Source organism: Flavobacterium frigidum, assembly GCF_048286735.1.
Taxonomy (GTDB): Bacteria; Bacteroidota; Bacteroidia; order Flavobacteriales; family Flavobacteriaceae; genus Flavobacterium.
This window is the reverse complement of the sequence record NZ_JBLVPU010000011.1, coordinates 57,672-113,329: the sequence shown is the minus strand read 5'-3', so window position 1 is coordinate 113,329 and position 55,658 is coordinate 57,672. Positions and strand designations below refer to the sequence as shown.

49 protein-coding genes (1 of these 49 only partly in view) are annotated in these 55,658 nt (G+C 32.9%); 21 read left to right on the top strand and 28 right to left on the bottom strand.

Going from position 1 to position 55,658, the window contains the following annotated elements; translation table 11 throughout:
• Window positions 1–80 precede the first annotated feature (80 nt).
• A complete protein-coding gene (locus tag ACNQGO_RS08575) occupies window positions 81–506 on the bottom strand; it encodes a response regulator (protein WP_417985004.1) in 426 nt (141 codons plus the stop codon).
• Window positions 506–2,221, bottom strand: coding sequence for a PAS domain-containing sensor histidine kinase (locus tag ACNQGO_RS08570; protein ID WP_417985003.1), 1,716 nt, complete (start codon window positions 2,219–2,221; stop codon window positions 506–508). The genes ACNQGO_RS08575 and ACNQGO_RS08570 overlap by 1 nt, the downstream gene beginning before the upstream one ends.
• A 172-nt stretch (window positions 2,222–2,393) precedes the next feature.
• On the opposite strand from ACNQGO_RS08570, the gene typA reads away from it, so the two are divergent.
• Window positions 2,394–4,190: a translational GTPase TypA gene (gene typA, locus ACNQGO_RS08565; protein ID WP_417943742.1), complete on the top strand. Its 1,797-nt coding sequence runs from the start codon at window positions 2,394–2,396 to the stop codon at window positions 4,188–4,190.
• A 241-nt stretch (window positions 4,191–4,431) separates the two neighbouring features.
• Here the strand turns inward: typA and ACNQGO_RS08560 are convergent, their stop codons facing one another.
• The 6 genes from ACNQGO_RS08560 to ACNQGO_RS08535 all read right to left on the bottom strand — a co-directional run bounded on the left by ACNQGO_RS08560 (window position 4,432) and on the right by ACNQGO_RS08535 (window position 15,786).
• Window positions 4,432–9,381, bottom strand: coding sequence for a T9SS type B sorting domain-containing protein (locus ACNQGO_RS08560; RefSeq protein WP_417985002.1), 4,950 nt, complete (start codon window positions 9,379–9,381; stop codon window positions 4,432–4,434).
• A 24-nt stretch (window positions 9,382–9,405) separates the two neighbouring features.
• The gene (locus tag ACNQGO_RS08555) at window positions 9,406–11,736 is read right to left on the bottom strand and encodes a choice-of-anchor L domain-containing protein (protein ID WP_417985001.1); all 2,331 of its coding nucleotides are present in this window, start codon (window positions 11,734–11,736) and stop codon (window positions 9,406–9,408) included.
• An 11-nt stretch (window positions 11,737–11,747) separates the two neighbouring features.
• Window positions 11,748–12,584, bottom strand: a complete 837-nt coding sequence (locus tag ACNQGO_RS08550; RefSeq protein WP_417943748.1) for an ABC transporter permease — start codon at window positions 12,582–12,584, stop codon at window positions 11,748–11,750.
• A gap of 3 nt (window positions 12,585–12,587) precedes the next feature.
• Window positions 12,588–13,499 (bottom strand): ABC transporter ATP-binding protein, encoded by a 912-nt coding sequence (locus tag ACNQGO_RS08545; protein ID WP_417943830.1) that lies wholly within the window; start codon window positions 13,497–13,499, stop codon window positions 12,588–12,590.
• A gap of 66 nt (window positions 13,500–13,565) precedes the next feature.
• On the bottom strand, window positions 13,566–13,967 hold the full coding sequence (locus tag ACNQGO_RS08540) for a response regulator (protein ID WP_417943749.1): 402 nt from the start codon (window positions 13,965–13,967) through the stop codon (window positions 13,566–13,568).
• The gene (locus ACNQGO_RS08535) at window positions 13,957–15,786 is read right to left on the bottom strand and encodes a PAS domain-containing sensor histidine kinase (RefSeq protein ID WP_417985000.1); all 1,830 of its coding nucleotides are present in this window, start codon (window positions 15,784–15,786) and stop codon (window positions 13,957–13,959) included. The genes ACNQGO_RS08540 and ACNQGO_RS08535 overlap by 11 nt, the downstream gene beginning before the upstream one ends.
• A gap of 361 nt (window positions 15,787–16,147) precedes the next feature.
• On the opposite strand from ACNQGO_RS08535, the gene ACNQGO_RS08530 reads away from it, so the two are divergent.
• Both ACNQGO_RS08530 and ACNQGO_RS08525 read left to right on the top strand, forming a co-directional pair.
• Entirely contained in the window at window positions 16,148–17,209 is a 1,062-nt protein-coding gene (locus ACNQGO_RS08530; protein ID WP_417984999.1) for a hypothetical protein, read from the top strand.
• Between the two features lie 41 nt (window positions 17,210–17,250).
• A complete protein-coding gene (locus ACNQGO_RS08525) occupies window positions 17,251–18,129 on the top strand; it encodes a hypothetical protein (protein WP_417984998.1) in 879 nt (292 codons plus the stop codon).
• On the opposite strand, the gene ACNQGO_RS08520 is transcribed toward ACNQGO_RS08525, so the two are convergent.
• The 6 genes from ACNQGO_RS08520 to ACNQGO_RS08495 form a co-directional block, all read right to left on the bottom strand.
• Window positions 18,112–21,846 carry a metallophosphoesterase gene (locus ACNQGO_RS08520; RefSeq protein ID WP_417984997.1) on the bottom strand — a complete coding sequence of 1,245 codons (3,735 nt, stop codon included), beginning with the start codon at window positions 21,844–21,846 and terminating at the stop codon, window positions 18,112–18,114. The genes ACNQGO_RS08525 and ACNQGO_RS08520 overlap by 18 nt on opposite strands.
• A gap of 501 nt (window positions 21,847–22,347) precedes the next feature.
• On the bottom strand, window positions 22,348–22,587 hold the full coding sequence (locus tag ACNQGO_RS08515) for a DUF1660 family phage protein (RefSeq protein ID WP_417943755.1): 240 nt from the start codon (window positions 22,585–22,587) through the stop codon (window positions 22,348–22,350).
• Between the two features lie 231 nt (window positions 22,588–22,818).
• Complete coding sequence (locus ACNQGO_RS08510) at window positions 22,819–23,877, bottom strand: nucleoid-associated protein (protein ID WP_309756110.1); 1,059 nt, start codon at window positions 23,875–23,877, stop codon at window positions 22,819–22,821.
• 208 nt (window positions 23,878–24,085) lie between these two features.
• Window positions 24,086–24,625, bottom strand: a complete 540-nt coding sequence (locus ACNQGO_RS08505; protein ID WP_113634318.1) for an IS1096 element passenger TnpR family protein — start codon at window positions 24,623–24,625, stop codon at window positions 24,086–24,088.
• A gap of 398 nt (window positions 24,626–25,023) precedes the next feature.
• Complete coding sequence (locus ACNQGO_RS08500; RefSeq protein WP_309756114.1) at window positions 25,024–25,416, bottom strand: hypothetical protein; 393 nt, start codon at window positions 25,414–25,416, stop codon at window positions 25,024–25,026.
• An 83-nt stretch (window positions 25,417–25,499) separates the two neighbouring features.
• Complete coding sequence (locus ACNQGO_RS08495; protein WP_417984996.1) at window positions 25,500–26,063, bottom strand: sugar O-acetyltransferase; 564 nt, start codon at window positions 26,061–26,063, stop codon at window positions 25,500–25,502.
• Window positions 26,064–26,337: 274 nt separating this feature from the next.
• Here ACNQGO_RS08495 and ACNQGO_RS08490 point away from each other — a divergent pair, with 274 nt between their 5' ends.
• The 7 genes from ACNQGO_RS08490 to ACNQGO_RS08460 all read left to right on the top strand — a co-directional run bounded on the left by ACNQGO_RS08490 (window position 26,338) and on the right by ACNQGO_RS08460 (window position 32,791).
• Complete coding sequence (locus ACNQGO_RS08490) at window positions 26,338–28,497, top strand: TonB-dependent receptor (protein WP_417984995.1); 2,160 nt, start codon at window positions 26,338–26,340, stop codon at window positions 28,495–28,497.
• A gap of 193 nt (window positions 28,498–28,690) precedes the next feature.
• Complete coding sequence (locus ACNQGO_RS08485) at window positions 28,691–29,098, top strand: DUF2141 domain-containing protein (RefSeq protein WP_417948198.1); 408 nt, start codon at window positions 28,691–28,693, stop codon at window positions 29,096–29,098.
• Between the two features lie 137 nt (window positions 29,099–29,235).
• Window positions 29,236–29,856 carry a hypothetical protein gene (locus ACNQGO_RS08480; RefSeq protein ID WP_417984994.1) on the top strand — a complete coding sequence of 207 codons (621 nt, stop codon included), beginning with the start codon at window positions 29,236–29,238 and terminating at the stop codon, window positions 29,854–29,856.
• A 55-nt stretch (window positions 29,857–29,911) separates the two neighbouring features.
• Window positions 29,912–31,246: a histidine kinase gene (locus ACNQGO_RS08475; RefSeq protein ID WP_417984993.1), complete on the top strand. Its 1,335-nt coding sequence runs from the start codon at window positions 29,912–29,914 to the stop codon at window positions 31,244–31,246.
• Between the two features lie 19 nt (window positions 31,247–31,265).
• Complete coding sequence (locus ACNQGO_RS08470) at window positions 31,266–31,565, top strand: 2TM domain-containing protein (RefSeq protein WP_417984992.1); 300 nt, start codon at window positions 31,266–31,268, stop codon at window positions 31,563–31,565.
• 74 nt (window positions 31,566–31,639) lie between these two features.
• Entirely contained in the window at window positions 31,640–31,975 is a 336-nt protein-coding gene (locus ACNQGO_RS08465; protein WP_417943762.1) for a 2TM domain-containing protein, read from the top strand.
• Window positions 31,976–32,023: 48 nt separating this feature from the next.
• Window positions 32,024–32,791 (top strand): LytR/AlgR family response regulator transcription factor, encoded by a 768-nt coding sequence (locus ACNQGO_RS08460; RefSeq protein WP_417984991.1) that lies wholly within the window; start codon window positions 32,024–32,026, stop codon window positions 32,789–32,791.
• 105 nt (window positions 32,792–32,896) lie between these two features.
• On the opposite strand, the gene ACNQGO_RS08455 is transcribed toward ACNQGO_RS08460, so the two are convergent.
• From ACNQGO_RS08455 to ACNQGO_RS08415, 9 genes are all read right to left on the bottom strand, one after another.
• Complete coding sequence (locus ACNQGO_RS08455) at window positions 32,897–33,079, bottom strand: CsbD family protein (RefSeq protein WP_417984990.1); 183 nt, start codon at window positions 33,077–33,079, stop codon at window positions 32,897–32,899.
• Between the two features lie 238 nt (window positions 33,080–33,317).
• Window positions 33,318–34,091, bottom strand: a complete 774-nt coding sequence (locus ACNQGO_RS08450; protein WP_417984989.1) for a CDP-alcohol phosphatidyltransferase family protein — start codon at window positions 34,089–34,091, stop codon at window positions 33,318–33,320.
• A gap of 55 nt (window positions 34,092–34,146) precedes the next feature.
• Window positions 34,147–35,166, bottom strand: a complete 1,020-nt coding sequence (locus tag ACNQGO_RS08445; RefSeq protein WP_417970767.1) for a COX15/CtaA family protein — start codon at window positions 35,164–35,166, stop codon at window positions 34,147–34,149.
• 58 nt (window positions 35,167–35,224) lie between these two features.
• Window positions 35,225–36,664: a CCA tRNA nucleotidyltransferase gene (locus ACNQGO_RS08440; protein WP_417985006.1), complete on the bottom strand. Its 1,440-nt coding sequence runs from the start codon at window positions 36,662–36,664 to the stop codon at window positions 35,225–35,227.
• Window positions 36,665–36,676: 12 nt separating this feature from the next.
• Window positions 36,677–37,051: a GxxExxY protein gene (locus ACNQGO_RS08435; RefSeq protein WP_417984988.1), complete on the bottom strand. Its 375-nt coding sequence runs from the start codon at window positions 37,049–37,051 to the stop codon at window positions 36,677–36,679.
• A gap of 43 nt (window positions 37,052–37,094) precedes the next feature.
• Window positions 37,095–37,658 (bottom strand): L-threonylcarbamoyladenylate synthase, encoded by a 564-nt coding sequence (locus ACNQGO_RS08430; RefSeq protein ID WP_417943768.1) that lies wholly within the window; start codon window positions 37,656–37,658, stop codon window positions 37,095–37,097.
• On the bottom strand, window positions 37,655–38,479 hold the full coding sequence (locus ACNQGO_RS08425) for a glycosyltransferase family A protein (protein WP_417984987.1): 825 nt from the start codon (window positions 38,477–38,479) through the stop codon (window positions 37,655–37,657). The genes ACNQGO_RS08430 and ACNQGO_RS08425 overlap by 4 nt, the downstream gene beginning before the upstream one ends.
• Window positions 38,480–38,579: 100 nt before the next feature.
• Window positions 38,580–39,512, bottom strand: coding sequence for a glycosyltransferase family 2 protein (locus tag ACNQGO_RS08420; RefSeq protein WP_417984986.1), 933 nt, complete (start codon window positions 39,510–39,512; stop codon window positions 38,580–38,582).
• Window positions 39,513–39,536: 24 nt separating this feature from the next.
• Window positions 39,537–40,316, bottom strand: a complete 780-nt coding sequence (locus ACNQGO_RS08415; RefSeq protein WP_417984985.1) for a glycosyltransferase family 2 protein — start codon at window positions 40,314–40,316, stop codon at window positions 39,537–39,539.
• A 51-nt stretch (window positions 40,317–40,367) separates the two neighbouring features.
• On the opposite strand from ACNQGO_RS08415, the gene ACNQGO_RS08410 reads away from it, so the two are divergent.
• Window positions 40,368–41,078: a polysaccharide deacetylase family protein gene (locus tag ACNQGO_RS08410; protein WP_417984984.1), complete on the top strand. Its 711-nt coding sequence runs from the start codon at window positions 40,368–40,370 to the stop codon at window positions 41,076–41,078.
• Here the strand turns inward: ACNQGO_RS08410 and ACNQGO_RS08405 are convergent.
• Complete coding sequence (locus tag ACNQGO_RS08405; protein ID WP_417948137.1) at window positions 41,070–41,807, bottom strand: glycosyltransferase family 2 protein; 738 nt, start codon at window positions 41,805–41,807, stop codon at window positions 41,070–41,072. The genes ACNQGO_RS08410 and ACNQGO_RS08405 overlap by 9 nt on opposite strands.
• Before the next feature lie 54 nt (window positions 41,808–41,861).
• On the opposite strand from ACNQGO_RS08405, the gene ACNQGO_RS08400 reads away from it, so the two are divergent.
• Window positions 41,862–42,680, top strand: a complete 819-nt coding sequence (locus ACNQGO_RS08400) for a glycosyltransferase family 2 protein (RefSeq protein WP_417984983.1) — start codon at window positions 41,862–41,864, stop codon at window positions 42,678–42,680.
• Between the two features lie 29 nt (window positions 42,681–42,709).
• Here the strand turns inward: ACNQGO_RS08400 and ACNQGO_RS08395 are convergent, their stop codons facing one another.
• Entirely contained in the window at window positions 42,710–43,771 is a 1,062-nt protein-coding gene (locus tag ACNQGO_RS08395) for a glycosyltransferase family 9 protein (protein ID WP_417984982.1), read from the bottom strand.
• Window positions 43,772–43,835: 64 nt separating this feature from the next.
• Between ACNQGO_RS08395 and ACNQGO_RS08390 the strand changes: the two genes are divergently transcribed.
• Complete coding sequence (locus ACNQGO_RS08390; RefSeq protein WP_417984981.1) at window positions 43,836–44,591, top strand: lipopolysaccharide kinase InaA family protein; 756 nt, start codon at window positions 43,836–43,838, stop codon at window positions 44,589–44,591.
• A 46-nt stretch (window positions 44,592–44,637) separates the two neighbouring features.
• Here ACNQGO_RS08390 and ACNQGO_RS08385 read toward each other — a convergent pair whose 3' ends face one another.
• On the bottom strand, window positions 44,638–45,453 hold the full coding sequence (locus ACNQGO_RS08385) for a 2,3,4,5-tetrahydropyridine-2,6-dicarboxylate N-succinyltransferase (RefSeq protein WP_417979067.1): 816 nt from the start codon (window positions 45,451–45,453) through the stop codon (window positions 44,638–44,640).
• A 296-nt stretch (window positions 45,454–45,749) separates the two neighbouring features.
• On the opposite strand from ACNQGO_RS08385, the gene ACNQGO_RS08380 reads away from it, so the two are divergent.
• From ACNQGO_RS08380 to ACNQGO_RS08370, 3 genes are all read left to right on the top strand, one after another.
• Window positions 45,750–46,337, top strand: coding sequence for a hypothetical protein (locus ACNQGO_RS08380; protein WP_417943778.1), 588 nt, complete (start codon window positions 45,750–45,752; stop codon window positions 46,335–46,337).
• Window positions 46,338–46,405: 68 nt separating this feature from the next.
• On the top strand, window positions 46,406–46,822 hold the full coding sequence (ruvX, locus tag ACNQGO_RS08375) for a Holliday junction resolvase RuvX (RefSeq protein ID WP_309759683.1): 417 nt from the start codon (window positions 46,406–46,408) through the stop codon (window positions 46,820–46,822).
• 119 nt (window positions 46,823–46,941) lie between these two features.
• Window positions 46,942–48,438 carry a malate:quinone oxidoreductase gene (locus tag ACNQGO_RS08370; protein WP_417984980.1) on the top strand — a complete coding sequence of 499 codons (1,497 nt, stop codon included), beginning with the start codon at window positions 46,942–46,944 and terminating at the stop codon, window positions 48,436–48,438.
• A gap of 59 nt (window positions 48,439–48,497) precedes the next feature.
• On the opposite strand, the gene ACNQGO_RS08365 is transcribed toward ACNQGO_RS08370, so the two are convergent.
• Window positions 48,498–50,714, bottom strand: a complete 2,217-nt coding sequence (locus tag ACNQGO_RS08365) for an FUSC family protein (RefSeq protein WP_417984979.1) — start codon at window positions 50,712–50,714, stop codon at window positions 48,498–48,500.
• 194 nt (window positions 50,715–50,908) lie between these two features.
• On the opposite strand from ACNQGO_RS08365, the gene def reads away from it, so the two are divergent.
• From def to ACNQGO_RS08345, 4 genes are all read left to right on the top strand, one after another.
• The gene (gene def / locus ACNQGO_RS08360) at window positions 50,909–51,496 is read left to right on the top strand and encodes a peptide deformylase (RefSeq protein WP_417943781.1); all 588 of its coding nucleotides are present in this window, start codon (window positions 50,909–50,911) and stop codon (window positions 51,494–51,496) included.
• An 88-nt stretch (window positions 51,497–51,584) separates the two neighbouring features.
• Window positions 51,585–52,067 (top strand): DUF5606 family protein, encoded by a 483-nt coding sequence (locus tag ACNQGO_RS08355; RefSeq protein ID WP_417979063.1) that lies wholly within the window; start codon window positions 51,585–51,587, stop codon window positions 52,065–52,067.
• Between the two features lie 80 nt (window positions 52,068–52,147).
• Entirely contained in the window at window positions 52,148–52,921 is a 774-nt protein-coding gene (gene mazG, locus ACNQGO_RS08350; RefSeq protein WP_417984978.1) for a nucleoside triphosphate pyrophosphohydrolase, read from the top strand.
• 85 nt (window positions 52,922–53,006) lie between these two features.
• Window positions 53,007–54,461, top strand: coding sequence for an APC family permease (locus ACNQGO_RS08345; protein WP_417984977.1), 1,455 nt, complete (start codon window positions 53,007–53,009; stop codon window positions 54,459–54,461).
• A gap of 5 nt (window positions 54,462–54,466) precedes the next feature.
• Here ACNQGO_RS08345 and ACNQGO_RS08340 read toward each other — a convergent pair whose 3' ends face one another.
• On the bottom strand, window positions 54,467–55,147 hold the full coding sequence (locus ACNQGO_RS08340) for a Crp/Fnr family transcriptional regulator (protein WP_417984976.1): 681 nt from the start codon (window positions 55,145–55,147) through the stop codon (window positions 54,467–54,469).
• 109 nt (window positions 55,148–55,256) lie between these two features.
• Here ACNQGO_RS08340 and ACNQGO_RS08335 point away from each other — a divergent pair, with 109 nt between their 5' ends.
• A protein-coding gene (locus tag ACNQGO_RS08335; protein WP_417984975.1) for a heavy metal translocating P-type ATPase crosses the window boundary here: on the top strand, window positions 55,257–55,658 show its beginning. It continues 2,046 nt past the right edge of the window; only the first 402 of its 2,448 coding nucleotides appear in the window; it begins with the start codon at window positions 55,257–55,259; its stop codon lies off the right edge, out of view.

The window sequence follows — 55,658 nt, the reverse complement described above, 5'->3', positions numbered from 1 at the left end:
AAAATAAAAGCATTTAGATCTCAATTCAGAGGAGTTAGAAATATAGAATTCTTCCTTTTTAGACTAACTAATATTTATGCTTAATTTTTGCTTCCCCACAGGTTTTGGGATTGATCCTTTAAATATTCAAGCATAGCTTGGGTTATCGGTTTGGATAAAAAATCAATCACCATTGGGTATTGTTTTGATTTTTTTAAATCTTCAGGGTCTATTGTAGACGATAGTACTACGACTTTTATATTTTTGAATTCTGCAAATTCTGGAGTGCTGAAATAATCTAAAAATTCCCATCCACCCATAACAGGCATGTTTAAATCTAAAAAAATTAATTGAGGTAGTGCTTTCGATTGGTTTTCTACTTCTTTTAAAGTCTTGAAGTATTGTAATGCTTCTTCGCCATTTTGCACTGTTATTATTTCATGAGAAAATGATGATTTGATTATTACTTTTTTACATAACATTAGTGTTATCGCGTCGTCATCTATGCATAAAATTATATCTAACATTAGTGTTTGTTTTTAAATGTTAATGTAAAGGTAGTTCCTATATTCACTTCACTATCGATTTCTATTGTACCTCCCATAGTTTCAACTTGCGATTTTACTAAATAAAGACCAAGTCCTTTGCTGTCTGGATAATTATGGAAACGCTGATAAAGTCCAAAAATTTTAGTCCTGTTTCTTTTTAAGTCTATACCGATTCCGTTGTCTTTAAAAATCATCACAACACCATTTTCTGTTTTTTCAGTAGTTATTGTTATTTTAAGCTTTCTGTTTTCGGATTTGTATTTTATTGAATTGGACAAAAGATTGAGTAGAATGCTTTCTAGATAAGCTTTGTTAGTATCTAGAACTAAAACCTTTTCGAAATTGAGTTTAATTATTGGTTTGTGTAATTCGATTTGAGAAGTAAGTTGGCTGAAAACATTTTCAAAAATTTCTTTTATCAAAACCGTTTCTCTCTTAATTGAGGGATTATCCTTTATAATAATGACTTTTACCAAGTCATTGATAGTGTCATTTAATAAATGAGTAGACTTAGTAAAACCATTTAATATTTCTTTTAATTCTGGATTCTCAATTGTGATATCTTCTAATAAGTTTAAAAGTCCAATAAGATTTGATAATGGTGCTCTGAGGTTATGGGATGTTATATAAGAAAATTGTTTTAAGTCTTTGTTGTTTTGAGTCAATTCTCTAATGAGTTGCTCTTTTTCTTTTTCTTGCCTTTTTTCTTCGGTAATATCTCTTTGAATTGAAATCCAATGCGAAAGTTCAGTATCAGAATTGTAAATGGGTATCATAGAAAAGCGTACCCAATACTCTTCTTTATTTTTTGTGAAGCTCGCTGTTTCTATAAAACATTCTTTTTTATTGTGTATAAAAGTTAGAAGCTTGTCAAGTTCGGTCTTATCCGAATTAGGACTGTTAAATGGATTTGCTGGTTTTCCTTTAATTTCATCAAAACTGAATCCGGACATTATTGAAAAAGCAGGATTTACATATAAAATGTTTGGGAATGTCCCGTCTAATGCATTGGCTTCAGTAATGATTATAGAGTCTTTGGATTGCGTAAAAACCGTTTCTAGTAATTTAAGTCTTTGTTCTTCTTCTTTTTGTTTGGTAATGTCTTGTATTGCTCCAATCATCCTGATGGCTTTACCATTTTCATCTTTTAATAAAAAACCACGATCTAAAACGTATTTATAAGAATCATTAGCACATTTGAAACGGTATTGATCTTGCCAATTTTCTGTTTTTTGTTCTATAAATGAGTAGAGTCTTATAGACATTTTAATACTGTCCTCGGGATGAATTTTATCAAACCACCATTTTGAACTTTTTCCAACTTCTTCGTCAGAGTACCCAAAAACATTTTCTATTCCTCTGTTCCAAGAAAAGCTGTCTTCTTGCATTTTCCAATCCCAAATGGTATCGCTAGTGGCTTTTGCAACAATGTCGTATTTTTCATTTGACTCTTTGATTTCATCGTTCGTTTTTTTTAGCTTTTTTACGATAGAGATGTTTCGAGAATCGTTTTTGGATAAAATAGTTTTGAACATTATTCCAGTCAATATAATGAACAAAATATCTTTAATAAAAGTATAGAATTGATAATTAGGATCGGTGTTGTAATGGTATAAAAATTTATAACTAACAATGACTAAAAACACTGCAATTAGTATGTAGATGCTGATTACTTGATTGGTTTTGCTTTTCATTACTCAAATATAATTAATAATTACTTAGTTTGTAAGGAACAGGTATAACTTATTTTTTAGTTTTTCCTAAAGGTCTATTGTTGTGGTTAATGGGTTAAGAATATGTAAACAATTGTTTAAATATTTTTTATATCAAAATAAAGTGTACCTTTGCACCCATTAAAAATCACAGATGGAATCTATTAGAAACATTGCAATTATTGCCCACGTCGATCACGGTAAAACAACTTTGGTTGATAAAATTATGTATCACTGTCAGTTATTTCGTGATAACGAAAATACAGGTGACTTAATCCTTGATAACAACGACTTAGAGCGTGAAAGAGGTATTACCATTACTTCAAAGAATGTTTCTGTAGTTTACAAAGGAACAAAAATCAACATTATCGATACTCCTGGTCACGCTGATTTTGGTGGAGAGGTAGAGCGTGTGTTAAACATGGCCGATGGGGTTTGTCTACTTGTAGATGCCTTTGAAGGACCAATGCCACAAACCCGTTTTGTATTACAAAAAGCGATTGACTTAGGATTAAAGCCTTGTGTTGTAATTAACAAAGTTGATAAAGAAAACTGTACTCCAGAAGAAGTTCATGAGAAAGTTTTTGACTTAATGTTTGAATTAGGCGCCGAAGAATGGCAATTGGATTTCCCAACTGTTTATGGTTCTGCTAAAAATAACTGGATGTCGGATCATTGGGAGAACGTAACTGATAATGTAGAAGCATTGTTGGATATGGTTATCGAGAATGTACCAGCTCCTAAAGTTTCTGAAGGAACTCCACAAATGTTGATTACTTCATTAGACTTTTCAGCATTTACGGGTCGTATAGCTATTGGTCGTCTAGAACGAGGAGTGCTTAATGAAGGTATGCCAATCTCATTAGTAAAAAGAGACGGTACTATCACAAAATCACGTATTAAAGAATTACATACTTTTGAAGGACTTGGTCGTAAAAAAGTACAAGAAGTTATCGCAGGAGATATTTGCGCGATTATTGGAGTTGAAGGATTTGAAATTGGAGATACTATCGCTGATTTTGAAAACCCAGAAGCTTTAAAAACAATTGATATCGACGAGCCAACCATGAGCATGTTGTTTACAATAAATGATTCTCCTTTCTTTGGGAAAGAGGGTAAATTTGTAACCTCTCGTCATATTAGAGACCGTTTGACAAAAGAATTAGAGAAAAACCTAGCAATGAAATTGGGTGAAACTGATTCAGCTGATAAGTTTATGGTTTTTGGTCGAGGAGTACTTCACTTGTCAGTTCTTATTGAAACAATGAGAAGAGAAGGGTATGAATTACAAATTGGTCAACCACAAGTTATTATCAAAGAAATTGATGGTAAAAAATGTGAGCCAATTGAAGAATTGACAATCGATTTACCAGAAACACTTTCTGGAAGAGCGGTAGAGTTTGTTACTATGCGTAAAGGTGAAATGTTGAGCATGGAAACTAAAGGAGAACGTATGATTGTAAAATTCAACATTCCATCTCGTGGAATTATTGGATTGCGTAACCAATTGTTGACTGCAACTGCTGGTGAGGCTATCATGGCGCACCGTTTTATAGGATATGAGCCTTTCAAAGGAGAAATTTCTGGACGTAATAAAGGTTCGTTGATTTCTATGGAAAAAGGAAAAGCTATTCCTTATTCTATTGATAAATTACAAGATCGTGGAAAGTTCTTTGTTGAACCAAATGCCGAAATTTACGAAGGTCAGGTAATTGGAGAAAACTCTCGTGGTGATGATATGTGTGTAAACGTAACGAAAGAGAAAAAACAATCTAACGTTCGTTCATCAGGAAATGATGAGAAAGCAAGAATCATTCCTCCAATTATTTTCTCGCTAGAAGAAGCTTTAGAATACATTCAGAAAGATGAATATGTTGAGGTTACACCGAAATCAATTCGTTTAAGAAAAATATATTTGACAGAAACAGATAGAAAAAGATTTAAATTCTAATTCACCGTAATTACATACTTAATAAGCCATTCTTTCGAATGGCTTTTTTTATGCTTATTTTTCAGTAAAGAAATTTGATCAAATAAAGTTGTTCGAATATTCAGTGTCAACTTTTGTATCTAACACATTCAGCTTTAAATTTTTTTAAATCTTTAGGTTTAAAACTGACTTGTTTATTCTTGTGCACACTTTACATTTGTGTACAAGAATAAACAAGTCTACATTAGTTTTAAAATATATATTATCGTTTTAAACTAAAATGACCTTTTACCTCTCGGCCATTCTCTAATTTTACGGTGTACCAATAATCGTCTGAAGGAAGTGGTTGCCCTGTAAAAGTACCATCCCATCCTTGATCTGTTGGAATGATTTGTTTTAAAAGTTTTCCAAATCTATTGAAAATATAAATGATGGAGTTGCCATTAAAATTAGCACTTAATCCTTTTACGTTCCAGTAATCATTATAACCGTCACCATTTGGAGTAAAAAACTTGGGAACGCCCACAACAGCAATTGTTTTACTAACCGTTCCGCAACCATTTTTATCATTAACGTAAACTATATGAATATCAGCTGTAACATTGTCAAAGAAATTGGAGTCTTGAAAAGGTCCAAAAGGCGAGTCAAGACTATATTCATAAATTCCTTTTCCTGATACATTAACGGTTACTGTGTTTGTATCTGCTAAATCAACTACATCAATGCTGGTAATACTGGCAATATCAGAAGCTGTAACTTTTATAGTTCGAATTCTAGAACATCCTAAAACCGTCGTTACTTCCACAGTATAGGTTCCTTCTTGATTTACATCTAAGGTGTAGTTGTTCTCATTTGGAAGAAGAACATTGTCTTTAAACCACTCATAGGTATAGTCAGTACTTGGGGATCCGTCTTGAATTCCAGCATTTAGTGTTACAAAAAAAGTAGGAAGATTAGAACATACCAATTCGTTTTCGGATCCATCAGCATTTAAGTTTATTGGGGGTAAACTATTTACTATGAAAGGTAAAGTAATTGAAGCTTTACAAGCTGGGTTAGCAGGATTCTCTACAACAGCTCTAATGTTTTGGGTGTTGCTAATGTAGGGATTTGGTAACGGACTAGATAGTGAAGCTCCATTTGCATCAAAATATTTTACAATCATCCCTGTTTGATTTCCTAAAATCGTATTCTGAAAAGTACTAGTATCAAACGCAAACTTGCCATCTTGTAAGAAAGGATCTAATTCATCATCACATACGGTTGTTAAATTTACAGGTACTTGGAAAGCTTCCGGAAGATCGTCAACTGTGAATGTTATCAAAGTCTCGTCAAAACATTTTAATGTTGAATTATTAGTCACAACTGCTTTTATCGTTTGTGTGCCTGTAGTGTAGGTTGACGGAAATGGACTTGATAACGAATTGTTATTTTGATCAAAATAAGTAACAGTAATACTAGTTTGTCCTTGAACTAAATCAGATTCTAAAGTAGCTGTATTAAAAGTATATTTTCCATCTTGGTCATCATCACATTGTCTAGGAATAGTCACAGCGTTTGCAAACGGAAGTTTTTCAACAGTGAGCGATACGTACGGCCCCAAGCCATAACAAGCATTATCTGTATCACTATCTACTCGGCCCCAAATTTCTTGGGTGTTTGTATAACCAATATTTCTGTAATTAGATATATTGTTGATTGCATTTGTTTCTGCTAGTGCATCGGCTTGGTTGCGATAAAATGTTATTGTATAATTTCCCGCTGGTAATAAATTCTTTATATCCTTTTCTGCACTGCTAAAGTCAAAAGTACTTACGCCATCTCTTTTATCATTGCTTGCATTATTATTGCCGTTGATGTCTAAAAAATCGTCACATTGCGTGAACTTTCTATTGAATGTACTAGGAACTTGTGTTGCTAAAACTTTTAGAGTCAATTCAGCTACACTAAAACAACCATTAGAATTAAGTACTCGGGCATATACTTTCATCATACCGGGTGTTGTATTCGTAAAAGCTTTGGGCGTACTAATTAACTCTGAAGCGTTTGCCATTGTAGCGCCGGAAAATGAGGTGTAGTAAGAAAAGGTTTCATTTGCAAAATTGCTTGAAATCTCATCGTTTTTTACCGTTAGATTAAATGTGGTTACCGCATCTAAATCATCGTCACATTGAATGATGGTTATATTATTTACAGTTGGTAACGTATAAACGATTAAAGTAGTATCATTTGAAAGTAAACCACAACTGTTTCCTATTTTGTCTAATTTTACGCGGTACTTATATCCATTCATTGTGTTTGTTACGCTGTTAATAGTCAACTTATTTGTGGTTGATCCTGCATACATTGTATTGTTTGTAATGTCAGTCCATGTTGTTCCATTGATCGAAACTTGCCACTGATAGGTGTTTCCGCCATTATCAGCTAGAGTAATTACCGCATTTTGTTGTTTACAAGTTGGCGATACTGTTGGTTGTGTAGTTATAGCTATAGGCGCAGCGGTATTATAATTGCTATTTGGTGTTGTATATCCCGTACCGCTAGTTACTTGACCATTAGTATTTACTGTAACTGGGCTATTGCCCAATATTCCGTCATTGTTTGGGTCTAAGAATCCGGCTTCGATAACATCGCTGCATAAATCACCATCAATATCTAAATCACGATAATTTTTTATTCCATCAGAATCAAGGTCATTTCCCGTTTCTATTGCATCAAAAATTCCATCGTTATCACTATCTAAATCTAAATAATCACTAACACCATCACTATCAGTATCCACTGGTGTTAGCCCTGGATCGTACGCGTTGTCGATACCGTTTTTATTTGTGTCGCTATTTGTTGCAGCTACGGCAGTGTTTGATTGTGTTTCAATATTGTCAGTAATTCCGTCATTATCGCTGTCGCTGTCTAATTGATCTGCAATCCCATCATTGTCGCTGTCTTTAGGAACGCACACTGCATTGATAGCTAATGTTGATTTATTAGCGTTAGCATCTGATAAGTTTTTGTGTGTAAAAGTTATAGAGTTCGATAAATTGGTTAGAAACTGAAATGTTGCTGTTCCTGCAGCCAATGGAGTTATACTATTTAATCTAAATCTGATTTCAAATGACGAAAATTGCTTTACTCCACTTTCATAAATGCCGTCATAATTAGTGTCAATCAATAGTTGGTCACTTGGATTTAATAACGTGATGGTTTTATTAATATCTGAATTTACTATGTACTCAGCATCTGCATTCAATAAATCAGTTGAATTAGCAATATTTACATATTTCATTTCCAAACTGATTGGATTGGAGAAAGTCATTTTATAACTCACAAAGTTTCCTTTTCCTGCGGGTACATTAGAAATAAAACTTCCGTCACTGTTTCCAATAAATGGCGTTGTACTTGCACTTGTTGACGTCGTAATTGTTCCAGCAAATGAATTGGAATAAAGACCAACTGCGACTGATCCACTAGATGAATTAGAGATATCAATGACTTGATTTCCATAAGATTCAGAACAATTAGTAATACCGTCTTTGTCATTATCAAGATCAATATTGTCGTTTACTGTATCAAGATCTGTATCCGTTTCACAGGTGCTAACAGGTATTAAATCAGACAATACAGGTGGAGAATTACATCCTGAAATACTGCCTCGCACTTGATAGTAACCTGGTTGCGTTGGGGTATATGAATTGCTGTTTGTATTAGGTATTGCGACGTTATTGAAATACCATTCAAAACTATCATAAGATGAAAGTGAACTTACTTTTAGAATAACATTTGGGATGCAATTTGAATTGGAAACTGCAATATTATTACTTACAATTTCTGGTTTTGTATCAAATCCTGAGTAGTAGCCTCCATAAGTAGCTGCTCCATTTGTTCCAAAGTACGAAACATATACCTGTCTAGTAGATTTTATGCTAACATTTCCAGACAAACCATTTACTGTGTAGCGCACAAAATTAGGATTTCCAACTATGGCTACAGCGGGGCCAGCAATAGGATTATTGTTAAGAGTTACAGTTGCGCCAGTCTCCGTTACTATATTTAATCCACCATCATAAAATGTATTCCCAATTTTTTCAATAGATGGAATATTATCAACAATATTTGGTGTTGAACAATTTATTGGTGGTACAAAAAATAAATTTTGATTGGCAGGCGGATTATTACTTGTGTTGCTTCCTCCAATACTTTGGTAGGCAAATACGCTTTCAGAAGTAGTTACGTATAAGTTTCCATTAGTAAATTTGCTTCCGTCAATATCAGCATATTCACCTTTATTTAGTGTTTTAAAAAGAGTAACCCCGTCTAAAAATATTTTTGTATTGTCTTCATTTGCGATCAATAATACACGTTCTATTTCATCTGTGCCAAGACCTTTGACAAAAATATATTCTTTGCCAGTTTTTTCTGCTGAGACGACTTGGTCAAAACCAATATCTCTACCTGTTGGTTGCCCTTGACCATTAACAAATGTGCTGTTACTCCCGCCAAACGAACCTGAATTCACAACAACCGGTTTGTCTGTTACTACTAGAGCACCAATCATTTTTGAACTGTTTGATGGTGTAGTGTTTGGGGAGTTATCCATTGCCAGCACGTAACTTTCATTTTTATTTAGAGTAACTACAATATCGCCAGAAATGACAGTTCCATTAGACAATACTGTTCCATTAGGAATATTAGAGATAGTTACTTTAGTTCCGTTTTCAGTGGATAAAATGGAGGCGAAATTGAGTAAGCTGCTGTCTAAAAGTGGGTTTAACATCGCGCCCAACCTAAATATTTTGCCTAATGCACTATTACCTTTAGACACTAATCCTCCTGCATGAGCAAAAGTACCACTTACCTGATTAAATCCACCATTAACTCTCACGCTAACGTATATTAAATCCTCAGCTTCTACGATATATCCCCTGTTACTTAATATGCCAATATTCGTTTTTGGAGTTACCAGTTGTGTATCTTGGCCCTGACCAATGGTGTAAATGTACGGTGTTGTCTTATTGACCACTCCGGTTATAGTACCGCCTCCAATTGCCATAATTTTAAAATTGACATTGGTAGTACTTGGAGTAGAAATATATAAGTACTGGTCGCCAGCTATATTTGTGGCACAAGCTACTGGTGGTATGTAATGTGTTTTACTGAATTGTGCGAAACAGCCAATTGATAAAAAAGTAAATAAAATGAGTATTGTTTTTTTCATGGGCTAAAAATAGGAAAATTAGTTTTATCTTTTCAAAGAAAAATGACCTTTTACAATTTTTCCATCTTCAAAAGTTAATTTAAACCAATAATCATCAGCAGGTAATGAAATTCCATCAAAGGTTCCATTCCATCCTATATCTGAGGTGTTTAATTGCTTTAGTAATTTACCATAACGATTGAAAATAAATAAGTTTGTTTGGGCAAATTTATCAATATTTTTTATCTTCCAGAAATCATTATAACCATCTCCATTTGGCGTAAAAAACCTTGGATAATCTAAAACGTACGTTGTATTTGGTACTGACAAACCACATCCATTTTTATCACGGGCGTAGATTGTATATTCACCGGCAACAATGTTACTAAAGGTATGATATTCTTGAAAAAAAATACCATCGATAGAAAATTCATAATTTCCAATTCCCGTATATGTAATGACTATTGAATTTTTTTCTCCAGAAAAATCAGTTACTATTGTTCCTGTAATACTTGCAATTTCTGAAACTATAGCCGTATATTTTTTTGTTTTTGAACAACCATTAGCATTGGTGACGGTAACAGAATATTCACCAGGAGTGGTAATAGCGATGGTATTGGTACTTGCTCCTGTGTTCCATAAATAACTTGTAAAACTGGAGTCTACAGCTATCGTTATCGAATTGCCTTCACATAAACCTACAGTTTCATCTTGAAAATTAGGAGGGTCAAAAGAATTCACAACAAGTTCTATAGGTGTGATTGCATAACAATCTGGACCATTTATTATGCGAGCATAAATCGTTTGTTGGTTTCGAATCGTATTATTAAAAATATTGAGAACTTGATTTTGTTGTGTAATAGCATCTTGTGGGTTTAAAAAATACGCTACGATCAGTCCCGAAGGTAATCCTTTAAGAACTTGAGGAGTTGCGTGGGCCTCTAGATCAAATTGTGATAATCCATCTAACGTTCCATCAGTATCGCAGGTAGTAATTGGATTTTGAGGTGCAATAGCAGTACTCGCGATGAGGAGTTTTACTTCGGCATAATTTACGCAATCGAAAGCATTACTCACTCGTGCAAAAACGGACTGATTGACCACCTTATTGCTGTATGCTGTAGGATTAACAATTGGGTTAATTTTTGCCACAGCATCTGCTAATGTTGCGTAGTATACGACTGCGCTTAGATTGGCTGCATTATTTTTTACAATGGCATCTACTTTAGTTAAATTAAAAATTGATATACCGTCACTATCTAAATCGCATTGTGATAGTGCTGTATCGTTTAAGACTATTGCTGCTGCAAACTCGATTTTTATTTCTGCTGTTGTGATACAGCTCGGAGTTAATTGGACTTCTACTTTATAAGTACCTGGACTTGTTGCCGTAAAACTGGAAGAATTATTTATAAATGCAACATTATCTTTGTACCATTTGTAGGTATAACCAAGGCTAGCTGGAAGTTTAGCATCGATGGTATATCCTTCGCCTGAACAAATGGGATTATTATTAGCTAATAATCGGTCTGGTCCTAAATCAATTTTTGGTAAAAAACTGCCTGCTTTGAGGAAAACCGCAGAATCATAAAATCGGTTTCTTTCATCAGCGATTACTAATTTTATATGGTATGTTTTACCTGGCTCCACTTTTGTTTGTGCAGTCAAGATTTTAGTCTGCCCAGCATAATTTGCGGGACTAGTCGCTGTAGTGTAGCCGCCCCAAAATATTTCGTTTTCAGGTCCGCAACTCTTTATTGGTTCTAACGAATTCGGAACAGGATTAATTGTTGGATGTATGTTTTTTGAAGAAACAGGTATGTTTGTGCCCGGAAGCACTGCTAAATTTACATAAGTAGTAGTGTTTACTTCTTTGATTAAAAAAGCGAACCCATCAGAGTAATTACAAGGAAAATCATCTTGATATTCATTAGATGCAAACAGATAATCAAAACTTATAAAGTCTGTTAAAGCTTTGAAGTCAAATTCTAAAACGGTTGCATTTATGGTGTTTGACATATCTAATGCTTTTTCTAAATCAGCATCACCTAACCAAGCAGAACTTCCTCCTCCAAGATTCCTTACAAAAGGTCCTTGCGAATTCTGACTACTCCAAGTACTTAAAACAATTCCTTCAGTAAAAGCAAAACTGCCCCCTTGATTACTAAAATATCCGTAGCTGTTTTGACTACCTGAGAAAGGATCTCCTTTTACTGTAAAATTTGAAACAGTTGCACAAGAACTGTTTACTAAGACATTTTCAATAAGTTGTTGCGCTGTATAGGAGTCATTAACCACAATAGATTGAGCTGTTGCGTCAAATAATGTGCAGTTGATTAAAATAGATAATAATATGAATTTTACACATTTCATCATGTGTAAAGATACTACAAATCTCTATTTTTTAATAATCGATAGGAAAGGAAAACAAAAGTTACTGTCCAAAATAAAACAATACAAATAGATAATAAAGTTACATTGTATTCTTTTATGTTATCCAGACCAATTTGGGTCCCTAGGTTTTTTACGACGGATAATCGCGTAAAAGGTTCTACTATTAAATTCGACATGGATTGCATAGGTAGAAACTGTGTAATTGTTGCAGCAGTTTCGCTATTGGGGAATACTTTAAAAGTTAAAACTCCATTAATAATTCCTTCGATAATATTCCAAACTAAAAGAAATCCCAGCGCAAAAGCAGAGCGCTTTACCAAAATACCTAAAAACAAACAAAAAGAGAAAAAACCAACTAGTTTTACAAAGTATGCCAGAAGATACTCTAAACCAGAAAAAACGATGCTAAACTCGGTATACGAGGAGTAACTAAGTCCTAAAATAAGTGACATTAAAAAAACAAAAGCAGTAGATACTGAGGCAAACAAAAGGACAGTTAAGAATTTAGATTGTATAAATTCTTTTTTACTCATTCCGTCAATTAAGTTTTGTTTCAGTGTGCCATAACTATACTCATTTGCCATCATAGACACAATTACGATGGCTAAAAAAAGTTTCAAAATGGCTGCAATATAGGTGTTAAAATGCCATATGAATGGAAAATTAAAAATTCCCATTTCGGCTAAGTGAAATTTAAAAATCCCGAGATCAAATTTTATAGATGCTATTAATGCTATAAAAGTTAAGAGAATAAAGTACGCCAACGTTAAAACTCGACTGGCTTTATTTTTCCAAATTTTTTGTAATTCTATGGAGAGTAATCTTTTCATGATTTAGTTTTTGAAATTTGAATTGGAATTAGTCAGTTCTAAAAATTGTTCTTCTAAGCTGTTTTTGCGCTTAACCAAATGATTGAGAATAATGTTTTTTTCAAAAAGAAAACGATTTAATTCTTTAGCTTCCAAGTCATTTTTTAAATAAACTAAAATCTTTCCATCTTCATTAACAACATTCTTTACTGCCGAATGGGTTTTTACAGCCGCCATTAAACTCTCAGCATCATCTGCTTGTAATTCAAAAAAGCCCTCATTAGCTGACATGCCATCGACTAAACCAGTATATAAAATTTCTCCTTTTCTTAAAACTACCACATGGGTACATACTTTTTCGACTTCGTCTAATAAATGCGAAGCCAATAAAATAGTAGTTCCCTGGGATGCAATTCGTTTAATAATATCTCTAATTTGATGAATTCCTTGCGGATCTAAACCGTTTGTGGGTTCGTCAAGAATCAAAATCTCTGGGTCATTAAGTAATGCAGAGGCTATTGCCAAGCGCTGTTTCATTCCTAAGGAAAAAGTACTGAATCTACTATTTTGTCGCTCAACAAGACCAACTAACTCTAGTTTCTCAATAACTTTTGAAGATTGAATTCCTTTGATTTTACAGACTAATTCTAAATTTTCTGTAGCAGTCATGTACGGATAAAAGTTAGGTCTTTCAATAATGGCACCTACTTTTTTTAGCGCTTCATGGGTTTCTATAGTTCCATTGAACCAATTGTATTCACCAGAAGTTTTGTTGACTACATTTAAAACTATTCCTAATGTTGTTGATTTTCCGCTGCCGTTTGGGCCCAGAATTCCGTAAACATTGCCTTTGTGTATGTCGAAAGAAACGTTTTTTAGAGCTTGAATGGAGCCATAACGTTTGTGGAGATTTTTGATAGAGAGTATTGTTTCCAATGGGTTCATCTTTTTGGTTTAACATAGGACGAACAAGTTTGGAAATTGTTACGGGGAAAGCTATAATTAGTTCATTTCACCAATTAATTTGCACAGCAACTCTAATTTGTTTGCAGTTATAGGTTTCTTAATATAATCTTTAATGACATCGTATTTTTTTGCCATTTCAATATCTGCAGGGTCTATGGAAGAAGTCATAATAAAAATTGAAATTTCTTTTTGTATCGGCAAATGAATAAATTCATCCAAAAATTGCCACCCATCCATTACGGGCATATTTAAGTCAAGTAAAATAGCATCTGGAAGAATTGAAGTATTATTACGATTTTCTTTTAATGTATCTATAGCCAATTGGGCATTATAAAATGAATGAATTTCTTCGCAAAACTTACTTTTAGAGATAAGAATACTCATTAATTTCACGGTCAATTTATCATCATCAATAATGTACGTTAATTTATTTTTCATCTAAATAAATTTTAAAATTAGAACCATGACCCACTTCGCTCTCCATTGCTATTTTACCATTCATAGCTTCGAGTTGGTTTTTTGTAATGAATAATCCAATTCCTTTAGCATCTGCATTACCATGAAAGGTTTTGTACATTCCAAAAATTTTGTGTCCATTTTTTTTTAAATCTAATCCTAATCCATTGTCTCGAAAGTTAATCACAGAGTAACCCTCAATTTTTTCATAACAAATATTTAAAGTTGCATTGCGTTTTGGGGATTTATATTTAATAGCATTTGTAAATAAATTAAGAAAAATACTATCTAAGTAAGCGGGAATGGCCTTAACGATAACACCCTCTGGAATTGTATTTGTAATTGTTATTTCACTCTCTTTTATGGCTAGACTCAATGCCATTCTTGTTTTTTCAATTTCACTTTTTAAATGAATTTTAGTTTTTTCAACATTTGTTTTTTGTTGAATGGTTATAATTTCATTCAAATATTCTATCGATTCCGATAATTTTTCTGTTCCTTCTCTAAATAATTCAAAGTAAGAAAGCTTTTCGTCAATATCATCAGTATTTTCAATAACATCTACCACCATCGATAAATTACTGGCATGGGAGCGTATGTTATGAGAAACAATATGAGTGAAGTTAAATAATTTTTTATTTTGATTACTGGTTACTTCTAGTAATCGTTTCATCTCAAGCTCCTTTTCAATTCGTCGTGTCACGTTGCGACCTACGCCTATAAAATTCATAAAATTATTGTTACTGTCAAATACAGTTGTAATGTTCAATTCAAACCAATACTTCTCTTTATTTTTATTATAATTTAGTATTGTGATTTTAATGCTTTCTTTATTTTTGATAGCTTCTCTCATTAATTTTGAAGCTGTAAAATCAGTTTCTGGACCCTTAGATAAATAACCAGGTTTTTGACCAATTACCTCTTCCATAGCCAAACCAGTTAAGTCTAAGTAGGCTTGATTTGCCCAAACCGCTTCCCCATTTCTATCTGCTATTACAAGGGTATCCGTTGTTTCTGAAGCTGCTAGTGACAGTAAATTTAATTTATTTTCCGCATTTTTTCTCTCGCTAATATCCCGGATAAAGCATACAACGTAGGTTTTTTGATCGACTTTAAATTTTTTTCCGGAAGCTATCTCAACGGGTGTTATCACATTAGATTTTGTTTTGATAACGGTTTCATTGATGGTATATTCGTTTCTATCTAAATTATATTTCAGAAAATAACGGATGTCTCTTTTAAATTCATCTGGAAATAATTTTGAATTATGCAAGCCTTTTAATTCTGCATTACTATAACCAGTAAGTTCTGTCGATCTAAGATTACAGTCACTGATTTGTCCATTTGAAGTATCAATGATAAAAATGGCATCATTTGCACTAGAAAAAATAGAAGAGAATTTTTCTACATTATATTGCAATTCATTTATTAAATTCTGTTCATTTGTTATGTCTTGAAATGTACCTAAAAGCTCTACAGGCTTACCATTTTTAAATACAACTTGGCAAATACATTCTATATACTTGATGTTGTTTTTAGCAGTCATAATCTGAAATTTGCTCTCAAAAGAAATCCCTTCATTGATTGATTTCTCAATAAGTACTTTAATCCGATCACGATTTTTCCCTGGAGTATAAAAATTTAATGCCGTATCAATATTTGGCTCGTAGTCAATGGGTACTTCGTGAATACATTTAGTGACTGCATCCCAAAAAACATCATTGGTTTGCAAATTAATTTTCCAGATTCCTATTTTAGCAGACTGTGCAGCCTTGATGTAAAGGTCAAGTTTTTCTTTCATTAGTTGGACTTTAAGGATTTAACTACAGTATTGATAAATGAATATAAAGTTTGTAGTTTAGGTTTTAAAATTTCCGGTTATAAAACAGTAGGCTGTAATTCTATTTTTATTAGTCGTTAATAGTATTGATTTAGGGTAGTATTGTGTTTATACATTTAACAGTAAATAAAAATTGATTTTTATCCATTGACTAATTAATTTTCATTTTATAGCTAATACATATTGTTTTAATTCCATTAAGAAAATGTGCCAGCGTATGCAGGTTATTTTAAAATTCTTCATTAAAGGTAGTTAAAACATATGAAATGAGTGTATTACATCGGCTTATTTTATTGTAATTTTGTTCTAAATCCTTATTTCAATGAGTAGTGAGCCTGTAATGCTTTTTAAAAAACCATCGTATCCAGTAAATAAATCACTTTTAGAATATTTGGAGCGTTTTGATCGTTTGTCAAAAGTTGCTATTGTCTATGATGATTTATTGCGTTTTTCAGGATCGGTAACCGTTTATGATAAAAACGATGAAGATACGTTATGGATTCGTGTGTATTATACTGAATTTGAGCGACAAGAAATTGATTTAACTTTAAAAAAAATCTATTCATTGCTGCATTCTGATGGTAATTTGGGAATCATCAAATTCTTAAATGTAGATTCTATAGATTATTGCACTTTTGGTAACTCAAAACCGTTTCGGATAAAAATCAGAAATATATTAAATGACAATTACACGCACTTCTACATAAAGAAAGCCGATGCTTCTCGAATTTATGGACTCGAATTAGAGCATATTTTATCTCCAGATAAAATTAACTTTCTCGTGTATAACGACACTTTAATAGAGGAACACATTATGGGAATTCCTGGTGATGTTTTTATTAAAAAATTATTGTCAGAGTGCACCGAAACTGAGAAATCTCAAATTGCTAAAGAGTTTGTGAAATTTAATGAGCGTTGCATGATACGATTGCTTGGCGATATGCGTTCCTATAATTACGTGATAGTTCCCACACATGATTTTGATCATGTGGTGTATAAAATTCGCGCTATAGATTTTGATCAGCAGTGCTATGAAGGAAATTTTAAAGTGTATCGGCCTCAGTTTTTTAAGGAAAATTATCCAATGGTAAAATTGGTAAAGGACAAACTTCAAAACAGTTCTATCGAGCAATACAAGGACGAAGAGAGAGCGGTTCTTGCTAAGAGAATTCATTCTGCTGAAAACCGAATAAAACGTCTGTTGCAAATTATGGGAGATGACGTAATCGCTCCCGAAGAACATTTGAAACAATTGCAATTAGAATTGTATTGCTACACAAATGATATGAATTTTAAAAGAGCCAAATCTATGGGGAATATCATGAGTGCAGCTTTTGGATTTATTACTAGAAATTTCAAGAATGCTACTGTTTTTAAGATTTGATTTTAGTTTTCTTAAATCTATTTATTACTACTAATTTTACTATGAGAAATTATATTTTTACTTTATTTGCATTGACCTTTTTGTCCTGTCAACAAGATTCAGGAGCTTTATCACCCGTTTATTCATTACCCAAAAAACTAAAAGAAGTCTCAGGAATTGTATATTTAGATTCAAGTAATTTACTCTGGGTGCTGGAGGATAGCGGTAACGCGAATGAAATTTATGGACTCAATTTTGAAAACGGTGCAATTGAAAAAACACTGACAATTGCAAATACAGCCAATATCGATTGGGAAGACATTACTAAAGACAAAGACGGTAATCTCTATGTTGGAGATTTTGGTAACAATGATAATGAACGAAAGGATTTATGTATTTACAAAATTGATAAAAAGTCTTTAACTACAAAAAGCACCATTCCCGCCTACAAAGTTTCCTTTGCATATCCTGAGCAGAAAGATTTTCCTCCAAAAAAAACAGAAATGTTTTATGATGTAGAAGGATTTTTCGAATTCAAAAATAATTTCTATCTCTTCACCAAAAATCGAAGTAAAGGTTTTGACGGAACCGCTTTTTTATATAAAATCCCCAATACTGCAGGTTTTCATCAAGCAGTTTTGATGGGAGAATTTAAAACTTGTGATAACTACAATCATTGTGCAATCACGGCTGCAACTATAGCTCCAGATGACTCTAAATTTGTTATTTTAACCCATGATAGGATTTTCTTATTCGAAAATTTCGAAGGGGATAATTTTTTGGATGGAACAAAAACTACTCTCGAATTAAATCATTTTTCCCAAAAAGAAGCAGCATCATTTATAGATAATGACCGACTTTTTATTGCCGATGAAAAAACCAAAAGCGTAGGAGGGAACGTTAATGAAGTTAGTATCAAAAAATTAAAATCCAAATCCTAGTCCAAAAGCGATTCGGGCTTCCTCATTAGAATTTTTAAAATAAGTGATTCTGGCTGTGATTACATTTAATCCATTGAGCCATAATCCGCCACCAAAAGATTGATGCCATTTCTCTGAATTTTCTCCTTTTTTCCACACGCGTCCATAATCTACACCACCCAGAATTCCGTACGTCATAGGCAACACGCTTCTTCTTATTTTTCCAATATTCCAGCGAATATCGCTGCTTTGATAGAATGATTGATTGCCTAAAAAACGTTCGTTTCTAAACCCTCTTAAATCATAATCACCGCCCAAAGTCGCTCCTTGATGAAATTCGAAATTAGTGTTTAAAAGTATTTTTGCTTTCAAAATTGTTGCAAATACTACTTTTCCATTGGCATCAATTTTATGGTTAAAATTCAGTTTACTCTCTAATGAAGGAAAATTTCGTTTGGTATCATTCACATTCATTTTCCAGGTTCCTGCAATAAAAAATCCCATTCCCATCGATGGAAATGAAGGCATATCATAATTTTCAAAACTGTATTTGAAGGTTGCTCCAGCAAATCGTTGGTTATCAAAAACATTGGAATTTACAATTCCGGGAATGTTTATGAATCGGTTATTGGTTTCCTCTACACTTATTTGTTCAAATGAAGTTTGAAAATAAATTGTACTACCATATTTCCCTACTTTTTTGATTGACGGTAAAACTTTGAGCATTCCAATACGAACGCGATTGTAATCCATTCCGAAAATTTCGTCATTATTTGCGCTTTCGTTACCAGTTCCAAAATAATTAATGGTAAAATTAGGACTGTTAAACTGGCTCTCTAAGTCTAAATCCCATTTACCTATTGATTTTGGAAAATGTGCATTGTAAACCAGTTCGTACCCATCTGTTGCAAAAAAGTAATTTGCTTTCAGAATATGTTTTTGTGTGTATGGATTTTGATTAAATTTATTGATTGTATAGCTGGTAATAAAACCTATTTTCACTCCATCATCAGGATTAAAACCTATATTAGGTAATCCTGAAAATGCATTGTATTTTGGTTTTTTAAAATCATATAAACTAGCTTTATAATCATCAGATAAAAGAACTCTTGTTTTTGAGTCTAAAGAATAGGTATTCGTTTTGGATTTAAAATCATGAATTTTTACCTTTTTACCATTCTCAACAGTATAAGAATCTTCGTTTTGACCGCCAATTAACCGTATGTTTATATCTGATTTTGCGTTTCCTTTTACTTCAAAAATATCGTCTTCATCCAAGCCGTAAATCCAAATATTTTTTGTTTTGTCGGCAAAGAATTCTTTCTTGTACAGTAAATCGTCTCCTTCATTTTTAGCACGGTATACTTCTACTTCTATTTTATTTTTGGTATCTTGTCGAATAATAAATTTATCTTTTTTATCGGTACCAACAATTAAAAATGTTTTTTGTAAAACCGTATAATAAGCTGATGCGTAGCGTTGTAAAGCTGTTTTTCTAATAATTAATTTTTGTTTAATGCTAGTAAGTGTTTCATCTTGAACTTCCTTTGGTAAATTGTCAAAGGCATTGTAAATAGTAGTATCGGTTAGATTTTCCTGAATGAATTTAGCTTGTTTGAGCCACTCCTTTTCGTCTGCCGTTTTAAGCAAAGCGAGGTCCAAAGAATAAGGTTCGCGATTAAACCATTTTACATTTTTAATTTTATTTTCAAAACTTTGCATGTGGCGCAACAAAGGCATATTCATCAATACGGTAAGCAATGCTCCATCATATTTTGTAAAAGCCTGATCTCGATCCCTTGGTATTGGTTTGTAAACTATTTTTTTTTCTACTTTATATTCGCCCCAGCGCCATTGATCTTCGTTTCTGTTCCAATCTCCTATGAGCATATCAAACAATCGTGCTTTGATGTATTCGGCTTCGTCTACACTATATTTTTCATCTTTATGAAGGTTCTTTAAAACATCTTGTGTACTGATAATAGCACTAGGATTTCCATAGCTTTTCGCATTAATTTGGCTATCAGTAGGACTTTCTTCAACCAAATACAATTCATCTCCAAAACTTGTATTGAAATCTTTTAAGGCTTTGTGTTTAGGAATATAATACAATACTGGATTGGGATGTGAAACTCCAATTTTTTCGGCTAAATTCCCAACTGCAAATGTTGTGTAAGGATGCGAAGTTGTGTAAAAATCAAGCAAAAAATTCTCTGCATAGGTGTCTTCAAATTCATTTTCGATGAATTGGTTTTTAAATGCTTCCGCTTGAAGGAAACGAGAAGCACTTTTTTTCAAGGCTCGCATTACATATTCTTTTCCGTTTTTGTCCACAATTTGTAATGATCTGGACTGATGACCACCTCCAGCTCGTTTAGGTTGTAATCCGCCATAAAGAGTATCAAGAGTTGTGGTTGTTGCTGTTATGGGTAAACTGTAATAATTTCTATAATGTTTTCCAAAAAGGAATCTATAAAAGGCTTTTTTATCCGTTTGTTTTGCGGTATAGACAGTTGCAGTAGTGGTTTTAGCAAATGAAGTAGGGAAGCTTCTAGTACTGAAATCGTCTTTTTTTGCAAGTATAAACTGTTCGAAAATCAGTTTTTCTTTAATGTTTTCTTTTCCATAAAAAGTAACTTTTGCCGCTCCGTTTTCATAAACACTTAATTGAGTATAACCATTTCCCCCATAAGAAAAATCATTAGGGTTCACCGCTTTTGCAGCTTCTGATTTTGAGCCGGCCCCACTTATAATTTGTCTGAGGTTGTCTTTTTCAATGTATTGTAAATTATGGTCATGACCAGAAACTACAATGACATTTTCTTGACTTTGTAACAATGTTTTTAGTCGTTTAATAAAAATTGTATACTGTTTATTTTGAATGTCTTGCGGGCTAATTCCCGATGTTTTGCGAACGAAGTTAAGAATAGAACCTAACAATGGTAACGGAATTTTTTGCTCTAATGGGAATAGTTGTTTTTCTAGTGAAAACTGTCCACCATGTATCCCGTTACTCATTAATGGGTGATGCAACGCCAGAAGTATTGTTTTTTCTTGGTTTTTATTCAGGATTTCTTCTAATTCATTAAAAAAAGCATCTCTAGATTTTATTGTACAATCATCATTTATAGTAGGACTGTTGTCCCAGTCTTCTAAAAACCATTGACTATCTATAGTTATTAAAACTAGATTTTTATTGATTTCTAGGTTGTCGATACCACAGCCTTTTCTGGGCAAAAATGAATTTTTATCATTCAAATAATCGGTGATAAATTTTGCTTGGCGTTCTAAACCTTTTATTCCGCTGTACCAATCGTGGTTTCCTGGTATAAATATGGTTTGGCCCTTAAAATTTTCAGACAATTTGAGTTGATTGGTAAGCTTACTTTCGGCAATTAATCGCTCATTTGCATTAGTAGTATTAGGCAATCCTTTTGGATAAATATTATCACCAAGAAATAAAAGTGTTGCGTTATTATCTGCTTTTTTTAAACGATCCTCAAGTAAACTAATTGTTTGTTGCGCTTTTTCTTCATTGGCATTTCCAGCATCCCCAATTAAATAAAAAGTATGCGAAACTTTAGAACTATCTATTCCTTTTTGTTCTGCAGTATTCTTAGTTTTTTTACCAAATTGTTCGTAATGCGTAGCACAAGATTGGAAAATAAATACAGCTATAAGTGCCTTAAAAATTATTTTATTCGAAGCTATAAAACAATTATCCGAAAATAATTTCATCTTTCAGTTGTTTAAAAAATTTTGTACGAACCTTATCGAACAATCCGAAAATTTGGTTAGTAAATTACTCAAAGATAAACTTTCTCGTTCATATACCTACCATAATTTTAAGCGCACGAGTTATGTAGTCCATGTTGTTATAACATTTGCGGATAGTGAGGATATTACTGCTTGATAAGGAAATTTTAGTAGGTAGCGCGTATTTTTATAATACAGGATATTCAAAAAATTGTAGAAATAATGTTGCTGCTAATAGTGCAATAGGTTCTGATTTTTTTATCAGAAATAGGGAAATCTGAAGATTATATTGAGAAAGTGACTGGACTAATTGAAGGTACCTAAATACAATGTGTTCCTCAAAGCCTTTCTGAAAAAATAATTAAAGACGCAGCTTATTTTTCATATTGTAATCGATTAGTATATTTCAGTTGTGAAAGATTACGAAAAGAGAAAATAGTGTGATAATAAATAAATGTAGAAGCGAATTTTTAATAGTTCAATTTAGGCAGAGTGTATTCTTTTATTATGAAATCCTATTAGGGTTTCGTTAATTTCTTTTAATTCAGGCGTGAGAAATGTTTTTCTACCTTTTTCATCATTCGTTAATTCGAGTTCACAAACAGTGCATTTAAATTCTTTGAAATGATCCGTAACATTTCGTGTTGTAATTATTTTGTGCCCAAATAGAGTGCAGAGTATTTTTTTGCTTAAAATTTTTTCTTTAATTTCGATTAAGTTCATACTGATTAGATGTTAATATTATGATTTTAAGAGCAGTATAAACATAATCAATAGTAATTAAGTTTTCAAATTTAATCGTTAAAAAACACTATTTCTGAATAAAAACCATATATTTCTTATATAATTAGATTTATTTCTTATATAATTCTTGTTTAATTGTGATATTAAATTAAAAAAAATCCTCAATTGCTTAAGCAATTGAGGACTATATAGTTGCCATTGAGGTTTAATCTAGCTTTTTTCTTCTTTGTTAAAATAGACCAGATAATAGTACATTTGTTTTTCTTCATCCCAACCCTTTTCCACATACTTTTCAGCACTCTCAGGGTTGATAAAATCCATTTTAATTTGAATGTGCGTATCTAAATTAATGACGTTTTTGATTGATTTACGTGCGTCAGAAACTGCTGCATTTGCAATAGGAAATGAGGTAACATCTTCTATACTGTATTTCTCTCCTTTGTCTACTTTATAATTTTTAAATTCAGGAATTAAATCGGGATTGTCTAAGACTTCATTTAAAAAGTTTGTTTCCTCGAACTGATCGTTTTTTGCAAAATAGTTTACAGAGCGATTCATGAACATCACTTCTTCTTTTTTATCCTCAGCTGGAAAAACGACGTCTTTAGCAAAGTTTTGGCAGAATTTTAAATACTTTTTAGTGATAAAATTCTCATCTTCAAAGGCATCTACTGATAAAAAATGCTCTAACCAATATCTGGCATCATAGCGGTTGCTATCAACGGTTAATATTTTATAGCCTTCCTCTTTTTTGTAGTTAAAGATCAAGCACCCTTTATCAAGTTTATTTAAACTCACACCATGCTGTAAAATCATCTCTAGATGGGAACTTTTTTCTTCAAACTGTAAAAAGTCGGCTTGAATTTCACTTTTAAAAATTCCAATAGCGTCAACCACATTATTATCAATGCTTACGTTGCTTAAATAGGTCACATATACCTCACCATTCTTGATATGAGGATGATTGGACTGCTCAAAGAGGTGTGTTGTGATTTTTTTAGAAATTTCATGAGCACTACTAGGATTGTCAAAAATTTCTGTCGCAAACTTGAACATATCATTGTAATCCAAATCAACTTCATGAGCAAACTGAAAATAATTTTCTTCTTTTTCTCTAAAAGATTTAAAGAAAAATTCCTTCATCAAAGGCACAATTTCATCATTGAGCGTAAAGGGTTGCTCTGATAAAAAAATGGCTTCGTTTCTACTTTTATTCCCCACTCTGTGAATGGACAAATTTTCGATGTGTGTATTATATAAGTTGATCATGTTTTTTTATGGTTTCCTCCCCCAACCCCCTCCGAAGGAAGCGGAGATGGGGAGTGATTTTGTGTTTGTTAAATTTTTTTATATTTGTCTGGAGTACTACCTAACAAAGAAACCCATTAAAAAAATGTCCTCTGGGTATAGATACGGACATTCATTTTATTTTTGTGTAGTTAGCCTCCCTTTCCTTTGGAGAGGGTCGGGGAGAGGACTAATTCCAATTTTCTTCAAAACCGTAGTCTTCAAAACTATCGTCTCCCTCAAACATATCTAAATCATCTTCATCTAATCCGTCTTCAAATTCGGCGTTGTAGTCATCGGCATTATCAGATTCAAAGTTTTTTTCCATTGCTTCATCCGGCATTTCGCCATGAGAAAAAATAGTTTCAGGATATAAATTTCCAACAACTTGATCTTCTACAGCAGCAAGCTCTACAAGGAATGTCCACATATTAATAAAATCATAAACATAGAGGATTTTAGTATTTTGTTTGTCTAAAATATCAGATAATTGATAGTCACTCATGATTTTTTGCTCGCCGGGAACGTCACCAGTATCAAAAAGTGAAATCTCTTCTTCTTGGTTCCAAGTTTCATCACAAGTGTAAAACGAAGCTACTTCCATGCCATCAAATCCAAAGGAATTAAAAATAGCATTGTGCAAATCTTCTAAAGTATCGTCTTCAAGTATTGCGATGTCTCTAAAAACATCTTCTTCCGCGTCTAGAATCACTCTAAATTTATAAACCATAATCTTTCTTTTTATTGAAAGGTCAAAGGTAAAATTTAATTTCAGTTTTCGATTTCAGTTTTTAGTTTTGTTGATAAGATTTTTGCAATCGATTTACGAAGGGAATGAGCTCTTGATTATCAAAAACAGTTACTGCTGTATATTGGTTAATGCAATAAATGGAATTGTTTTGCTTTATTTTCAGTACCGTTTACACGTTATTTAAATAGGGGTGTTGTTAGCTTTTCATATTCTATGAAGCTGTTATTCATATACATTATCAGGTATTGAGCGAATCATTTATTAGGATTCACCTAATCCATTTTAAATTCGGGATACTATCAGAATTTTAACTTCATAAAAATACCCCCAAAAAAAGCATTAGTTTTTGGGGGCTGTCTATCAAATAATAAGTTGAATTATTTCGTCTCAGAACAAAGTCCTACGATCTCATGAAAAACATCATGCAATTCAGTAATTGATTTTACTATCGCAGCATCAGCTCCGTTTGAAGTAACTAATTCATGAAGCGCTTTACTTTTTAATTGCAAGCGTTCTGCCGAAGCTAATATTGCTTTTGTTTTAAATTCTGTTGGGATATCAGACTTTAATAGTAAAGCCGCCTTGTTCATCATTTCCTCTGAACGTGCTTTTATTGGTGCTAAATTTCCTTCCTCTGCAGGATGAAAAGTTTCAGACATTACACCATGAAATTCTTTTATGGCTGGCCATTTATCAAAAGTAGATTGTGCCGAAACAGAGTTTGCGACAACAATAAGTGCTAAGACTAGAAAGGTTTTAAGATGTTTCATTATGATTTGTTTAGGTTTAATTTTTATAACAAATATAGTAAAATTTAGTTTTGACATGTTCCTATTTTTGCTTTTCAAATTTATTACTCATTCAATTTCCGAATCACTTTTGCTGGGTTTCCTACTGCCAGTGAATTATCAGGAATATTTTTGGTCACCACAGAACCAGCTCCAATAACGCAGCCTTTTCCTATCGTAATTCCTGGACATATAACCGTATTGCCACCAATCCAGCAGTCATCACCAATGGTTATGGGTAAGGCGTTTTTCTGGATTTTTCTCAGTTCAGCATCTAGCGGATGTGTGGCGGTATACAACTGCACATTGGGCGCAAAAAACACATTAGAACCAATTGTAACGGGTGCGCCATCTAAAACCACACAGTTTACATTGAAATACACATTCGCGCCACACGTAATATTATAGCCGTAATCACAATGAAAGGGCGGTTCCACATAAAAATTCGCTCCTGCATTCGGGATCAATTCTCTTAGGATTTCCCGTGCTTTTTTGGTCACTCGGTATTCCGTTACATTCAATCTGTGAAGCAAATTTTTAGCTCTTCGACGGTCTTTTACCAAAACCGCATCGCCTGCGGAATAAAAAGCTCCGGCAATCATTTTTTCTTTTTCGGTTTGTACTACCATTTTTTCTTTTTTTATTTTTTGGGCATGCCCTCCGCAAAAGCTTCGGTCGGGCTCCTTCGTTTCAATCTTTATTGTCTCGTTTTGACAACGAGACAATAAAGGATTTCCACTGCGATCCCTCATGCAAATTAGATCCGTATTTTGACACTTGATGTAAATATACCAGAAAAATAGGTGCGCTACAATTCATCCATTAATTTCAACAGTTCGGTACAGTATAGTTTTTCATCGTTCGTAGCTATTCTATATTTGCTTTATCAAAAAATCAAATCACATGAAAACCATTATTACACTTACCATTTTTTTATGCACCACTTTTGTTTTTTCTCAAACTACACTATCAGGAAAAGTAGTAGACGAGAAAGGACAACCTGTTGCAGGTGCAAATGTTTTTATCGAAGGAACCTATGATGGTGCTTCAACTGCTGAAACGGGTAATTTTAGTTTTACAACTGCAACCACGGGCAAGCAAACTTTGGTGGTGAGTTTCTTAATTTATGAAACTTCAAGAACGGTAATTGATGTGGCTACTTTTCAAAATAAAACCATCAAACTTCGGGAAAGTGTAAACGCGCTTGATGCCGTTGTCATTACAGCTGGAACTTTAGAAGCAGGCGACAAATCAAGGGTTTCGGTGCTAAAACCATTAGATATTGTAACTACAGCTGGTTCTGCAGGAAATATTATTGCCGCGCTGCAAACCTTGCCGGGAACACAAACCGTGGGCGAGGACGGCCGATTGTTTGTTCGTGGTGGCGAAGCCAATGAAACACAAACCTTTGTAGATGGCATTCGGGTAGCGCAACCGTATGGGGCAACCACGAATAATTTACCTACTCGAGGACGGTTTTCTCCCTTTTTATTCAGCGGAATATCATTTTCAACAGGGGGTTACTCAGCAGAATATGGTGAAGCCTTGTCCAGTGTTTTGCTATTAAATACGCAAGATGAACCAGATCAGAATAAGACCGAAATCTCTTTAATGACAGTAGGATTAGGAATTGGAAATACTCAAAAATGGAAGAAAAGTTCGTTGAGCGTCAATGCGAATTACATTAATCTAGCTCCGTATCAAGCCGCAATTCCTCAAAATGTAGATTGGAATAGTCCTTTTCAATCTTTGTCTGGGGAAACGGTGTATCGCTATAACTTCAACAATGGAATTTTGAAAGTATATGCTGCTTTTGATTCTTCAAAATTTGACATCAATCAGGAAAGCATTAATTCGCTAGATAAAATTAGGATTGCTTTAAACAACAATAATTTCTATTTGAATTCATCTTACAAGGGAGTTTTTGGAAATAATTGGCAACTTACTTCTGGGTTGAGTTATGGTTACAGCACAAACAAAGTCGATTTAGCTGCAGATACGGTTAATAACGATGAAAATGCGGCACATTTAAAATTAAAATTACGAAAAAGCTTTTCAGATCGATTAAAGGTTTCCTTTGGAGCGGATTATTTTGTTACCCAATTCAAAGAAGATTTTAAGGGAAATTCGGGTTCTATTTTTACCAATGGATACGATTCTAATATTGCGGCTATTTATACCGAAGCTGATCTATTATTCTCTAAAAAGTGGGCGGCAAAAGTTGGTATACGGGCTTCTAATAATGATTTGTTAAATGAAACGGCTATTTCTCCGCGGGTTTCTTTTGCATATAAAATGGCTAAAAACAGTCAGTTCTCCTTTGCCTACGGTGATTTCACACAAACTCCAAATGCAGATTACATCAAATATTCTAACAATCATCAATTTGAGAGTGAGAAAGCATCACATTATATTTTGAACTTTCAATACAGTAAAAACGGAAAAACATTTCGTGCCGAAACCTATTACAAAGACTATCGAAATTTAGTAATATTCGACACTCAAACGGCTCTATTTAATTCGGTTTATGACAATACAGGTTCTGGATATGCAAAAGGCTTGGATTTGTTTTGGAGAGATGGAAAATCCATAAAAAACTTAGAATATTGGGTTTCTTATTCGTACATAGATACCGAGCGTGATTATAAAAATTTTAGTTCTCAAGTCACACCAAGTTTTGTTGCAGATCACAGTTTGTCTATCGTTACTAAATACTGGATCAATGACTGGAAATCACAAATAGGGTTTACAAACGCCTACAGTTCAGGTCGTCCTTACAACAATCCAAACGAAACAAAATTTATGAACGGTAAAACAAAATCCTATAATAGTTTAAGTTTTAATTGGGCGTATTTACTGTCACAACAAAAGATTTTATATTTCTCAGTTTCTAATGTTTTAGGTTCTCAGAATGTATTTGGGTACGAATATGCCAACAATCCAGACAATGCTGGTTTTTATAAGCGAAAAGAAATTATTCCTACTGCTGATCGGTTTTTCTTTGTAGGTTTCTTTTGGACGATAAGCAATGACAAAAAAGACTATCAATTGAGGAATCTATAAAAGGAGTCATAAAGTCGAAAGTACATCACTTACTATTCTCTGTGTACTAAGTACAAATAACTAATAAAAACTACAATTCATCTATCAAAAAATACAGTTCAGAAGCAATTAATTTTAAACTATTATGAGCTGAGATACTTTTACACTGATTCAAAACAATATCAAAATATAAATCAATTTTAAATAAAAAATCATGAAAAAATTAATTGTAAGTGCGTTTTTATTCACCGCTACTCTCGGATTCTCACAAGTAACTATGCAAGTTGAAGTTAAGGGATTAAAAAATACTAATGGAAAGGTGGTGATTGGGTTATACAATTCTGAGGATACTTTTTTAAAGAAAACATATAAAGGACGTGCAGCGACAATAAAAAACAATAAAGCTACTGCCACTTTTACAGATCTTCCTGCTGGTGAATATGCAGTCAGCATATACCATGACGAAAATAGCAATCAAAAATTAGACGTCAATTTTATGGGCATACCCAAAGAAAAATATGCTACTTCAAATGGCGCCAAAGGGTTTATGGGGCCGCCAAAATATGCAGATGCTCATTTCAAAATTACAGAAAACAAAACTATAATAATCAAAATAGATTAGTATTTACAACTCATCCATCAAAAACGACAGTTCAGTAAGCAAAAATTTTATAGGGCTGCAAATCGATATACTTTTGAAGTATAAATTAATAGAATCGTTTCAATCATCACAAAAAATAACCTTAAAAATTAGAAATTATGATCAAAATTATCACAACTATCGCATTTTTTATCTGCAGTTTAGTATCTGCTCAAGGACAATTCGAACAAGGAATGGGAAAAGCTTTTCAGTTATGGGGCGAAGGAAAAAATACTGAAGCTTCGGATGTATTCGAACGAATTGCAGATGCCGAAAAAACAAGTTGGCTGCCTAATTATTACGTGGCATTAGTAAACACTACAACTTCTTTTAAAACAAAGGATAAAGATCAAATGAATTTGTTGCTTTCAAAAGCACAAAAAGCATTGGATATAGAAATGGATAAAAATCCTAACAATGCAGAACTATTAGTTGTACAAGCAATGATTCACACCGCCTGGATTGCTTTTGATCCCATGACAAACGGACAAAAATTATCTGGAACAGTAATGCAATTATATGGCAAAGCACAGGCAATTGCTCCAGAAAATCCAAGAGTAGTTTATAATAAAGCAGAGTTTGAAATAGGTAGTGCTAAATTTTGGGGAACCGATACCAAGCCAATGTGTGCTCAAATTGAAAAAGCTATCGGACTTTTTGCTACTTTTAAACCAGAAACACCTTTCTCACCAAAATGGGGTTTAGAAAGAGCGATCGAAGCACAAAAAAACTGTAAATAAGAACGCAGCATCTTGAAATTTCATGAAAAATGCGCACCAATAAAAAGCTACACAAATGAATATTCTCTATAATCAACTACTGAAAGCAATAAAACTAACACTAGTTATTTTTGTAGTAATGCAAATTATTAATGTGGTTATGGGTAGCGAAATCCATTTTGGTAAAAAATTACTAGTTCAGTTTTTCTTTACGGCATTGAATACGTTTTCATTATACACTGCAAATGCTCTTTTGTTTATGAAATTAGATTCCTTTTTTGCTGATCGATTTTCAATAAGAGGATTAGTTACAGGTTTTATAGGTTCTTTAACACTATCGTTAACGGTTATTTTTTTATTGCACGTTTTTGAAGAAGTAATTTATAATGGCAACTCATTTGACTATTTTTTGGCAAATGAAAAGGCTTCGAATTATCTAGCAGGAATCGTAATCACTTTTTTTGTCACGCTTTCAGTACATGCCATTTCATTTTACAAGGCCTACAATGAAAACAAAGTCAAAGAGCAAAAAATCATAGCAGGAACAGCTAATGCCAAGTTTGAAAGTTTAAAAAACCAAATCGATCCGCATTTTCTTTTTAACAGTTTGAACGTATTGAGTTCTTTGATCGAAGAAAATCCAGAAAATGCACAAAGGTTTACCACTTCTTTGTCTAAAATTTATCGGTATGTTTTAGAACAAAAAGACAAAGAATTAGTTTCTGTAGATGAGGAATTGGCTTTCGCCAAAACCTATATGAACTTGCTGAAAATGCGTTTTGAAAACAGTCTTTTTTACGATTTACCAGCAACGGCTATAAATCCAGAGGCCAAAGTAGTGCCGCTATCGCTGCAATTATTGTTAGAAAACACAGTAAAACACAATGTAGTTAGTGAGCAACGGCCGTTGCATATTAGGATTTATGTAGAGGGCGATTACTTAGCAGTTCAAAATGATTATCAAAAGAAGGAAGTGTTACAAGAACGTCAAGGCGTTGGTTTACAAAATATAATCAATCGATACGGAATCATTACCAAAAGAAAAGTATTGATTGCCCAAAACGAAAAAACATTTACAGTCAAAATACCTATTTTAACCAAACAAATAATAGTAATGGATACCACTACAAATTACAACGAAAACAATGCGTATTACAAAGCAAAAAAGCGAGTAGAAGAGCTGAAAGGGTTTTACGGAAACCTAATTTCATACTGTTGCATTATTCCTTTTTTAATATTTATAAATTTAAAATTCTCCCCACATTTTCAATGGTTTTGGTTTTCTGCTGTGGGATGGGGTTTTGGATTAATTATGCACGCTTTAAAAGTGTATGGATACAGTTCGAAGTGGGAAGAACGTAAGATTCAGGAAATTTTACAAAAAGAGGACAACAAGAAAAATTGGAATTAAAAACATAAAAAAGTAGAACATGGAAAATACATTTCAGAACGACGAGCGCTATTTTAGAGCAAAAAAACAAATTGAAGAAATTAAAGGATTTTATGGGAACTTGGTTTCCTACATTGTCTTTAACAGTGTGTTACTAGTGATTAATTTAGTTACATCACCAGATCATTTATGGTTTTATTGGCCTTTGTTTGGTTGGGGAATTGGGGTAATTATCCATGGCTTGAGAGTTTTTAATTATTTGCCATTTCTAGGTAAAGATTGGGAAGCGCAAAAGATTAAAAAACTCATGGATCAGGAGAATAAAAAAAATTGGGAGTAATAGGGATTAGATGACTTTTAAATTAGATTATGATTTTGGCGATCTTAATCAGTTTCACTTAAAAAGAAAATAGTATGATAAACAATACTGAGGTGGATTATAATGGCCACCAACCTGAGGATAAGTATGCAGAAGCTCAAAGAAAAGTTAAAAAGTTAAAAGGCTTTTATAACCATTTGATGATTTACATATTGGTTAATATTTTTATTTTTTTCCTAAACGTTAATGACCTAAAACCGGGTGAAAGTTACTTTAAATTAGAAAATTTCTTTACAGCATTTTTTTGGGGTATAGGACTATTGTTTCATGGTTTGTCTGTTTTTGGGGGAAATATATTTTTTGGTAAAAGCTGGGAAGACAAAAAAATCAAGGAATTGATGGAAAAAGAGAAAAGTGAAAAATGGGAGTAAAAATGAGTGTTCAGTTCGACAAATAACCAAATTAACGATTCAATATAAATGACTACTATAATAATTGAAGACGAAAAACCTGCTGCCAGATTACTGCAAAGAAAATTAGAAAAACTAAACGTTGAAGTAGGAGTAATGTTACATTCTGTTGAGGAATCTATTGACTGGTTTTCTAAAAATGAGCATCCTGATTTAATTTTTCTTGACATTCAATTATCAGATGGATTGTCCTTTGAAATTTTTGAAAAAGTAAGTATCAAAAGCGCTGTGATATTTACAACTGCCTATGATGAATATGCGCTTCGTGCTTTTAAATTAAACAGTATCGATTACCTCTTGAAACCCATCGATGAAGATGATCTAGAGGCTGCTGTTACTAAATTTAAATCACTGTTACCAAAACAAGAATTACAAACTCAAAATCTTACCATCGATTTTGAGCAAATCAAAAAAATGCTAACCAATCCTTTTGAAAAAACCTATAAAAAGCGATTCACAGTAAAAATTGGGCAACATTTAAAAGTGATTTCAATTGAGGAAATTGAATGTTTTTTTAGCGAAAATAAAGGAACGTATTTGCATACTTTTGACAATAGGAATTATTTATTGGAATGCACATTGGAACTTTTGGAACAGGAATTAGATCCAGCAGATTTCTTTCGAATCAGCAGAAAATTTATAATTCCTCTGAAAGCAATCAAAGAAATTGTTGTGTACAGCAACTCTCGTTTGAAAGTTATTTTGCCTTCTTATAAAGACGAAGAAGTGATTGTGAGCAGAGAAAAAGTATCTGATTTTAAGACTTGGATTGAGTAATTTTAAAACATAAAAAAACTGTTTCAAATGAATATCAAAAAATCCTAATAGAAAATTCTGACTTTAACAATTGAAACAGTTTTAAGTACGTGTTCGATTTAAAAATTAAATAAATAATGATTTAATTTCTTTTTCTGTCTTACCTAATTTTTGTTGTAATTTACCCCACATTTCATCTTCTTTTCCTTCATCGTATAGTAAATCATCATCGGTCAAATCGGCATATTTCTGTTTAAGTTTTCCTTTCAACTCATTCCAGTTTCCTTCAATCTCTTTTGAATTTGGCATAATATCTAAGTTTAAAATTACTATTTGTTCTTTACAAATTTGGTTATTTTAAACGATTAAAATGTTATGCAATTCTAGGAAACAGTTGTATAATTACTATCTGATTTATTTTTCTTCACCGTAATAAAAATGAAATAGTTATTATGAAATTAATTAAATTATTGATTCATATAAAATTATTTAAATCACTGGTAATGTATTGTATAAATAGGTAATATAGATTTTTGTTATCAGGAGTTTATGCCTTAAATACTGTTTTTCTAATGCCAATTATAACAAAAATAAATAGGGTGTAAATAATGAAAAATGGGATGATGTATTCTATGAATCCAGCAGGTAGCATTATTGCAATTATCAACAATTGAAAACCCAAACCGTAAATGGATAGTAGTGTCATAAACCAGTTGGGGAATGTCTTAACCTTATATGCGTTTTTATCTAGGGAGTGAATTATTTTGTCAAAAACGCCATACACAATAGTATAAATGCCAAACAAAATATCGACCGATTTTTGAGTTTCTCCTGCTAAAGCGCGCGGTGATTTGTATTCGAAAACTTTGCTAGTTGTGTCGCCTCCAACCGATTTATTTCGGAGAATTACATAATAATAATTGTATAAAGTACCTTGTAATTGAATGCCAATAAAGGCCAAAATTGTTAGCCAAATTGTTGTTTTCGAAACATAACAAATAGTCATTAAAAACAAAAAATTGAGTATGATGTCAAACACGCTATCAAGGTATCTACCGGTATAAGAAGGAGTGTTTTTTAGTCGTGCTAATTCACCATCGGCAGCATCAATTCCAGATTTTAAAACTATAAAAAAACCAGCCCAATAATACGATCCGTCAAGAATACTATAAATAGCGATTAAACCCGAAACCCCAAAAAGCATGGTGACATGAATGGGTGTAAAGCGGGTCTCTTTTAATTGACAGGCTAGAAGTTTTCCAAACGTTCTTCCATAATCTGATAAATCTAAAAATTTATCTTGAGCGGCAAGTTTTGACATTTTAATAATTCGTGGACAAAGGTAAATGCGACAATATAGTCTGAATTTTATGTTTTTATGAATGTATTTTTTTTGATTTAGATTCTAAAATAATGTAAAATTGAACTCCAAACAAGAGAGTTGCTAATACCACATGAACAGTTTGCGTACCAAATGGGAAATCAAGATAATACATGGCTATTCCAGAAATGATCTCCATAATTAAGATGGCTATAACCCATTTTATTTTTGAAAATCCTAAACTTAATTTGTTGTTTAGTGAAAACAAATATAAATTAGTTAGCAATACTACAATAGAAAAAGAACGATGAATATAAAACACTAGGGTTGGATTTTGAAGCCACATAATTTCTGGCGCACCCGTTTTTGAAATGATATCTACTTGTTCTCTCACATCGGTACCTAAAACAATTTGAATTAAAGTAAGCGCTAATGATAGTAGTAAAATGGTATTGAATTTAGCATTGTAGCCAACTATTTTCTTGTTGTTTTGAGTGCTGTGAATAATAATTAATTGAAAGGCTACAATCAACAATGCAGCAAGCATGTGAGTGGTTATTTTGTAGGGACTCAAATCAGAGTCTACAACGGTTTTGCCCAGCCATGCCTGAAATCCCATTAAAATACACACTAAAAAGGTCAGTAAAAGGAGTGTTTTGTTTTCTTTCCTATACCCAAAAGCAAGTGTAAAAGTGATGACACACGCAATTCCTGCTAGTGCTCCCAATAATCGATTAATATATTCGACCCAAGTATGTATTGGGTTGAAAATAGCGTAATCGTGTTTGGTGTATTTTTCCCAGTTCGACGCATCAAAATTTGTTTTTGAAATAAAATCAGTTTTGGCAACTAATAACATCTCGTCTTTGATGATCAATTGGCCCTTATCATATTCTTTTTGAGCTGTAAAAAGCAGTTCTTTTTTCTCTGTTGGAGGTATGTAATAGCCAAAGCATTTTGGCCAATCTGGACAACCCATTCCAGAGCCTGTCAATCGTACAAAGGCACCGGCAAAAATGACAAGATATACAAGAACTAAAGCTATTTTGGCTGATTTTAAAAAGTATTTTTGCACTCGAAATTTATTTTGGTAAAATTATCTTTTTTTGGTGTAGAAATAAAATGCACAATAGTTAAACTTTAACTAAACCTAATTTCGTCGCTTTTTTCAACATGAATTCATAAGCAGCTTGGTATTCGTTAGAGATTTCGCCTTCCAGAATGGCTTCCTTTATAGCTTCTTTGAGCATTCCGATTTCTTTTGATGGTTTTAAGTTGAACAACTCCATAATTTCTTCTCCTGAAATAGGCGGTTGAAATTTACGTACGTGATCACGTTCTTCGACTTCAACAATTTTTTTCCGAACGATTTCAAAATTTTTGTGGTATTTCTTGAACTTATTTGGGTTTTTAGTCGTTATGTCTGCTTCGCATAACGTCATTAAATTTTCAACATCTTCACCAGCATCAAAAACTAAACGACGAACGGCACTATCGGTAACCATATCTTGTGATAAGACAATAGGGCGGGAGCTCATCATTACCATTTTTTGCACAAATTTCATTTTTTGGTTTAACGGCATATGCAATCTTTCGAAGATTTTTTTTGCCATTTTCCCGCCAAGAAATTCATGACCGTGAAAAGTCCATCCTTGTTTTTTATTGAAACGTTTCGTGGGTGCTTTTCCTATATCGTGCAGTAAAGCAGACCAACGCAACCAAACATCATCTGTATTGGGGCAAATATTATCAACAACTTCAAGCGTGTGATAAAAATTATTTTTGTGTGTGTGACCTTCAATTTCCTCTACTTGATTCAATGCAGTCAATTCAGGTAAAATAATATCCAAAAGTCCGGTTTGGAATAAAAGTAAAAATCCTACTGATGGTTTGTCTGTAGATAGTATTTTATTCAACTCGTCTACGATGCGCTCCCCAGAGATGATCTTGATTCGGTTCGCGTTTTTGGTTATCGAATTTAGCGATTTTTCTTCAATTTTAAACCCCAATTGGTTGGCAAAACGAATTCCTCTCAACATGCGTAAAGGATCATCAGAGTAGGTAATGTCCGGCTCTAGGGGTGTTCTTAGAATCTTTTTTTCAAGATCTAGTAATCCTTCAAAAGGATCTAGTAAATCCCCATAATTTTTTACATTAAGCGAAATAGCGAGCGCGTTGATTGTAAAATCACGACGGTCTTGATCGTCTTGTAGTGTGCCATTTTCTACAATAGGATTTCTACTATCAGATTGATAGGATTCTTTACGAGCGCCTACAAACTCTATTTCGGTATCTTCAAAACGCAACATGGCGGTGCCATAGGTTTTAAAAACTTGAACTTTTGGTTTATTGGGAAGTAGTTTTGAAACGTGTAAAGCCAATTCGATCCCGCTGCCAACGGCAACAATATCAATATCTTTTTTGAAATCTCTTTTTAAAAGTAAATCTCGCACAAAACCACCAATTACATAACTTTCAACGTTAAGTTCTTGGGAAGCTTGAGAGATGACTTCGAAAATTTTATTTTGTAAAGATTCTTTGTAATTTTTTGAAATAGCCACAGATTCACAGATTTTTTTCAACGATTATTTGATTATTCTTTTGTATTCAAGTGAGGTCTTATTGAAATTGACCAAAATTGCAAGCCTATGACCTGAAACATGCAAATAATTTAGACATTGAGAAATATGCTTTTCATGTAATGAATCAGTAGATTTTATTTCAAGTATGATTTTGTCTAAAACAACAAAATCGGCATAGAATTTATGATTTAAAATTATGTCTTTGCAATGAACTAAATATTCTTTTTCTCTTTCAAAAGAAATTTTGTTTTTCTTTAATTCATATTCGAATGCATCTTTGTAAACAATTTCAGAAAATCCTTTTCCAAGGTTTTTATGCACCTCAATCAGGGCTCCAATAATTTTATAAGTATCTTCTTCGTATAAATAGTTTGACATTTATAATAAAATTTATTTAAATCAGTGAATCTGTGGCTAATTTTTATTTCCGAATAATTTTAACCTGACTATCTGAACTCAATTTTATAATCGTAGAAGGTTTTCCTCCAATTTTTTCACGATGCAAATTTACAACATAGTCCACACCTTTTATAATTTCGGGACTGATATCTTTAAATGCAATGGGCGTTGGTTTTCCAGAGATATTTGCCGATGTTGAGACTAATGGTTTTTTCATTTTTTCCATTAATTTAAAGCAAAAAGGTTCCTTGACAATCCGAATTCCAAGAGATTTATCTGCTGATATGATATTTGGAGCTACATTTCTAGGATTATCTAAAATTAGAGTGGTTGGGTTTTCAGATAAATCAATGATTTGCCAAGCCACTTCTGGGATATCTTTAAAAACATTGTACATCATTTTTTCGCCATTCATCAAGACTATCATGCTTTGGGTTTCGGCTCTTTGTTTCAGTTTGTAGATCTTGGCCACCGCCTCAGCATTTGTGGCATCACAACCAATTCCCCAAACGGTATCTGTCGGGTATAAAATAATTCCGCCTTCTTTTATTATTTCGTAAGCATTGTGTACTTCTGTGTTGATCATTTGTTTGATTTGTTCCTTAATTTATAAAATAGTTTTCTGTACCAAACATTGTAGTATTTCTTTTTATACTTTCCGTTGCTATCTTTTGACTGCAAAAGCGTTTCGATATCATAACCGTTTGCAGCAAAAAAAGAGTAGTTTTTGTTGTAAATGTATATGGTTGATTGTTGTCCTAGGTTTTTACTGTTGTCCGTAATAGAGCTTTTATCGAATCTTTTTCTGTAAAAGAACAGTGGTTGATCGATTTTATATACGCCTCCCACTTCTTGAATGATTCGGATCCATAGGTCCCAATCTTCTGTATATCCTAAGTTTTCATCAAAACCACCTACCTTTTTAAATACTTCGTTTCGTATCACAGCTGAAATTGGAATACAATTGGCTTCTAAAAAACTTGGAATACTAAAATCGGGTAGGTTCCACTTTCCTTTTTTTGCGCCAAAATATTCACCTTTGGTATAAACTATATTTAGATTTTTATCACGTTCTAAATTTGCAATACAGGAATCGATGTAAGTTGGAGCCACGAGATCATCCGCATCCAAGAACATCAAGTAGGTGCCTGTTGCAATCTGAGCACCATTGTTTCTTGATTTTGATGGTCCTGCGTTCACTTGATTAATCAAAGTAATGTTAATAATTTTTTTACTTTCAATATAACTATTAATTACTTTTTCGCTGTTGTCAGTTGATCCATCATTTACGATAATCATTTCTATGGATGAGTACACTTGTTTCATGACAGATTCGATTGTTTCGATAATCGTATTGTCGTTATTAAAGCAAGGGATTACTATTGATATTTTTGGGAATGATTTCATTGTTGTGTGACCAATTGTTTCTTAAATAATTTATTTTTTTACTGGATATGATTTTCTTATTTCTTTAGATTTTTGCTACAAGTAATTGCACATTAAAATTTTAAAACAATTCAATGTTTTGTAATTTCTGCTTAATTTTTAACGATTTAGACAAAGGCGCTCCAACTATTAATACTTTAAATAAAGCCCAATATCTTGGTTTGAAAAAACTCTTAAAAAAATATTGAATTTGGAGATGTGTTATTAAAAATTTATAGCTCAAATAATTCGAGTGCTTTCTCAGCACATATAACATCGAAATTTTCAATTCAATTTTAATATGAATAGAAGGTGTTGTACTAGCACCGTGGTAATGTATGTATCTTGCCTCGGGAATCAAAAAACAACTTTTATTAATTTTTTCTAGTCTTCTGCACAAATCTGTTTCTTCATAATATAGAAAAATAGCAGTGTCAAATCCTCCAGCTAAATTAAAATCGGCAGTATTAACCATCATAAAGCTTCCTTGTACATAGTTGACTTTTGTAGGTGTAAGGTATTCAGCTTTTCTTTTGGGATACTTTTTGGGGTTAATTTTTTCTAGAAAATCTCTACCAAATAATTCTTTGGTTAGCGATGTAAAATGGTCAAATGCTTGCATTCTTTTGCCAACTTCCTTAAAGGATTGCCCGCCAACAATTGCTACTGATGTATCGTTTTTAAGTGCGTTCCATAAAATGCTCAAACAATCGTTTAAAAAAACGGTATCATTGTTTATAAAAGCTAGATGGTTCGCCGATGCGTAATGAACTGCCAACATATTCCCTGCTCCAAAACCTGTATTTATTTTACTTCGTACAAGTTGTAAATTTGGCCAAGTAAGCGTATCACAAAAGTGTTTTAGTTTTAAAAAATCTTCCTTTTTAGAGCAATTATCAACAACAATAATTTGAAAATTGATAACGTCTGATGTATTTTTAATAATGCTTTCTATACATTCTTGTGTAAGTCTACTGGAGTTGTAGTTGATTATTATCGCTGCAATTTCAAACATTTTTTTGTTTATTAATTTAATTGATTAGTCTATTTTTCGATACATAAGCCATAGTAATAAATAGCGTTTAAGCACGGCGAAAGAATGTAAATAGGCTAAAATAAACCCTTCTTTCCCATATAGAAATCCTAATTTCACAATATAGTTTTTTATAAAAAAAACTATTGGGCGAAGGAAGAAATGATATGCATTAGGTCTTACTTTTTTTTGATAAAGTTCTTGTGCCTCTAGCTTACTAAACAAATTTAGTTTCTCATTATAGGTGTCAAAATTTTTGTAAGCGTAATGATTACTATGATTTTTTAAAACATCGGTTTTTCCTTGTGTAATAAGTTTTTCGTGTACTAAACTTTCGTTATAATGGCACGATTGCTTATTAAAAATCCGAATCGATTTTTTGGGGTTACAACCTCCAAATTTCATCTGTTTTCCCATAAAATGGAAATTACTTTTCACATAATATGCTGAAAAATTATTTCCAGAGCTAATTGTCATTTGAATTTCTTCAGCAAGTTCTGGAGTGACATTCTCATCTAAATCAAAAAAGAGAACCCAGTCGTTATTCGATTGCTGTAGTGCAAAGTTACGTTGTGTTGCAAAATCATCAAAAGTTCTTTGAATTACGGTAACTCCAAGTTCTTTTGCAAGGGCTGTTGTCGCATCAGTGCTGTAGCCGTCAATAAAGATAATTTCGTCAGCAAAAGAGAAACTTTGAACATATTTTTTTACGTTCTCTTCTTCATTTAAAGTGATTGCCAATACAGTTATTTTTGGTGTCAAATTATTTTCTTTAAGATGAGACATGAACGGGGCAAATGTAATAAATTTACAATTGTATTTTTACAAAAAAAGCAAATGGCGCAATTACCGATTTTAATGTATCATAATGTTTCCCAAAAGGAATTAGAAAGTAATGGTCTTACCATTTCTATTCAAAAATTAGAGAATCAATTTCGCTATCTGATGGAGAATAATTTCGTTTCCTTTCATCTTTCAGAATTAGAATCGCTGTCAACCATTCCGCCAAAAAGTATAGTGTTAACTTTTGATGATGTGACTGAAAATCAGCTTTTTTATGCTTATCCTTTACTCGAAAAATACAATTTGAAAGCTACTTTCTTCATTCCATTTCAATATATTGGCAAATCTGATTTATGGAACCAAGGAAAAGAAAAAATCATGTCAGTTCAAGACCTAAAAAGCCTTAGTCCTAGAATAGAGTTTGGTCTTCATTCTTATGCTCATGGCAAATACGATTCAATGTCAGCAGCTGAAATTAATGAAGATTTTGAAAAATGTTTTCAGATTATCGAACAAAATGATCTGAAAGTATACCATACACTAGCTTATCCTTACGGTAATTTTCCAAAAAAGAATCCAAAAAATGCAAGTTTCAAAACTATTTTAGAAAACAACAATATCAAAATGGGATTACGAATTGGAAATAAAGTCAATAAATTTCCGTTTAAAAATAGGTATGAAATTATGAGAATTGATGTGAAAGGTGAGGACAGCTTATTGCAATTTAAATTAAAATTACGCTTTGGAAAACTGAAATTATTTTAAACCTTTTTCGATTAAAATTATTTTTGCATAACGAGAAAAAACGCCATAAGCATTGACGCTTGCTAGAGCCAAACCTGGAATCCCATCCATAAAACCTCTTTTTAAAATATAGGAGGAAAAAAAGCGATAGAAAGGTTTGAATATCAGATGAAAGTAGGTTGCTTTTTTCCCCTTATCAAAAGATGTGTTTGCTTGAAACCAAGCATAAGAATCTTTTTTCTGTAATAAATTTGCTAATCCTTTGTAGGTGTAATGAATCATGAAATTTTTCAGTATTCCAATACTTCCTTCTACGTGTAATTTTTCATGAACATCTCCTGTGAAATAAATGTTTTGGTTTTTTACCAGACGAACAACTTTGTCTACTTTGTGGTATAAAAAACGATTCATATAAAAATGGGGAAAACAAATTTTATAACCAGCATGTTTGCCCTCCTTGATTACGGATAGAATTTCTAGCTTGAGCTTTTGAGTTACACGTTCATCACCATCCAAAAATAATATCCAATCTCCCGTTGCTGATGAGATGGCATGATTTTTTTGATTCGAAAAGTTGTCAAATTTACGTTCAAGCAAAGTACAGCCTAAAGCGATTACTTTTTCCCTTGTACCATCCGTACTGAAAGAATCAATTACAATAATTTGATCAGCAAAATCGATTGATTTTATGGCGTCTTCAATGTAGTTAATCTCATTATAGGTAGGAATTATGACCGAAAGTGTACTCATTATTTCTTTTTAAGAAAAACAAAATTAACAAATTTGCGTTACCTTTGCAGCATTATGCAGAAGAATATTTCAGTAATTATAAGCACATACAATTCGACCGAATGGCTTAAAAAAGTAATTTGGGGATACAATACGCAAACCTATCGCAATTTTGAAATGGTCATAGCTGACGATGGTTCTCGAAAGGATACCTTCGATTTGATTGAAGAATTGAAAAAAGAAGTTTTTTATCCCATCATTCATGTTTGGCATGAAGACAATGGTTTTCAGAAATCTCAAATTTTAAATAAAGCAATTGTAGCTTCTACCACAGATTATATTATGATGTCTGATGGCGATTGCATTCCACGTCCAGATTTTGTTGAACAACATATAAAATTTAGAGAAGAAGGCTATTTTCTATCTGGTGGTTATCATAAATTACCCTTACAATTATCTAAGGATATTAGTAAATCTGATATTTATGCTGATTTGTGTTTTGATGTTTCTTGGTTAAGAAAACATGGAATGAAATCTTCATTTAAAAACAATAAAATTAATGCTACAGGTTTAAAAAGTAGTATTCTAAATTTTTCGACCCCTACAACTCCAAGTTGGAATGGGCACAACGCATCAGGTTGGAAAAAAGATATTCTCGCTATTAATGGTTTTGATGAACGAATGCAATACGGCGGACAAGACAGAGAATTAGGGGAACGATTAGTAAATTATGGCATTAAGCCAAAGCAGATAAGGTACAGTACAGTTTGTTTGCATCTCGATCATCCTCGTGGATATGCCACTGAAGAATCGATAAATAAGAACAGAAACATTCGTAAAGAAACAAAAGTGGAAAAGAAAAAATGGACTGATTTTGGTGTCCGAAAAAAATAAAAAAAGCAACTCTTGGAGTTGCTTTTTTGCTATAAATTATTTTTTAAAAAGAGGTCTAATTCTGGTAGAACTAACTCTGGTGTAAGTTGCTGGTATAATGCATCAGGATTTTTCTCGATTTTCTTTCGTTCTTCAAAAGTAAACTCATCAAATAGGTTTGGTTTTATTTCGAGTAAATGAACTGAATGATGAAATTTTCCGTCCTCGAAACTTGCCCAATGATCTTTATTGACATAAGGTGAGAAAATGGTAAAAGTAGGTTTATTCAATGCTTTGGCAATATGTACCGTTCCTCCTTCATTGGCTACTAAAACATCGCATTTATCCATGATTTTGATAAAATCACGTATGTTTTTAGCTTTAATATCAAAAATGATATCCGCCTTATTTTGGCAAAGATTGTAAATTTTTTGTGCTTCTTCTTTTTGGTTAGGCGCATAGTTAAACATTATAGCTACATCATAGTTTGCGGCTATAAAATCAACCATTTCTGCAACATATTCGTAGGGCATAGATTTTTGGGGTGTACTTCCTAATATACCTACTACAACTACTTTTTTATTTGAATGCAACTCTAAGTTAGCTTCATTTTTCTCGTTATCAGTTAAAAATATTTTAGGTTCATAATCTATAGGCTCATAATTACCCGATTGGTTTAACAAATGAATCCGATCTTCGATAGCCTTACCACAAATTTTTGTTTTCTCCTTCGAAATAGCTACAGGATGAGTATAATAGCCCCAGTTCCCTAGTTTTTTTCTGCTTTTATGACCAATAGTTTGTTTGGCTCCAGAAAATTTACAGATTAGTTTACTCTGTGTTTTGGAGTAGGGATCAAAAATGATATCATATTTTTCGTTTCTGATTTGGCGAATTAATCGAAATAAAACGGGTATTTTCTTAAGCTCTTTATCATTAATTGAGATAATTTTATCAATATTTGGATTGTTTAGGATTACACCATGGGTAAAATCGTATGCCAAAAAATGAACCGTACTGTTTGGGTATTTTGCCTTAAAGTTATTTGCTATTACGGAACTAATCAAAACATCGCCAATGCGCTTATTTTGTATGATTAAAACTTTTTTCATAAAATTATTTCTAGGTACAAAGTACTATTTTTTATACTTTTAAACCAAATTTAAATAAAACATAGTGCAAGTTATTCTTCATCCCGATTTTAAAAATCAGAAAAATTCTATTCTTCAATTAGTTGCGACTTTTTTTAATGAAGGAGATTTAATTGTAAAAGGTGCAAGAAACACAATAAAATCCAACGATTTGGAAGGTAAAAGAGTTAACATTAAATATTTTGCCAAACCAAATCTTTTTAAATCAATTATTTATTCTTTTTTTAGGAGCACAAAAGCAAAACGTTCTTTTGATTATGCTAATTATTTATTAGTACATAATATCGCCACTCCTGCTCCGATTGCTTATGTTGAAAATCGAAATCGCTTCGGTTTTTTATCAGAAAGTTATTATATATGTGACCAAGTCGAATATGATTTTACAATCAGAGAATTGATACACAATCCCTTATTTCCCGACCGTAAAAATATTTTAGAGCAGTTCACAGAATTTACCTTCAGGATGCATGAAGCCAGTATTAATTTTTTAGATCATTCTCCCGGTAATACTTTGATTGTAAAGAAAAGTGAAGGGAAATATGATTTTTATTTAGTTGATTTAAACCGAATGAAATTTGAAAATCTGTCCATTGAAGCACGAATGGATAATTTTAAGAAAATGTGGTTGTCTAAAACAATGGTAAAAATAGTGGCTAGTACTTATTCAAAATTAAGCCAACACCCTGAAGAAAAATTGCATAAAATACTTTTAAAAACAACAACCTCATTCAAGCGAAAAATTACTAAAAAGAAATACTTGAAAAGAAAAATAGGCAAATAAAAAAGTCCCAATTTTTAATTGAGACTTTTAATATATTAATACCAAATTAAACCGCTACGTCATATTCTCGAAGCGCATTATTCAAGGAAGTTTTTAAATCAGTTGATGGTTTGCGTGTACCAATAATTAATGCGCAGGGTACTTGAAAATCTCCAGCTGGAAAAGATTTGGTATAACTCCCTGGTATCACAACTGAACGTGCAGGAACATATCCTTTCATTTCAACTGGTGTTTCACCGGTTACATCAATAATTTTTGTTGAGGCTGTTAAACAAACATTGGCACCTAGAACGGCTTCTTTACCCACATGAACACCTTCAACAACGATACAACGAGATCCAATAAAAGCACCATCTTCAATAATTACTGGAGCAGCTTGTAAAGGTTCAAGAACACCACCGATACCAACACCACCACTTAAGTGTACATTTTTACCGATTTGAGCACAGCTTCCTACAGTTGCCCATGTGTCTACCATAGTTCCTTCGTCAACATATGCTCCAATATTTACATAGCTAGGCATCAAAATCACACCGCTTGAAATGTAAGCTCCGTAACGCGCAACAGCGTTTGGAACAACCCGAATTCCTTTCTCGGCATAGCCTCTCTTTAATAACATTTTATCGTGGTATTCAAAAATTCCAGATTCCCATGTTTCCATTTTTTGAATAGGGAAGTACATAACGACCGCTTTCTTAACCCATTCATTTACTTGCCATCCTTCGCCGACTGGCTCCGCAACACGTAATTTCCCGGTGTCTAATAATTCGATAACTTCTCTGATAGCATCAGTTGTTGTCGTTTCTTGCAACAAAGCACGGTTTTCCCAAGCTTGTTCTATAATTGTTTGTAATGGATTCATTATTTGATAGATTTTTGGCAAAGATAAGATTTTTAGCTAAAAGCAAAAACGCAAAAGTGATTGAAAATGTTATATATTTCTAAATTATCGAAGGCATTCGAATAGAATTTCGGACCAGCATTAAAACCCAAACTTTATAATTATAGAGTTCGGTCATTTAGGATGAATTATATTTAGTTTAAAAAGATTTATAGTAATGAAAATGAACTAAAATCTTAAATAGAATAAAATTTGTAAAGTAATTTTGATGTTTTGGCATTGTATGTGTTACTACCTTTTTTAAAAAAGTTATATTTATGAAAAAAATTATACTAATTGGAATTCTACTATTTATTTTTCAAAGTTGTGGTCTTTATTCTTCAAATGGCATCTATAGACAAACAGATACTATTAAAAACACCATTATAGTCTCTTATAAACAACGGTATTTCATCAAAAACAACCGTGAAATCTATTATGTAAATAATGATTTTGTTCTAGAAAAAAAGAAAGAATCTGATACATTTAGTTCTTTTTTTAATTTTTTTACAATTCAAGATTTCGGTAAAATAGACAGCTTGGTTTATGTAAAGATAAATGATAGAATTTACTGTAAAACGATCAAAAATTATAGTCAAAGTATAAATACAGAAACTAAAACTGAAACCGAGTCTATTAAAGACAATGAGGATAAAAAAGTCGAAATTGTTACAGGTTTCCAAAGTGATTCTCGTTTACTGCATCAATTTGAATTGAATTATAATGAAGAGGAGCTGCTAGAATTTAAAAATATTAATACACTTAGTTTTCAGTTTTATAAAAATAAAAAGCCAATCTTGATTGATGTTAACACTTCTGAAATTGTTAAAATAAGAAATATTTTTAACCAAAAATTATCTAATTAAATAATAACTTTATCTTAGCATTTTAATCAGTTAACCTTTATTTTAGTACTAAGTTTTTATATTGTAATATGCCAAGAATTCTCTCCATAGATTACGGACAAAAACGAACCGGAATAGCCGTTACTGATGAAATGCAAATTATAGCTTCAGGACTAACAACCATTCCTTCTCCAACCGCGATTGCTTTTTTGAAAGATTATTTTGCCAAAGAAAAAGTAGAAGCAGTACTTATTGGAGAACCCAAACAAATGAACGGAGAACCATCCGAAAGTGCTTCTATCATAAAAGGATTTGTAACCCATTTTTCGAACCATTTTCCTGAGATGAAAGTCATTCGCGTTGATGAGCGCTTTACTTCAAAAATGGCTTTCCAAACGATGATCGATAGTGGCCTCAGTAAAAAAAAGCGTCAAGATAAAGGACTTATTGACGAAATTTCAGCAACCATAATGTTGCAAGATTATTTGAATCGAAAGCCTTTTTAGAATCTAATTGTTATCCATTTGGTTCTGCTGAGCTTACATTACAATTCCTTACTTTTTAACAATAAATTGTTATACTTTTTTTACAGATATAAAGTATCTTTGCGCCTTAAATTTTTGTTATGTCTGATACAACCATTCGTTCGCAAAGTGATGTAGTTTTGATAGGTGCTGGAATTATGAGCGCCACTCTTGGCTTAATCCTAAAAGAGTTACAACCAGATATTAAAATTGAAATATACGAAAGATTAGACATGGCCGCTGCCGAGAGTTCTGATGCATGGAATAATGCTGGAACCGGTCATTCTGCTTTTTGTGAACTCAATTATACTCCAGAAGGGTATGATGGTAGTATTGATCCCAAAAAAGCGATCAGTATTGCTGAATCTTTTGAAGTTTCAAGACAATTTTGGGCCTACTTAGTACAGCAAAATAAAGTTACCGCACCTGAAAATTTTATCAAAAGTATTCCGCACCTTAGTTTTGTTTGGGGCGAAAAAAATGTCGATTATCTTAAAAAACGTTTTGAAGTTTTGCAGGCAAATCCACTTTTCAAACAGATGGTTTTCAGTACAGATTTCAATCAATTAAAAGAATGGATGCCTCTCGTTATGGAAGGTAGATCTGAAACAGATAGAGTAGCAGCGACCTCAATGACAATTGGAACTGATGTGAATTTTGGTGAGCTAACCCGAAATATATTTACTTATTTGGCCAATTTAGAAGGTGTAACGATGCATTTTAATTGCGAAGTTCAAAAGCTGAAACAGGGTGAAGATAAATTGTGGCGTATAAAAATCACTGATTTGGCAACTGGAATAAAAAGAAAGGCATATACCAAATTCGTATTTATTGGTGCAGGTGGTGGTTCTTTACCTTTGTTAGAGAAAGCCAATGTTCCAGAAGGAAAAGGCTATGGAGGTTTTCCGGTAAGTGGGCAATGGTTAAAATGTACAAATCCTGACGTTATCGCCAAACACAAAGTAAAAGTGTATGGAAAAGCAAGTGTTGGTGCTCCGCCAATGTCAGTTCCACATATCGATTCCAGAATGATAAATGGAGAAAAACAGTTGTTATTTGGACCTTTTGCAGGTTTTTCTACTCGCTTTCTAAAAAATGGTTCCTATTCTGATTTGCCTTTATCTATAAAGCCAGATAACATTATCCCGATGATTGCTGCGGGTATAAAGAATATCCCGCTTACTAAATATTTGATAGATCAAGTGCGTCAGTCGCCTAAGGATCGTATCAATGCTTTACGCGAATATGTGCCTGGTGCAAGATCCAAAGATTGGGTATTAGAAAGAGCTGGTCAACGCGTACAAGTAATAAAAAAGGATGAAAAAGAAGGCGGTATATTAGAGTTTGGCACAGAAGTGATTACCACTGCTGACGGCTCTTTATCGGTTTTGTTGGGTGCTTCTCCTGGTGCATCAACAGCTGTATCTATTATGTTGGACTTAATTACAAGGTGTTTTAAGGATGAAATTGAAACTCCTGAATGGCAGGAAAAATTAAAACTCATGATTCCATCATACGGACAGACTTTAAATGATAATCCTGCTTTATTAGATGAAATAAGACAAAATACGGCTACCGTTTTAAAACTAAACAATTAGAGATTCAATACTAATTTACAGGCGCTGAATAATAGATGTATCTATTTTCAGCGCTTTTTTTATGAAGTTTTTAATAATATTTTGATGTTTTTTACAATGTTTTCTGAGAGGTTCGTCAGCCACATCAACTGCTCTATCACTAATTGAGCTTCTTGCATTTTTAATTGAAACGCCTCTTCATCAATTGCAATTCCCTGCTTCAATTCCTTTTCACGAATATTTTTTAGTTCTGTAAATCGGATTTCCAAGTCTTCCATTAAAATATTTTCTTGAAGCTTCGTGTTATTTTCATTCAAAAGAAAAATGGCATTGTCAAGTTTTTTAATAGCAGTATCAACAACTACATTAAATGCTTCAGAGGCTGTTGTCGTTTTGTGTGATTGGATGTAAGTTCCCAATGACGCTAAAGACGAAAGTAACGAATGATTTAAAACAGCCAGTTTGTAAACTAGTGGCAATTGTTTTTGCTTCGATTTGGGTTCTTGTGTCATACGTTGAAAAGAAGCCATTAAATTACCTATTTCAATAAAGGCATTCTTGCGAGCCAAACGGTAGGAAGTCGAAATACTTCCTTTTTTATTATAAAAAGTAGCTATCTCTTGAAGATAAATTTGATTGGCTTTGATTGCTTTTTCTAGATGTATTCGCACATTTAGAAATTCCCAGGAAGGCCATAAAAAATGGTTTGCAACAAATGCCAAAACTGCTCCGATCACTGTGTCCAGAATTCGATACTGCACTAAATCACTAATATTTGGTGTAATGATTCCATAAATAAATACAACATACATGGTGACAAATGTGGCACTTATTTTGTAATTGACTTGCGTAAAATAAAATCCCAATAGCATGCAAGCAATAGAAAAAACACCAATAATGCTCTTATCGTCTACAAGGTAAAGGATTCCAAATGCGAGTATGCCTCCCAACACAGTGCCAATTAAACGATGAAAAGATCGCTTTTTCGTCAAGCCATAACCCGGTCTCATGATTACAATTATGGTCAATAATATCCAATATTCATTGTGGAATGATACAAATTTACCAATAATAAACCCCGTCATTAAGGTTATGGTTAATCGCATGGAATATCTAAAAATCGTAGATGAAAAACTAAGATTTTGGGTTAAAGTACTTAATGGATAGTATTGCGGATTGAGGAATTTTTCAAGATCCTTGTCAATTCCTTTCCAATCATGTGCGCTAAAACTAGGAGAGAACGCACGCTCTACAATTTTAATCTTTTCTACTTGTTTTTCAGCATATTGTAGCATTGTTGTCAACATAAAAACGCCTTCGGAAGCATTTTGTTTCCCTAATTCATTTTCATAAGCTGCTATTGAAAGTTGTAAGGCATGCATATCATGCAACAAAGTAGACTTATAAATGTATGTCGTGCTTTTTTTGACACTTTTTGATAATTGTTTTAGACTAGTCGCAAGTGAATAGGCTAAGTTTTGATAGGAGCGCAACACTTTCGGATGGTCATCGAATTTTTGATGTAACGTATTATGATCAAATGCTGTAGATAAAGCCAATTCTAAAATCTCTACCAATGAGATAAAAACAAGTAGCATTTTTCGGTTTTGATTGGAAGATCCTGAAGTACCTTGTCCGCTGACTAAAACTTCTCTTATGCTTTGATGTATGGTATTAAGCTCTACTTGAAGATGTAGTTGCTTCTCGATAATAGCTTTTCTATCGGCAGTTACAGTCCATAAATCGCCTCGAAGTTTTAAATATTTAGCGGTAAGTTTTATACAATCAGCAATCTGTAATTCAACATAGCGATGCGGTCTTAGATACTGAAAAATAATCGAAATAAGTAAATAGAACAGCCCACCTGAAAGAATTAAACCTGAGTGTATGACCATTGACCAACCCGTGCTGATACTCGCAAATGCTAATGAAACGGCAATCAAACAGGAAAATGAAACCATGTTGGCTCTTTGCCCATATACCGACAGCATGGCAATAATGAAGATTAACACCGCTAAAAAAGGATAAAAAATAAAGGGAAAAGGATAAATGAGATTAACTAGTAAATGGAGTCCCGCTACTAAAAAAGAAGTAACTAAAATGCCTTTTATTTTATGTTGAATACTACTAGGAATATCACTTGGATATGCAAAAATTGCGCCTAGAGCCATAGCAAAACCCATTTGAAAATTACCATAGAAAGTGAATAATAGAACAGGGATAACTGCCGCTAATGTAACTTTTAAAGCACTAGTAAAATTGGTGCTGTCGATAATTTTTTGGATTTTGTAAAACATATAATGATATTGGTACAAAGATAAGGTTTGTACGAACGATGCAAAGGATCTGTTACGCTCTTTTTGCTTAAATTTTAAATATTAGCTAATAATTAACAGAGGTTCACGCAATGTCTAATTTTTTACTATTTTTGCACACTGAATTAATGGGATCTTTTTCCTAATTACAGTAGATAATACTTAATACAAAAACAATGATTTTACCAATTATAGGTTACGGTGATCCAGTTTTAAGAAAAGTAGGCGAGGTGCTTTCACCAGAACATCCTAATTTGAAAGAAACGATTGCTAATATGTACGAAACGATGTACAATGCTTATGGTGTCGGACTTGCCGCACCTCAAGTAGGATTAGCGTTGCGATTATTTGTAATCGATACTACGCCGTTTAGCGATGATGAAGAATTAAATGATACCGAGCAAAAAGCATTAAAGGGATTCAAAAGAACTTTTATCAATGCTAAAATGATAAAAGAAGAAGGAGAAGAATGGAGCTTTAATGAAGGTTGTTTAAGTATACCTGATGTAAGAGAGGATGTATACAGAAATCCAACAATTACAATTGAATACTGTGAGGAAGATTTTGTGACTAAAACGGAAGTTTTTGACGGATTAATAGCCAGAGTAATCCAACATGAATACGATCATATTGAAGGCATATTATTCACAGATAAGATTTCCTCATTGAAAAAAAGATTGAACCAAAAGAAATTAAAAAACATCTTAGAAGGGAAAACCTTTCAAGAGTACCGAATGAAATTTTTTGCTAAAAAAGGAAGATAGAACAATTTTAGTACTTTATTTTTGGTATGAAATTTGTTTCTAAATGAAAAACGAATAAGTCAAATTCTTAATAATAATTACACAAAACATGAATTTAGAAAAAATATTAGCCATTTCTGGTAAACCAGGTTTATATGTATTAAAAGTGCAAACACGTACTGGGTTTGTAGCAGAGTCGTTATTAGACGGAAAAAAAATCACAGTAAACTTAAAAAGTAATGTAAGCTTACTATCTGAGATTTCAGTTTATACCTATGAAGGCGAGAAACCTTTAGCTGAAATCATGCAAACAATTGCAGATAAAGAAAATAAAGAGCAAGCAATTTCTCATAAAGAGGAAAACGGAAAATTAACTGCTTATTTCAAGGAAATTTTAGCAGATTATGATGAAGAAAGAGTATATCCTTCAGACATAAAAAAAATCCTAAATTGGTACAATATGTTGCAAGCAAAAGGGTTAATTGTAGATGAAGCGCCAGTTGCAGCTGAAACTACTGCAACTTCTGAAGAAGAAGTAACAACTCCAGAAACTAAAGCTCCAGCTAAAAAAGTAAAAGCAAAAAAAGAGTAATACTACTTAACAATAATATTTAATCCTGTTCAGCTATTTTCTGAACAGGATTTTTTTATTTTTACCAAAAATAATTTCTGATGAATTCAAGACAAAACCAATTGCAAGCTTTCGAAAGATTATTGGACATTATGGATGATTTACGTGAAAAATGTCCGTGGGATAAGAAGCAAACCATGCAAACGTTGCGTCATCTTACTATAGAAGAAACCTATGAATTGGGCGATGCCATTTTGGACAATGATTTAAATGAAGTCAAAAAAGAGCTGGGAGATTTGCTATTGCATATTGTTTTTTATGCTAAGATAGGAAGCGAAACGAGTGATTTTGATATGGCTGATGTGTGCAATGAAATTTGTGATAAACTAATTCATCGTCATCCACATATTTATAGTGATGTAGTGGTTAAAGATGAAGAGGAAGTAAAGCAAAACTGGGAGAAATTAAAGTTGAAGGAAGGTAAGAAATCAGTTTTAGAAGGTGTTCCAAAAAGTTTACCAGCCTTAGTCAAAGCCAGCCGAATACAGGATAAAGTAAAAGGAGTGGGATTTGATTGGGAGGAACCACATCAGGTTTGGGATAAGGTCCAAGAGGAATTAGAAGAATTACAAGTTGAGGTTGAAGCAGGTGATCAAGATAAAATTGAAGCAGAGTATGGGGATGTTTTATTTTCCATGATCAATTATGCTCGTTTTTTAAATGTAAATCCTGAAGATGCCCTTGAACGTACAAATAAAAAATTCATCAAACGCTTTCAATATCTAGAAAGTAAGGCGGGAGATTTAGGAAAACCCTTAATGGATATGACTTTAGCTGAAATGGATATTTTTTGGGAAGAAGCGAAGAAGTTATAGTTTTCAGTTTTTATAGTAATCAGTGTTCAGATTTCAGTCTCGATATTTCGGGATTAGTATCCAGTTTTAAATAATTAATTTACCCATGTCAGAAAATAAAACCGAGTTAAAACGTTCCTTAGGATTAATAGATGCCACGAGTTTAGTAGCTGGTTCCATGATAGGATCTGGAATTTTTATTGTAACATCAGCAATGGCTAGGGATATTGGCTCCGCTGCTTGGTTATTGGTCATTTGGGTAGTGACAGGTTTAATTACAGTCGCTGCAGCCCTAAGTTACGGCGAATTGGCAGGAATGATGCCTAATGCAGGCGGGCAATTCGTTTACATTCAACGCGCGTACGGCAGATTAGTTTCATTCTTATATGGCTGGACCGTTTTTACAGTAATTCAAACGGGTGTTATTGCTGCAATTGCAGTTACTTTTGCGAATTATGCCGCCATCTTCTTTCCTGTTTTAGATCAAACGCTGTTTACGGTTGGTACTAGTTTTGTTTTTTCGTACCAGAAAGTATTGGCGATCTTCAGTATAATTTTGCTAACATACATCAATACCAAAGGAGTTGAAAGCGGGAAAACGGTTCAATTGATTTTCACTTCGGCTAAACTAATTGCACTTTTTGCATTGATTGTTTTAGGATTGTATGTTGGTTTACAAACGGATGTTTTGTCCAATAATTTTGCAAATATGTGGGAAGCCAGCAAAACGATCATGAATCCTGACGGAACCGTGACAGTGACAAAATTAGCAGGAATGGCAATTTTGGGTGCTGCAGGAGCAACGATTATCAACTCGTTATTTTCTAGTGATGCTTGGAATAACGTTACTTTTATTGCTGGAGAAATTAAAGAACCAAAAAAGAATATTCCTCGCAGTTTATTTCTTGGAACTTTGATAGTAACAGTTATATACGTTTTAGCGAATATTGCGTATTTGGCTTTATTACCTATGCAAGGAACTCCAAACGCTGCTGATATTGTAAATAACGGAATCATGTTTGCCAGTAACGATAGAGTAGGCGCGGCGGCTGCAAGCATGATTATGGGAAATGTAGGTGTTTTTGTGATGGCTGCGCTAATCATGGTTTCCACTTTTGGTTGTAATAGCGGATTAATTCTTTCAGGAGGAAGATTGTTTTTTGCTATGGCAAAAGATGGATTGTTCTTTAAACAAGCTACGAAGTTAAATAAAAATCAGGTTCCTGCCAAAGCGCTTTGGGTGCAGTGTATTTGGGCTTGTGTGCTTTGTATTTCAGGAAAATTTGGGGATTTATTAACGTACGCAACTTTTGCATCGTTGTTGTTTTATATCCTAACTATTTTGGGCGTATTTATTCTTAGAAAAAAAGAACCTAATGCGGATAGGCCTTACAAAGCTTTTGGTTATCCATTTGTGCCTGCACTTTATATTGTAGTAACAGTAGCAATTTGCTTCACATTATTGATTTATGATACGTTCAATACGGGATTAGGATTGTGTATAGTTGCACTTGGTATACCGGTGTACTATTTTGTAATGAATAAGAAAGAGCAAAATTAATGGAGCTATTCTGCTAGTTTTTTTAGCGCATTGATATCTTTTAAAATAATTTTTTTGCCTGTCAATTCTATCAAACCTAATTTTTTAAAATCGGAGAGTAAACGGATACAACTTTCAGTGGCAGTGCCAATTATACTGGCTAATTCGTCTCTTGAAAGTTGTATTTTCAAAGAATTATCTTTGTTTTTTCCAAAAGTATTATTTAAATAAAGCAGCGTTTCGGCTAACCTTTCTTTGACGGTTTTTTGGGCCAAATTCACCATGTGATCATCGGCTTCTTTTAGATCCCCACAAATACTTTTCATCACATTCATCGAAAACTGATTGTTTTTGTTAAAGTACCCCATCACTTCCGACTTTGGAATAAAACAAACCTGCATATCTTCTAGAGCTACGGCACTCAAGTTTACCGGTTCATCACTAATCATCGAGCGTTGTCCTAGTAATTCTCCTTTAGTAACTAATTTTACAATATGGTCTTTGCCGTTTGCACTCAATTTGGTTAGTTTGCACACACCATCCTTGATACAGTAGATACCATTCACATTCTCACCTTCCTCAAAGATAACTTCTCCCTTTTTGATAATATGGGATGTTTTACAGCTAGAAAGTTTTAATAATTCATCTTTAGTTAAGGCTTTTAAAGAGCTAAATTCTCTGACGATACATTGTTCGCATTTGCTCATATTGCTTATGATTTATTTACAGAACAAAACTAACTCATTAATATGATAAATGTCATGTTTTAATTAACAATCGTTTAAGTACTTTGCTCTAGGTAAAATGAGCAAAGTTATGGACACACAAAACTGTTTCCATTGTGGGTTAGACATTATTAAAGAAGACGAAATTATTTTTGATACTAAAAATTTCTGTTGTAACGGTTGTAAAACGGTATACGAAATTTTCAGTCTGAATGATTTGACGTGTTATTATGATTTTGAAAAGTCCCCTGGAGCAACCCCGCAAGATAGTACTGGTAAATATGATTTTTTAGACAATGAGAGTATTGCATCCAAATTATTGGAATTTCAAGAAAATTCAACCGCAATTATTTCACTTAGTATTCCACATATTCATTGCAGCTCGTGTATTTGGATTCTGGAAAATCTACAGCGTCTTCAAAAAGGAATAAGCATTTCACAGGTTAATTTTCCCGAAAAAAGGGTCCGAATCACCTTCAATCCAGAAGTTGTT

Excerpts from the sequence above, each read along its gene's own strand:
- ACNQGO_RS08575 (WP_417985004.1), bottom strand. The coding sequence starts at position 506 with ATGTTAGATATAATTTTATGCATAGATGACGACGCGATAACACTAATG.
- ACNQGO_RS08570 (WP_417985003.1), bottom strand. The coding sequence starts at position 2,221 with ATGAAAAGCAAAACCAATCAAGTAATCAGCATCTACATACTAATTGCA.
- typA (WP_417943742.1), top strand. The coding sequence starts at position 2,394 with ATGGAATCTATTAGAAACATTGCAATTATTGCCCACGTCGATCACGGT.
- ACNQGO_RS08560 (WP_417985002.1), bottom strand. The coding sequence starts at position 9,381 with ATGAAAAAAACAATACTCATTTTATTTACTTTTTTATCAATTGGCTGT.
- ACNQGO_RS08555 (WP_417985001.1), bottom strand. The coding sequence starts at position 11,736 with ATGATGAAATGTGTAAAATTCATATTATTATCTATTTTAATCAACTGC.
- ACNQGO_RS08550 (WP_417943748.1), bottom strand. The coding sequence starts at position 12,584 with ATGAAAAGATTACTCTCCATAGAATTACAAAAAATTTGGAAAAATAAA.
- ACNQGO_RS08540 (WP_417943749.1), bottom strand. The coding sequence starts at position 13,967 with ATGAAAAATAAATTAACGTACATTATTGATGATGATAAATTGACCGTG.
- ACNQGO_RS08535 (WP_417985000.1), bottom strand. The coding sequence starts at position 15,786 with ATGAAAGAAAAACTTGACCTTTACATCAAGGCTGCACAGTCTGCTAAA.
- ACNQGO_RS08530 (WP_417984999.1), top strand. The coding sequence starts at position 16,148 with ATGAGTAGTGAGCCTGTAATGCTTTTTAAAAAACCATCGTATCCAGTA.
- ACNQGO_RS08525 (WP_417984998.1), top strand. The coding sequence starts at position 17,251 with ATGAGAAATTATATTTTTACTTTATTTGCATTGACCTTTTTGTCCTGT.
- ACNQGO_RS08520 (WP_417984997.1), bottom strand. The coding sequence starts at position 21,846 with ATGAAATTATTTTCGGATAATTGTTTTATAGCTTCGAATAAAATAATT.
- ACNQGO_RS08515 (WP_417943755.1), bottom strand. The coding sequence starts at position 22,587 with ATGAACTTAATCGAAATTAAAGAAAAAATTTTAAGCAAAAAAATACTC.
- ACNQGO_RS08510 (WP_309756110.1), bottom strand. The coding sequence starts at position 23,877 with ATGATCAACTTATATAATACACACATCGAAAATTTGTCCATTCACAGA.
- ACNQGO_RS08505 (WP_113634318.1), bottom strand. The coding sequence starts at position 24,625 with ATGGTTTATAAATTTAGAGTGATTCTAGACGCGGAAGAAGATGTTTTT.
- ACNQGO_RS08500 (WP_309756114.1), bottom strand. The coding sequence starts at position 25,416 with ATGAAACATCTTAAAACCTTTCTAGTCTTAGCACTTATTGTTGTCGCA.
- ACNQGO_RS08495 (WP_417984996.1), bottom strand. The coding sequence starts at position 26,063 with ATGGTAGTACAAACCGAAAAAGAAAAAATGATTGCCGGAGCTTTTTAT.
- ACNQGO_RS08490 (WP_417984995.1), top strand. The coding sequence starts at position 26,338 with ATGAAAACCATTATTACACTTACCATTTTTTTATGCACCACTTTTGTT.
- ACNQGO_RS08485 (WP_417948198.1), top strand. The coding sequence starts at position 28,691 with ATGAAAAAATTAATTGTAAGTGCGTTTTTATTCACCGCTACTCTCGGA.
- ACNQGO_RS08480 (WP_417984994.1), top strand. The coding sequence starts at position 29,236 with ATGATCAAAATTATCACAACTATCGCATTTTTTATCTGCAGTTTAGTA.
- ACNQGO_RS08475 (WP_417984993.1), top strand. The coding sequence starts at position 29,912 with ATGAATATTCTCTATAATCAACTACTGAAAGCAATAAAACTAACACTA.
- ACNQGO_RS08470 (WP_417984992.1), top strand. The coding sequence starts at position 31,266 with ATGGAAAATACATTTCAGAACGACGAGCGCTATTTTAGAGCAAAAAAA.
- ACNQGO_RS08465 (WP_417943762.1), top strand. The coding sequence starts at position 31,640 with ATGATAAACAATACTGAGGTGGATTATAATGGCCACCAACCTGAGGAT.
- ACNQGO_RS08460 (WP_417984991.1), top strand. The coding sequence starts at position 32,024 with ATGACTACTATAATAATTGAAGACGAAAAACCTGCTGCCAGATTACTG.
- ACNQGO_RS08455 (WP_417984990.1), bottom strand. The coding sequence starts at position 33,079 with ATGCCAAATTCAAAAGAGATTGAAGGAAACTGGAATGAGTTGAAAGGA.
- ACNQGO_RS08450 (WP_417984989.1), bottom strand. The coding sequence starts at position 34,091 with ATGTCAAAACTTGCCGCTCAAGATAAATTTTTAGATTTATCAGATTAT.
- ACNQGO_RS08435 (WP_417984988.1), bottom strand. The coding sequence starts at position 37,051 with ATGTCAAACTATTTATACGAAGAAGATACTTATAAAATTATTGGAGCC.
- ACNQGO_RS08430 (WP_417943768.1), bottom strand. The coding sequence starts at position 37,658 with ATGATCAACACAGAAGTACACAATGCTTACGAAATAATAAAAGAAGGC.
- ACNQGO_RS08425 (WP_417984987.1), bottom strand. The coding sequence starts at position 38,479 with ATGAAATCATTCCCAAAAATATCAATAGTAATCCCTTGCTTTAATAAC.
- ACNQGO_RS08420 (WP_417984986.1), bottom strand. The coding sequence starts at position 39,512 with ATGTTTGAAATTGCAGCGATAATAATCAACTACAACTCCAGTAGACTT.
- ACNQGO_RS08415 (WP_417984985.1), bottom strand. The coding sequence starts at position 40,316 with ATGTCTCATCTTAAAGAAAATAATTTGACACCAAAAATAACTGTATTG.
- ACNQGO_RS08410 (WP_417984984.1), top strand. The coding sequence starts at position 40,368 with ATGGCGCAATTACCGATTTTAATGTATCATAATGTTTCCCAAAAGGAA.
- ACNQGO_RS08405 (WP_417948137.1), bottom strand. The coding sequence starts at position 41,807 with ATGAGTACACTTTCGGTCATAATTCCTACCTATAATGAGATTAACTAC.
- ACNQGO_RS08400 (WP_417984983.1), top strand. The coding sequence starts at position 41,862 with ATGCAGAAGAATATTTCAGTAATTATAAGCACATACAATTCGACCGAA.
- ACNQGO_RS08395 (WP_417984982.1), bottom strand. The coding sequence starts at position 43,771 with ATGAAAAAAGTTTTAATCATACAAAATAAGCGCATTGGCGATGTTTTG.
- ACNQGO_RS08385 (WP_417979067.1), bottom strand. The coding sequence starts at position 45,453 with ATGAATCCATTACAAACAATTATAGAACAAGCTTGGGAAAACCGTGCT.
- ACNQGO_RS08380 (WP_417943778.1), top strand. The coding sequence starts at position 45,750 with ATGAAAAAAATTATACTAATTGGAATTCTACTATTTATTTTTCAAAGT.
- ruvX (WP_309759683.1), top strand. The coding sequence starts at position 46,406 with ATGCCAAGAATTCTCTCCATAGATTACGGACAAAAACGAACCGGAATA.
- ACNQGO_RS08370 (WP_417984980.1), top strand. The coding sequence starts at position 46,942 with ATGTCTGATACAACCATTCGTTCGCAAAGTGATGTAGTTTTGATAGGT.
- ACNQGO_RS08365 (WP_417984979.1), bottom strand. The coding sequence starts at position 50,714 with ATGTTTTACAAAATCCAAAAAATTATCGACAGCACCAATTTTACTAGT.
- def (WP_417943781.1), top strand. The coding sequence starts at position 50,909 with ATGATTTTACCAATTATAGGTTACGGTGATCCAGTTTTAAGAAAAGTA.
- ACNQGO_RS08355 (WP_417979063.1), top strand. The coding sequence starts at position 51,585 with ATGAATTTAGAAAAAATATTAGCCATTTCTGGTAAACCAGGTTTATAT.
- mazG (WP_417984978.1), top strand. The coding sequence starts at position 52,148 with ATGAATTCAAGACAAAACCAATTGCAAGCTTTCGAAAGATTATTGGAC.
- ACNQGO_RS08345 (WP_417984977.1), top strand. The coding sequence starts at position 53,007 with ATGTCAGAAAATAAAACCGAGTTAAAACGTTCCTTAGGATTAATAGAT.
- ACNQGO_RS08340 (WP_417984976.1), bottom strand. The coding sequence starts at position 55,147 with ATGAGCAAATGCGAACAATGTATCGTCAGAGAATTTAGCTCTTTAAAA.